The 56,580-nt window shown below is 54.8% G+C and carries 53 protein-coding genes and 2 pseudogenes; 22 read left to right on the top strand and 33 right to left on the bottom strand.

The genetic code is table 11. The features are described 5' to 3' along the window. Window positions 1–377: 377 nt before the first annotated feature. The 6 genes from ABLV12_RS09300 (at window position 378) to ABLV12_RS09325 (ending at window position 4,937) form a co-directional block, all read left to right on the top strand. Window positions 378–692 carry a BON domain-containing protein gene (locus ABLV12_RS09300; RefSeq protein WP_108704640.1) on the top strand — a complete coding sequence of 105 codons (315 nt, stop codon included), beginning with the start codon at window positions 378–380 and terminating at the stop codon, window positions 690–692. Window positions 693–819: 127 nt separating this feature from the next. Then, window positions 820–1,386 (top strand): fructose-1-phosphate/6-phosphogluconate phosphatase, encoded by a 567-nt coding sequence (yqaB, locus tag ABLV12_RS09305; protein WP_348867002.1) that lies wholly within the window; start codon window positions 820–822, stop codon window positions 1,384–1,386. Continuing rightward, complete coding sequence (locus tag ABLV12_RS09310) at window positions 1,383–1,811, top strand: YqaA family protein (RefSeq protein ID WP_064397948.1); 429 nt, start codon at window positions 1,383–1,385, stop codon at window positions 1,809–1,811. The genes yqaB and ABLV12_RS09310 overlap by 4 nt, the downstream gene beginning before the upstream one ends. A 66-nt stretch (window positions 1,812–1,877) precedes the next feature. Then, window positions 1,878–3,434: a glutamate--cysteine ligase gene (gene gshA / locus ABLV12_RS09315; RefSeq protein WP_348867004.1), complete on the top strand. Its 1,557-nt coding sequence runs from the start codon at window positions 1,878–1,880 to the stop codon at window positions 3,432–3,434. A gap of 165 nt (window positions 3,435–3,599) precedes the next feature. Continuing rightward, window positions 3,600–4,115 (top strand): S-ribosylhomocysteine lyase, encoded by a 516-nt coding sequence (gene luxS, locus ABLV12_RS09320; RefSeq protein ID WP_004104795.1) that lies wholly within the window; start codon window positions 3,600–3,602, stop codon window positions 4,113–4,115. A gap of 54 nt (window positions 4,116–4,169) precedes the next feature. After that, complete coding sequence (locus ABLV12_RS09325) at window positions 4,170–4,937, top strand: helix-turn-helix domain-containing protein (RefSeq protein WP_004104793.1); 768 nt, start codon at window positions 4,170–4,172, stop codon at window positions 4,935–4,937. Here ABLV12_RS09325 and leuA read toward each other — a convergent pair. The 14 genes from leuA to ABLV12_RS09395 form a co-directional block, all read right to left on the bottom strand. Beyond that, a complete protein-coding gene (leuA, locus tag ABLV12_RS09330; RefSeq protein WP_348867005.1) occupies window positions 4,916–6,592 on the bottom strand; it encodes a 2-isopropylmalate synthase in 1,677 nt (558 codons plus the stop codon). The genes ABLV12_RS09325 and leuA overlap by 22 nt on opposite strands. A gap of 144 nt (window positions 6,593–6,736) precedes the next feature. Continuing rightward, window positions 6,737–8,275, bottom strand: coding sequence for a multidrug efflux MFS transporter permease subunit EmrB (gene emrB / locus ABLV12_RS09335; protein ID WP_004104788.1), 1,539 nt, complete (start codon window positions 8,273–8,275; stop codon window positions 6,737–6,739). A gap of 15 nt (window positions 8,276–8,290) precedes the next feature. Then, window positions 8,291–9,463, bottom strand: a complete 1,173-nt coding sequence (gene emrA / locus ABLV12_RS09340) for a multidrug efflux MFS transporter periplasmic adaptor subunit EmrA (protein WP_004104787.1) — start codon at window positions 9,461–9,463, stop codon at window positions 8,291–8,293. 133 nt (window positions 9,464–9,596) lie between these two features. Next, complete coding sequence (gene mprA, locus ABLV12_RS09345) at window positions 9,597–10,127, bottom strand: transcriptional repressor MprA (protein ID WP_004104785.1); 531 nt, start codon at window positions 10,125–10,127, stop codon at window positions 9,597–9,599. Between the two features lie 91 nt (window positions 10,128–10,218). Further along, window positions 10,219–10,554, bottom strand: a complete 336-nt coding sequence (ygaH, locus tag ABLV12_RS09350; RefSeq protein WP_004114708.1) for an L-valine transporter subunit YgaH — start codon at window positions 10,552–10,554, stop codon at window positions 10,219–10,221. Then, entirely contained in the window at window positions 10,544–11,269 is a 726-nt protein-coding gene (locus tag ABLV12_RS09355) for an AzlC family ABC transporter permease (RefSeq protein ID WP_085955735.1), read from the bottom strand. The genes ygaH and ABLV12_RS09355 overlap by 11 nt, the downstream gene beginning before the upstream one ends. Before the next feature lie 299 nt (window positions 11,270–11,568). After that, window positions 11,569–12,564: a glycine betaine/L-proline ABC transporter substrate-binding protein ProX gene (gene proX / locus ABLV12_RS09360; RefSeq protein WP_004114704.1), complete on the bottom strand. Its 996-nt coding sequence runs from the start codon at window positions 12,562–12,564 to the stop codon at window positions 11,569–11,571. Window positions 12,565–12,623: 59 nt separating this feature from the next. Continuing rightward, window positions 12,624–13,688, bottom strand: a complete 1,065-nt coding sequence (gene proW / locus ABLV12_RS09365) for a glycine betaine/L-proline ABC transporter permease ProW (RefSeq protein WP_160886658.1) — start codon at window positions 13,686–13,688, stop codon at window positions 12,624–12,626. Further along, on the bottom strand, window positions 13,681–14,883 hold the full coding sequence (proV, locus tag ABLV12_RS09370) for a glycine betaine/L-proline ABC transporter ATP-binding protein ProV (protein ID WP_004104775.1): 1,203 nt from the start codon (window positions 14,881–14,883) through the stop codon (window positions 13,681–13,683). Before proV ends, proW begins: the two co-directional genes overlap by 8 nt. Window positions 14,884–15,228: 345 nt before the next feature. After that, window positions 15,229–16,191: a class 1b ribonucleoside-diphosphate reductase subunit beta gene (gene nrdF, locus ABLV12_RS09375; protein ID WP_004104773.1), complete on the bottom strand. Its 963-nt coding sequence runs from the start codon at window positions 16,189–16,191 to the stop codon at window positions 15,229–15,231. Window positions 16,192–16,201: 10 nt separating this feature from the next. Then, window positions 16,202–18,346, bottom strand: coding sequence for a class 1b ribonucleoside-diphosphate reductase subunit alpha (gene nrdE / locus ABLV12_RS09380; RefSeq protein ID WP_016810038.1), 2,145 nt, complete (start codon window positions 18,344–18,346; stop codon window positions 16,202–16,204). Further along, the gene (nrdI, locus tag ABLV12_RS09385) at window positions 18,319–18,729 is read right to left on the bottom strand and encodes a class Ib ribonucleoside-diphosphate reductase assembly flavoprotein NrdI (protein ID WP_016810039.1); all 411 of its coding nucleotides are present in this window, start codon (window positions 18,727–18,729) and stop codon (window positions 18,319–18,321) included. Before nrdI ends, nrdE begins: the two co-directional genes overlap by 28 nt. Further along, on the bottom strand, window positions 18,726–18,971 hold the full coding sequence (gene nrdH / locus ABLV12_RS09390) for a glutaredoxin-like protein NrdH (RefSeq protein WP_004104766.1): 246 nt from the start codon (window positions 18,969–18,971) through the stop codon (window positions 18,726–18,728). The genes nrdI and nrdH overlap by 4 nt, the downstream gene beginning before the upstream one ends. Before the next feature lie 183 nt (window positions 18,972–19,154). Then, window positions 19,155–19,586: a carboxymuconolactone decarboxylase family protein gene (locus tag ABLV12_RS09395; RefSeq protein ID WP_064343683.1), complete on the bottom strand. Its 432-nt coding sequence runs from the start codon at window positions 19,584–19,586 to the stop codon at window positions 19,155–19,157. A gap of 87 nt (window positions 19,587–19,673) precedes the next feature. Between ABLV12_RS09395 and ABLV12_RS09400 the strand changes: the two genes are divergently transcribed. Further along, entirely contained in the window at window positions 19,674–21,035 is a 1,362-nt protein-coding gene (locus ABLV12_RS09400) for a PLP-dependent aminotransferase family protein (protein ID WP_335269701.1), read from the top strand. Between the two features lie 69 nt (window positions 21,036–21,104). Here ABLV12_RS09400 and ABLV12_RS09405 read toward each other — a convergent pair whose 3' ends face one another. Then, a complete protein-coding gene (locus ABLV12_RS09405) occupies window positions 21,105–21,431 on the bottom strand; it encodes a DUF883 family protein (RefSeq protein ID WP_004104759.1) in 327 nt (108 codons plus the stop codon). Between the two features lie 149 nt (window positions 21,432–21,580). Between ABLV12_RS09405 and ABLV12_RS09410 the strand changes: the two genes are divergently transcribed. Beyond that, on the top strand, window positions 21,581–21,931 hold the full coding sequence (locus tag ABLV12_RS09410; RefSeq protein ID WP_004104757.1) for a DUF2002 family protein: 351 nt from the start codon (window positions 21,581–21,583) through the stop codon (window positions 21,929–21,931). A 41-nt stretch (window positions 21,932–21,972) separates the two neighbouring features. On the opposite strand, the gene alaE is transcribed toward ABLV12_RS09410, so the two are convergent. Next, complete coding sequence (gene alaE, locus ABLV12_RS09415) at window positions 21,973–22,422, bottom strand: L-alanine exporter AlaE (RefSeq protein ID WP_004104747.1); 450 nt, start codon at window positions 22,420–22,422, stop codon at window positions 21,973–21,975. Between the two features lie 704 nt (window positions 22,423–23,126). On the opposite strand from alaE, the gene stpA reads away from it, so the two are divergent. Further along, complete coding sequence (gene stpA / locus ABLV12_RS09420) at window positions 23,127–23,528, top strand: DNA-binding protein StpA (protein WP_004104745.1); 402 nt, start codon at window positions 23,127–23,129, stop codon at window positions 23,526–23,528. A 46-nt stretch (window positions 23,529–23,574) separates the two neighbouring features. On the opposite strand, the gene ABLV12_RS09425 is transcribed toward stpA, so the two are convergent. The 4 genes from ABLV12_RS09425 to ABLV12_RS09440 form a co-directional block, all read right to left on the bottom strand. After that, window positions 23,575–23,754 carry a hypothetical protein gene (locus ABLV12_RS09425; protein WP_004104744.1) on the bottom strand — a complete coding sequence of 60 codons (180 nt, stop codon included), beginning with the start codon at window positions 23,752–23,754 and terminating at the stop codon, window positions 23,575–23,577. 92 nt (window positions 23,755–23,846) lie between these two features. Continuing rightward, on the bottom strand, window positions 23,847–24,368 hold the full coding sequence (locus ABLV12_RS09430; RefSeq protein ID WP_004114690.1) for a rhodanese family protein: 522 nt from the start codon (window positions 24,366–24,368) through the stop codon (window positions 23,847–23,849). Between the two features lie 9 nt (window positions 24,369–24,377). Further along, on the bottom strand, window positions 24,378–24,677 hold the full coding sequence (locus tag ABLV12_RS09435; protein WP_004104742.1) for a metalloregulator ArsR/SmtB family transcription factor: 300 nt from the start codon (window positions 24,675–24,677) through the stop codon (window positions 24,378–24,380). Between the two features lie 251 nt (window positions 24,678–24,928). Further along, complete coding sequence (locus ABLV12_RS09440; RefSeq protein ID WP_004104735.1) at window positions 24,929–26,704, bottom strand: sigma-54-dependent Fis family transcriptional regulator; 1,776 nt, start codon at window positions 26,702–26,704, stop codon at window positions 24,929–24,931. A 251-nt stretch (window positions 26,705–26,955) separates the two neighbouring features. Here ABLV12_RS09440 and ABLV12_RS09445 point away from each other — a divergent pair, with 251 nt between their 5' ends. The 7 genes from ABLV12_RS09445 to ABLV12_RS09475 all read left to right on the top strand — a co-directional run bounded on the left by ABLV12_RS09445 (window position 26,956) and on the right by ABLV12_RS09475 (window position 35,997). Beyond that, window positions 26,956–28,476, top strand: a complete 1,521-nt coding sequence (locus tag ABLV12_RS09445; protein WP_348867006.1) for an aldehyde dehydrogenase family protein — start codon at window positions 26,956–26,958, stop codon at window positions 28,474–28,476. 663 nt (window positions 28,477–29,139) lie between these two features. Beyond that, a complete protein-coding gene (locus ABLV12_RS09450; protein ID WP_348867007.1) occupies window positions 29,140–29,736 on the top strand; it encodes a fimbrial protein in 597 nt (198 codons plus the stop codon). Between the two features lie 160 nt (window positions 29,737–29,896). After that, window positions 29,897–30,556, top strand: a complete 660-nt coding sequence (locus tag ABLV12_RS09455; protein WP_032692342.1) for a molecular chaperone — start codon at window positions 29,897–29,899, stop codon at window positions 30,554–30,556. Window positions 30,557–30,581: 25 nt separating this feature from the next. Beyond that, window positions 30,582–33,125 carry a fimbria/pilus outer membrane usher protein gene (locus tag ABLV12_RS09460; protein ID WP_348867008.1) on the top strand — a complete coding sequence of 848 codons (2,544 nt, stop codon included), beginning with the start codon at window positions 30,582–30,584 and terminating at the stop codon, window positions 33,123–33,125. A gap of 18 nt (window positions 33,126–33,143) precedes the next feature. Then, complete coding sequence (locus tag ABLV12_RS09465; protein WP_064397964.1) at window positions 33,144–34,238, top strand: fimbrial protein; 1,095 nt, start codon at window positions 33,144–33,146, stop codon at window positions 34,236–34,238. 154 nt (window positions 34,239–34,392) lie between these two features. Further along, the gene (locus tag ABLV12_RS09470) at window positions 34,393–35,187 is read left to right on the top strand and encodes a CatB-related O-acetyltransferase (protein WP_348867009.1); all 795 of its coding nucleotides are present in this window, start codon (window positions 34,393–34,395) and stop codon (window positions 35,185–35,187) included. Between the two features lie 36 nt (window positions 35,188–35,223). Further along, entirely contained in the window at window positions 35,224–35,997 is a 774-nt protein-coding gene (locus tag ABLV12_RS09475; RefSeq protein WP_348867010.1) for a transporter substrate-binding domain-containing protein, read from the top strand. A gap of 15 nt (window positions 35,998–36,012) precedes the next feature. On the opposite strand, the gene ABLV12_RS09480 is transcribed toward ABLV12_RS09475, so the two are convergent. Beyond that, on the bottom strand, window positions 36,013–36,957 hold the full coding sequence (locus tag ABLV12_RS09480) for a LysR substrate-binding domain-containing protein (RefSeq protein ID WP_335269692.1): 945 nt from the start codon (window positions 36,955–36,957) through the stop codon (window positions 36,013–36,015). A 145-nt stretch (window positions 36,958–37,102) separates the two neighbouring features. Between ABLV12_RS09480 and ABLV12_RS09485 the strand changes: the two genes are divergently transcribed. After that, the gene (locus ABLV12_RS09485) at window positions 37,103–37,879 is read left to right on the top strand and encodes an SDR family oxidoreductase (protein WP_064397967.1); all 777 of its coding nucleotides are present in this window, start codon (window positions 37,103–37,105) and stop codon (window positions 37,877–37,879) included. A 65-nt stretch (window positions 37,880–37,944) separates the two neighbouring features. After that, entirely contained in the window at window positions 37,945–39,138 is a 1,194-nt protein-coding gene (locus tag ABLV12_RS09490) for an MFS transporter (protein WP_154022869.1), read from the top strand. A gap of 56 nt (window positions 39,139–39,194) precedes the next feature. On the opposite strand, the gene ABLV12_RS09495 is transcribed toward ABLV12_RS09490, so the two are convergent. From ABLV12_RS09495 to speB, 8 genes are all read right to left on the bottom strand, one after another. Further along, the gene (locus tag ABLV12_RS09495; RefSeq protein WP_023321477.1) at window positions 39,195–39,989 is read right to left on the bottom strand and encodes an SDR family oxidoreductase; all 795 of its coding nucleotides are present in this window, start codon (window positions 39,987–39,989) and stop codon (window positions 39,195–39,197) included. A gap of 74 nt (window positions 39,990–40,063) precedes the next feature. Next, window positions 40,064–40,996, bottom strand: a complete 933-nt coding sequence (locus ABLV12_RS09500; protein ID WP_348867012.1) for a glyoxylate/hydroxypyruvate reductase A — start codon at window positions 40,994–40,996, stop codon at window positions 40,064–40,066. Window positions 40,997–41,001: 5 nt separating this feature from the next. Beyond that, a complete protein-coding gene (locus ABLV12_RS09505) occupies window positions 41,002–41,730 on the bottom strand; it encodes a class II aldolase/adducin family protein (protein ID WP_004104716.1) in 729 nt (242 codons plus the stop codon). 3 nt (window positions 41,731–41,733) lie between these two features. After that, window positions 41,734–43,251: an amino acid ABC transporter permease/ATP-binding protein gene (locus tag ABLV12_RS09510; protein ID WP_064397974.1), complete on the bottom strand. Its 1,518-nt coding sequence runs from the start codon at window positions 43,249–43,251 to the stop codon at window positions 41,734–41,736. A gap of 24 nt (window positions 43,252–43,275) precedes the next feature. Continuing rightward, window positions 43,276–44,079, bottom strand: a complete 804-nt coding sequence (locus ABLV12_RS09515; protein WP_335269693.1) for an ABC transporter substrate-binding protein — start codon at window positions 44,077–44,079, stop codon at window positions 43,276–43,278. A gap of 9 nt (window positions 44,080–44,088) precedes the next feature. Continuing rightward, window positions 44,089–45,165, bottom strand: a complete 1,077-nt coding sequence (locus tag ABLV12_RS09520; protein ID WP_348867013.1) for a 2-oxoglutarate and iron-dependent oxygenase domain-containing protein — start codon at window positions 45,163–45,165, stop codon at window positions 44,089–44,091. A 12-nt stretch (window positions 45,166–45,177) separates the two neighbouring features. Next, a complete protein-coding gene (locus tag ABLV12_RS09525) occupies window positions 45,178–46,026 on the bottom strand; it encodes a TIM barrel protein (protein WP_348867014.1) in 849 nt (282 codons plus the stop codon). A 10-nt stretch (window positions 46,027–46,036) separates the two neighbouring features. Then, window positions 46,037–46,987 carry an agmatinase gene (gene speB / locus ABLV12_RS09530; RefSeq protein ID WP_348867016.1) on the bottom strand — a complete coding sequence of 317 codons (951 nt, stop codon included), beginning with the start codon at window positions 46,985–46,987 and terminating at the stop codon, window positions 46,037–46,039. Window positions 46,988–47,102: 115 nt separating this feature from the next. On the opposite strand from speB, the gene ABLV12_RS09535 reads away from it, so the two are divergent. From ABLV12_RS09535 to ABLV12_RS09545, 3 genes are all read left to right on the top strand, one after another. Further along, on the top strand, window positions 47,103–48,014 hold the full coding sequence (locus ABLV12_RS09535; protein WP_020476661.1) for a LysR family transcriptional regulator: 912 nt from the start codon (window positions 47,103–47,105) through the stop codon (window positions 48,012–48,014). 296 nt (window positions 48,015–48,310) lie between these two features. Continuing rightward, window positions 48,311–48,715 carry a hypothetical protein gene (locus ABLV12_RS09540; protein ID WP_134883924.1) on the top strand — a complete coding sequence of 135 codons (405 nt, stop codon included), beginning with the start codon at window positions 48,311–48,313 and terminating at the stop codon, window positions 48,713–48,715. Between the two features lie 215 nt (window positions 48,716–48,930). Continuing rightward, window positions 48,931–50,478, top strand: coding sequence for an FKBP-type peptidyl-prolyl cis-trans isomerase N-terminal domain-containing protein (locus ABLV12_RS09545; RefSeq protein ID WP_335269695.1), 1,548 nt, complete (start codon window positions 48,931–48,933; stop codon window positions 50,476–50,478). Window positions 50,479–50,569: 91 nt separating this feature from the next. Here the strand turns inward: ABLV12_RS09545 and ABLV12_RS09550 are convergent. Together ABLV12_RS09550 and ABLV12_RS09555 are read right to left on the bottom strand one after the other, a co-directional pair. Further along, window positions 50,570–51,007, bottom strand: a pseudogene (locus ABLV12_RS09550) (PTS transporter subunit EIIC); the annotation flags it as partial. A 230-nt stretch (window positions 51,008–51,237) separates the two neighbouring features. After that, a complete protein-coding gene (locus tag ABLV12_RS09555) occupies window positions 51,238–51,714 on the bottom strand; it encodes a GNAT family N-acetyltransferase (RefSeq protein WP_029779368.1) in 477 nt (158 codons plus the stop codon). A gap of 1,096 nt (window positions 51,715–52,810) precedes the next feature. Between ABLV12_RS09555 and ABLV12_RS09560 the strand changes: the two are divergent. Next, window positions 52,811–53,020, top strand: a pseudogene (locus ABLV12_RS09560) (DUF1272 domain-containing protein); the annotation flags it as partial. Between the two features lie 160 nt (window positions 53,021–53,180). Here ABLV12_RS09560 and ABLV12_RS09565 read toward each other — a convergent pair. Together ABLV12_RS09565 and ABLV12_RS09570 are read right to left on the bottom strand one after the other, a co-directional pair. Then, window positions 53,181–54,728, bottom strand: coding sequence for a hypothetical protein (locus ABLV12_RS09565; RefSeq protein ID WP_064397982.1), 1,548 nt, complete (start codon window positions 54,726–54,728; stop codon window positions 53,181–53,183). Between the two features lie 227 nt (window positions 54,729–54,955). Next, window positions 54,956–55,831 carry an integrase domain-containing protein gene (locus ABLV12_RS09570; RefSeq protein WP_348867017.1) on the bottom strand — a complete coding sequence of 292 codons (876 nt, stop codon included), beginning with the start codon at window positions 55,829–55,831 and terminating at the stop codon, window positions 54,956–54,958. Window positions 55,832–56,580 lie beyond the last annotated feature (749 nt).

Consider the following 56,580-nt stretch of genomic DNA (forward strand, 5'->3'; position numbering starts at 1 on the left):
TACGAACCGAGCGGTCGGAGGTTCGAATCCTCCCGGATGCACCATATTCTCCATATCTTCAGCAACGAAGGTGTGGATGAGGTGGCGGTATTAGCCGCAAGCACCAGAGAGGATAACGTTGCTTTAGCAACGGCCCGAAGGGCGAACCGAGTGAGTCATCCTCCCGGATGCACCATATTCTCCTCGATAACAGCCGCGCTGCTGTTTCATAGTCTGCGAGATAATCGCCAGCCACTCTCCTTGCCTCAAAACCCCTTAAGCGCAATAATTCACCTTATTCTTCAGCACTTTTTCATTGGCAACTCCCTCTTTCCACTATAATTTATTCCTGTATATCGATCTGATTTTGGGTGAGATAAGTGCAAGGAGAGAAATCCATGAAATGGTTCAAAGCAATAACCGCGTTTTGCGCGACGCTGCTGGTGGCCTTATCGCTGGCGGGTTGTGCCGGTTCGTCCACAAAGGAGAGTACCGGTGGTTACATTGACGATACCGTCATTACGACTAAAGTAAAAACCGCGCTCTTCAATGACAAAGAGATAAAGTCTTCAGAAATTAGCGTCCAGACCTTTAAAGGTCGCGTACAGCTCAGCGGCTTTGTCTCATCCGCAGACAGCGCTAAACGTGCGGTCGAAGTCACGAGAAAAGTGCAGGGCGTTCGCGTGGTTGAGAACGATTTAAGAATCAAATAATCGCAGCAGACTGCACTGTTATTAGCAAGGGCGCCACAGAGCGCCCTTGTTGCATCTACCGCTGGCAGCGACAAACCTGACCTTTTGCGTTACAGTAACACCTCCTTAACCGGTTGGTGAGAAGACGATGTACGAACGTTATGCAGGACTGATTTTTGATATGGATGGCACGATCCTCGATACCGAGCCGACGCATCGTAAGGCATGGGACGAGGTTCTGGGACGTTACGGCATGCGTTTCGATATGCAGGCCATGGTCGCGCTTAACGGATCTCCAACCTGGCGGATTGCTCAGGCCATTATTGAATTAAATCAGGCTGATTTAGATCCTCATCTTCTGGCGCAGGAAAAAACTGCCGCTGTGAAAGCGATGCTGCTTGATAGCGTCCGTCCTTTACCGCTTATTGAGGTGGTCAAAGAGTGGCACGGTCGTCGTCCGATGTCAGTCGGTACCGGCAGCGAGAGCGCCGTTGCTGAAGCGCTGCTGGCTCATCTGGGTCTGCGTCACTACTTCTCGGCGGTAGTTGCCGCGGATCATGTCGCCAACCATAAACCCGCACCTGATACTTTCTTACTTTGCGCAGAGTGCATGGGCGTTGCGGCGGAGAAGTGCGTGGTCTTTGAAGATGCGGACTTCGGGCTGCAGGCGGCGAAGCGCGCCGGAATGGATGCCGTGGACGTGCGATTGCTGTGAGCGACTCGCTGTCGCTGATATCGCTGTTTGCCAGTAGCTTTCTAAGCGCAACGCTGCTTCCCGGCAACTCGGAAGTGGTGTTGATCGCCATGCTGCTGGCGGGGGTTAGCCAGCCGTGGTTACTGGTTTTAATAGCAATAATCGGTAATAGCCTTGGAGGGGTAACTAACGTTATTCTGGGGCGCCTGTTTCCGCTGCGCAAGACATCGCGCTGGCAGGAGAAGGCGAGCGGCTGGCTGAGGCGTTACGGCGCGGTCACGCTATTATTAAGCTGGGCGCCTGTTATAGGCGATTTGCTGTGTTTACTGGCGGGATGGATGCGCATTTCCTGGGGACCAGTGCTCTTTTTTTTATGCCTTGGCAAAGCATTACGCTATATCGTCGTTGCGGCGATAACGCTTCAGGGCATGACGTGGTGGCACTAATTGGACTGATTGTTCAACCATTACAATTATGCTAATTCAAACGATTTCGACAGGCGGGAGGTCAAATTGATCCCGGACGTATCACAGGCGCTGGCCTGGCTGGAAAAAAATCCGCAGGCGCTGCAGGGTATTCAACGCGGTCTAGAGCGCGAAACGCTGCGCGTCAACGCTGATGGCACGCTGGCCACTACCGGCCATCCGGAAGCACTGGGTTCAGCGCTGACTCATAAATGGATTACCACCGATTTTGCCGAAGCTTTGCTGGAGTTTATTACGCCGGTTGATGGCGATATTCAGCATATGCTCACCTTCATGCGCGATGTTCATCGCTATACCGCGCGCCATATTGGCGACGAGCGGATGTGGCCGCTGAGCATGCCGTGCTATATCGCGCCCGGCCAGGATATTGAGCTGGCGCAGTACGGCAGCTCAAATATCGGCCGTCTGAAAACGCTGTATCGCGAAGGATTGAAGAATCGCTACGGCGCGCTTATGCAAACGATCTCCGGCGTGCACTATAACTTCTCTCTGCCGATGGCTTTCTGGCAGGCCAGGTGCGGCGTCGAGGATGCTGAAAGCGGGAAAGAGGCCATTTCTGCCGGCTATTTCCGATCTATTCGCAACTACTATCGTTTTGGGTGGGTCATCCCGTACCTGTTCGGCGCTTCCCCGGCTATTTGTTCGTCGTTCCTGCAAGGGAAGCCGACCACGCTGCCGTTTGAGAAAGCCGGCAACGGCATGTACTACCTGCCTTATGCGACCTCATTGCGCCTGAGCGACCTCGGCTATACCAATAAGTCGCAAAGCAATCTCGGAATTACGTTTAACGATCTGCATGAGTATGTGGCAGGATTGAAGCGGGCGATTAAAACGCCATCCGAAGAGTATGAGAATATCGGGCTGGAGAAAGACGGCAAGCGTCTGCAAATTAACAGCAACGTGCTGCAGATCGAAAACGAGCTGTACGCGCCGATTCGGCCGAAACGCGTGACCCGCAGCGCTGAAACGCCTTCCGACGCGCTGCTGCGCGGCGGCATTGAATATATCGAAGTCCGCTCCCTGGATATCAACCCGTTCTCACCGATTGGCGTTGACGAACAGCAGGTACGTTTCCTCGATCTATTTATGGTCTGGTGCGTGCTGGCCGATGCGCCGGAAATGAGCAGCGACGAGCTGCTGTGCACGCGCACTAACTGGAATCGGGTGATTCTGGAAGGCCGCAAGCCGGGCCTGACGTTGGGTATTGGCTGCGAAACCGCCCAGTACCCGCTGGCTCAGGTCGGCAAAGATCTGTTCCGCGATTTACGCCGCGTGGCGCAAACGCTGGATAGCATCCACGGATGTCAGGCTTATCAGCAGGCCTGCGATGAGCTGGTCGCCTGCTTTGACAACCCGGAATTAACCTTCTCGGCGCGCGTTCTGCGTTCTATGCTTGAAGAGGGGATTGGCGGTACCGGCAGAGAGCTGGCCGATCGGTATCGGACGTTGCTGCGCGAAGAGCCGCTGGAAATTTTAAGCGAAGCGGATTTTGCTGCCGAACGCGAAGCGTCGGTACAGCGTCAGAAGAAGGTGGAAGCGGCGGACAGCGAGTCGTTTGAAGCGCTACTGGCGAGGCATGCGTAGTTTTACGAGCCGTAAAAAAGAAAACGGCCACATCACTGTGGCCAAACTTTCATCTCTGATTCAGGGATGATGATGATAATAAATGCGCGTCTTTCATATACTCAGACTCGCTGCCTCAAAAAGAGTTCATTTTATTTTTAAAAAAATCACTATCGGAGGTGAAGAATGCCGTTGTTAGATAGTTTCACAGTCGACCATACCCGAATGGAAGCGCCTGCGGTGCGCGTGGCGAAGAAAATGAACACGCCTCACGGCGATGAAATCACCGTTTTCGATCTGCGATTCTGCGTACCAAACCAGGAAGTGATGCCGGAAAGAGGTATTCACACCCTTGAGCACCTGTTTGCCGGCTTTATGCGCGATCACCTGAACGGCAATGGTGTGGAAATTATCGACATCTCTCCGATGGGCTGCCGTACCGGGTTCTATATGAGCCTGATCGGTACGCCGGACGAGCAGCGCGTCGCGGATGCCTGGAAAGCGGCGATGGCCGACGTGCTGAAGGTGAAAGATCAGAACCAGATCCCGGAGCTGAACGTTTACCAGTGCGGAACCTACACCATGCACTCGCTGGAAGAAGCCCAGGAAATCGCTCGCCATATCATTGAGCGTGATGTCCGCGTCAACAGCAACGACGAGCTGGCGCTGCCGAAAGAAAAACTGCAAGAACTGCACATCTAGTGCTTTCGCTACGGCCCGGCGAAGGCTGCCGGGCCGCAATTCATCAACGCCGCAATGTCGACAACTTTAACCCTCAACTTCCAGCATCGTTCACTGGTGCCCTTTGCCCATGATTATGCCCATGGCGATAGCGAACCCTGGCATCAGCACGATTGCGCTCAGCTGTTACATATCCTCAGCGGCGTAGTACGGGTGGAAACCGCGCAGGGTTATTGGGTTGTGCCGCCGGGGCGAGGCGTCTGGCTGCCCGCCGGTACGCCGCATACGCTACGGATTACCGGCGCGGCGGCTGCGCGAACCCTGTTTATCGATCCCCTTGCCCGCGCCGATCTCCCTTCAACCTGCCAGATAGTACAGATCACTCCGCTGCTGCGTGAACTGATTGTCGCGTCGCTGACGCTGGCGGAATCTTACGCGCCGGGCAGCCGCGATGAACGAATCTACGAACTGATCCTCGATGAGATTCGCGGTATGGCGGTGCTGCCGTTTGGCCTGCCGGAGCCGCAAAGCGAAGCGCTGCGCCGTTTATGCCAGAAGGTACGAGAAGCGCCAGGAGAGCCGTGGGGCAGCGCCGCGGCGGCGAAAGAGAGCAGCATGAGCGAGCGCACGCTGAATCGCCATTTTCAGCAGCAGACCACGCTCACCTGGAGCGAGTGGGTGCGCCGGGCGAAGCTGATGGAAGCGCTGGTTCGCCTGGCGCAGGGGCATTCGGTACTGCGGGTGGCGCTGGATCTCGGCTACGGCAGCCACAGCGCTTTTAGCGCCATGTTTCGCCGGGTGTTAGGCGTGACCCCCAGCGATTACTTCCGCTCGCCGGAGTGATGCTTTTCGCTCATCGCGTTGCACAGCGCCTGCAGCGAGGCGCGCGCCACGTCGTTATCAATTCCGACCCCCCAACGGCTCTCGCCATTCGGGAAGATGCAGCGAATATAGGCCACTGAACGGCTGTCGCTGCGTTCACCCAGGGTGTGCTCATGATAATCTTTAATCACGAAGTTTTGCCTTAACAGGACGCTCAGCCCGGCGGCGGCGGCGGACAGCAGGCCGTTGCCGCGGCTCTGCAGTCGTCGCGTTTCACCGGCGATGCGCAGGCTAGCCTGCAGAGAAAGCTGGCCGTCCTGCTGGCTATCGCTTTGGTAATCCAGCAGCGCAAGCGGCGGCTGGGGGAGCAGTCCGTAGCGCGCGCGAAACAGCTGCCATAGCGCATTCTGGGTCATCTCTTTCCCGTGAGCGTCGGTTTCGTGCTGGACGTGCAGGCTAAAATCCTGCTGCAGCGCACGCGGAAGCTTGAGGCCATGATTCTGTTCAATCAGCCATGCGCTCCCGCTTTTGCCGGACTGGCTGTTAACGCGGATCACCGCCTCGTAGCTGCAGCCGATATCCTGCGGATCGATAGGCAGGTAGGGCATTTCCCAGCGTTCGCCGGGCCGGCGGGCATCGAATCCCTTTTTAATGGCATCCTGATGCGAGCCGGAAAAGGCGGTGTAGGCCAGACTGCCCGCCCAGGGATGGCGCGGATGAACCGGGATCTGATTGCAGCTTTCGACGATTTCGACCACCCGCTTCATCCCGGAGAATTTGAGCCGGGGATCGACGCCCTGGCTGTAGAGATTCATCGCCAGCGTCACCAGGCAGACGTTACCGGTGCGCTCGCCGTTGCCGAACAGGCAGCCTTCGACGCGGTCGGCGCCTGCCATCACCGCCAGCTCCGCGCTGGCAACGCCGGTACCCCGATCGTTATGCGGATGGACGCTGATGCATACATCGGCGCGGCGCGAAAAGTGACGGCAAAAATGCTCAATTTGATCGGCATATACGTTGGGCGTGCTCACTTCTACCGTCGCGGGCAGATTGATAATCATCGGCCGTTCGGCGCAGGGCTGCCAGATTTCCGCCACCGCCTCGCAAATCTCCAGCGCGAATTCCGGCTCGGTGAAGCAAAAGGTTTCCGGAGAGTACTCGTATTGCCAGCGGGTCAGCGGATGCTGCTCGCACTGCTGACGGATAAGCCGGGTCGCGCGGGTCGCCAGGTCGATCACCTGCGCTTTGTCCATTCCAAAAACCAGCTCGCGAAACAGCGGCGCGGTGGCGTTATAGAGGTGTACGGTAGCGCAGTGGGCATCGCGCAGAGCGGCAAACGTACGCAGGATCAAATCTTCCCGCGCCTGGGTCAGCACCTGAATCGTCACATCCTGCGGAATGCGCCGTTCTTCAATCAGTTGACGTACAAAGTTGAAGTCGGTTTGTGAGGCGGAGGGAAAGGCGACCTCAATCTCTTTAAAACCACACTCCAGCAGTAAATCCCAGAACTGCAGCTTGCGCGCGCTATCCATCGGCTCGGCCAGCGCCTGGTTGCCGTCGCGCAGATCGGTAGAGAGCCAGCGAGGGGCGCGGGTTATTTGCTGCTCTGGCCAGCGGCGGTCAGGCAGGGCGATCGGCGGATAGGGGCGGTATTTTTCACTGGGTTGAGTCAGCATGATTTTCTCCTTCTTAGCGGATCTTCATCGTGCATGAGGTGGGCAAAAGCGATCTCCAGCAAACCGGACATCGACTAGCGCAAACTGGACAATCTGCGTTTTGGGCAATAAAAAAGGGATCCGCAGATCCCTTCAGGGTAAATCTTAATGCGCGCCGCCGCCGCCGCCCCCGGCGCTAAACGGCGGTCTGGCAAACCATACCAGCCCGAGCAGAAGGATAAACACCGCCGCCGAGAACCAGAAAATTTCGTTGGCGGAGATAATCAGCCCCTGGTTGGTAATCTGCTGCGCTATCCAGCCGGATGCCTGCTGTTGCGTCATTCCTAATCCCTGCAGCTGGTCGTACATCTGCTGGGCGTTGGGATTGTATGGCGTCACCGATTCGGTAAGCTGCGCATGGTGCAGCGCCTCGCGGTTTGTCCACATGGTGGTGGTAATCGAGGTGCCGATAGACCCCGCCAGCGTACGCGTGAAGTTCGACAGGCTCGACGCCGCCGCCAGCCTTTCCGGCGGCAGGCCGGACAGGGTGATGGTGGTCAACGGCATAAAGAAGCAGGCCACCGCGAAGCCCTGGATAAACTGCGGCCACGCCGAGGCGCCAAAGTCCATTCCCGGTTCGAAGGTCCATGCGCGCCAGTAGAAACAGACCGCGTACATGATAAAGCTAAAGGTGACCAGCCGACGCATATCCAGCTTATGCGCAAAGCGGCCGATAATCGGCGACAGGATAACCGGGATCACCCCGACCGGCGCCGAAGCCAGACCGGCCCAGGTAGCGGTATAGCCGTATACCTCCTGCAATAGCTGCGGCAACAGCACGATAGCGCCGAAGTAGAGCATATAGGCGAGGCTGATGCACAGGCAGCCGATGGTAAAGTTTCGCGATTTGAAGAGCGACAGATCGACGATGGGGTTGTCGTCGGTTAGCTCCCAGACGATCAGGAAACTTATCGCCACCACCGCGACAATCGTCAGGATGATGATCTCGTTGGAGGCGAACCAGTCCAGCTCTTTACCCCGGTCGAGCATTACCTGCAGGCTACCGATACCGATAATCAGCAGCGCCAGGCCCACGCCGTCAATCCGCCGCTGTTCGGTGCGGGTTTCCCGGTTGCGCAGCGTTTGCAGCGTCATCACCACCACGGCGATGCCAATCGGCACGTTGATGAAGAAGATCCAGCCCCAGTGGTAGTTGTCGCTGATATAGCCGCCGAGAATCGGGCCGCAAATCGGCGCGACGATCACCGTCATTGACCACAGCGCCAGCGCGATTGACCGCTTGGCGGGCGGGTAGTTGCTGAGCAGCAGACTTTGCGACAGCGGGATCAGCGGACCGGCGACGATCCCCTGTATCACGCGGAAGAAAATCAGCATCGTCAGGCTGTTGGAGACGCCGCAGGCCCAGGAGGCGATAGCGAACGCCACCGTCGACCAGAGGAATAGCTTCACTTCGCCAACGCGCTTTGCCAGCCAGCCGGTAATCGGAATGGAGATAGCGTTCGCCACCCCAAACGAGGTGATAACCCAGGTCCCCTGGCTCAACGATGAGCCAAGGTTACCGGCGATGGTGGGGATGGCCACGTTGGCGATGGTGGAGTCCAGCACCTGCATAAAGGTCGCGAGCGACAGCGCAATGGTCATAATGACCAGCTGCGCGCCTTCCAGCGGTTTTTGCTGTTGCATTACGCTCACCCCGAATTATCCGGCGTTGGCCTGGATGATGTCGTTTATCAGCTTATTGACCGGCTCAAGGCCGATTTCACGGGCATTGCTTTCGTAAACCGGAGCGCTACGTACCTGGCTTGCCAGCATCTCGCCGCCGCGGTCGGTGGTGTTCACTTCAACCAGCGTCGAAAGGCCGATGCGCAGCGGGTGCTCTGCCAGCTGTTTTTCATCCAGCTCGATACGTACCGGCAGGCGCTGAACCACTTTGATCCAGTTGCCGGTAGCGTTCTGCGCAGGCAGCAGCGAGAAGGCGCTCCCGGTCCCCATGTCGAGACCGACGACTTTACCGGTGTATTTCACATCATCACCATAAATGTCGCTGATCACGGTGGCAGGCTGACCAATACGCATGTGCGCCAGCTGCGTTTCTTTGAAGTTGGCGTCAATCCACAGGTTGGTCGCCGGAACGACGGCCATCAGCGGGGTAGTGGTGGTGATTTGCGCGCCGGGCTGAACGGAACGGCGAGAAACGTAGCCGCTAATTGGGCTGACGATCTTCGTCCGCTGCAGGGCCAGCCAGGCGTTACGCACTTCGGTGGCCGCTTGCAGGACCGCAGGCTGTTGTTCCAGCTTCGTGCCCAGAACGATCGCCTGGTTGGCGTTGTATTGCTGAATCGCCACGTCCAGTTCGGCCTGCGCGCTGGCAACCGTGTCGCGCGCATGCTGCAGCTCTTCGCGGCCAATCAGGTTGGCCGCGCCCAGCGGAATACGGCGGTTAAGGTCGGTTTGCGCCTGGGAAAGCGCGGTTTTTTTCACTTCGATGCTGGCCTGCAGCTGCTTGCTGTTGATCATCTGCTGGCGCGTTTGACGTACGCTGGCGGCCAGCTGGGTTTGCGCTTTTTCAAACGCCTGCTGGGCATCGGTCTGGTCGAGGGTGACCAGCGGATCGCCTTTTTGCACGTAGTCGGTGTTGTCGGCCCAGACTTTCGTCACGCTGCCGGACACCTGGGCCATAATCTGTACCTGATTCCCTGCCACGTACGCGTCGTCGGTCTCTTCGTAGTGACGCAGTACCAAAAACCAATAAATCCCGTATGCCACGGCAACAATAATAAAGAGCAAGGTCAGCAGCAGGAGGGCGCCTTTACGCTTCCCTTTTTTGCTGCCCGGTTGCTGCGGGGTTTGGCTCTCCGCATTTGCGCTCATGTTATTCTCCACGATCTTATTATTTCACATCGGCTGAGCCGACCTGTTTATCAGAAAGGCCAGCAGAAAGATCTGCTGGCCTGTCCGTTTTCCTTGTCAATCCAGAAAAATTGGTGAGCGGTTGGTTCCGCGCTTAGCGCAGAGACTCCGCAAGCACGCCATCCTCTTCCATTTGGTCAAGGCGACCAAGCAGCTTACGGGTGATGTGCTCAAGCTGATCCTTTTCGCTGGTGCTTAAAGAGGACCAGAGCTGATGCAGGCAGTTGTGCTGCGGCGGTAAGACTTCGCGCAGGAACTGATGCCCTTTTTCGGTAAGCTGTAGATGCAGGCAGCGACGATCGTTATCGCTTTCGCGGCGCTCGATCCAGCCGCGTTTTTCCAGCTCGTCGGCAATGCGCGTGGCGTTGGTTCGCGAAGAGCCCAGCGCGCAGCTCAGCTCGGAAGGCTGAATGCTGTGGTTTTCCTGAGACTCAAGCGTGATCAGCGCCATAAACAATGTCTCGTTAATCCCTTGCGCTTTCAGCATCTTGTTACGGTTTTCCAGCAGTTTTCCCTGCATATGCATGCAAAGACGAGTAAGCAGAATTTCCTGAAAAGGGAAGTCTTCGTGACGGCTGGCGCGGAACTTGAGCATTTGCTCAATGGGAGTAAACGAACTATCCATTTTGGTTATGACCTCATTAATTACAGCCGATATAATAACTATTGTGACAAATAAATCAAATCAATTATTGACAAAAACTTATACTTTAAGCTTATAGCCATACGCTGATTTTCCAGACAACACCGTAGGTTAGCGCGCTCAAAAGCGTAGGCGTAATTATGCTGCGTGTTTTCCAAAACGCCAGGCCCAACGCGGCGAAGCCTGCTAATGTGGGCAGCAGGCGGCGGGCGTCATGGAGGATTTCCGGCACGCTGGAGACAACCAGCAGCGCGCAAATGGAGGCGATGCCGATGGTATCGAGCAGGACGCTGACCGGGCCGCGGCGAGTCGGACGCGCGTTTCCGGCGCGCAGGCGCAGCGGCAGATAGCGAAAGAGATAGTTCACGCAGCCGACCACGACGCCGAGAATGAAGACATCACTGTTCATCGGGCATCCCCTGAATGCTGGCCTGCACCAGAGCGGTCAGGCAGCCGCAGACAATCCCGGCAAGGATCGCCGCGGGTATGGAAAACAGAATCATGCCAGCCAGCGCGCCTGCCAGCGCGGCGGTAACGCTCAGCGACTGCTTGCGCTGGAATGAGGCGAGTAAAAAGCTCATAAACAGCGCCGGCAGCATAAAGCCCAGCGCCGCTTCCACTGCCGGAAAGTTAGTCAGCAGGCCGCTGCCCGAATAAGCGCCGATCAGCGTGCCGAAGACCCATGACGCCCAGGACATAAAAGCGATGCCGATCATCCAGTTATCGCTCCAGCGTCGATTGTCGCGGACCAGCTTAGCGGTGGCAGCGGCAAATACTTCATCGGTCAGGCCGAATGCCCAGAGCGCGGTTTTTTTCTTGCTCATCGCGCGCTGAATGCGGCTGCGCAGGGACGGGCCGTACAGCACATGGCGAACGTCCATCGCCATGACGGTGAGCGCGGCGACCCATAGCGAGCTTCCTGCGGCCAGCATGGCGGTGATCACGAACTGGCTGGCGCCGGCGTAAATAATGCAGGAGAAGAACAGGCTTTCCAGCGGAGTAAAGCCAAGCTTAGTGGCGTTCAGGCCGAAGGCGAAGGCGACGGGAATATAGCTGATGACGATCGGCAGGCTGTCCTTAATGCCTTCAGCCAGCGTCGCCTCGTCAGCGGGGGGAGTGTGCATCAATGCGTCAGGGTTTTCCATAGGAGTTGCTTATTAATAACTCACGTGAAAATCACATGATTAATCAGGTGGATTTACCTTAGCAGAGAGCGGCGCGGCTTAACAGTAACGAAAACGTTGATGGCTAAAGTTATGCAGTTTATTTGCATATCAATCCATCATTTAGAACAGGAGATGTCGTGTTGTGCAGGAGGCCGTCTTCCCCGGGGGCGACGCAAAGCGCCTTGCCCGGGCTACGGGTTTTGTAGCCCGGGCAGATGCGTAGTATCGCCTCCGGGAATTGGCTATAAATTGGGAGACTATTTCTGCGCGGCCAGCGCTTCTTCCACCCAGCCGTCAAACTGCTGCTGGTGGGCTTTGATCCAGCCATCGACGTGGCCCTGGATATCTGCCTCAGAACCATGTCCCGCGTGCATCATGGCATTTTCGGCGTTGATATCGGCAATCGGCAGCTTCATGATGCTGAACAGTTTCGCCGCCGCCGGGTTTTTCTCGGCCCAGGCTTTGTTGGCGACAATATGCATTGTGTTCACCGGGAAGCCATAGTTCATGCCGTTTGGCAGTTTGGTATCAATATCTTTCTGTTCGCCCGGCAGGGAAGAGAACGGCACCTGCAGCCAGACGACATCTTTACCCGGCTTCAGCACGTCGCTGACCCAGTAAGGCGTCCAGGTGTAGTAGATCACCGGTTTGCCCTCCTTATAGCGGGCGATGGTATCGGCCATCATCGCCGCATAGTTGCCTTGATTGTGCACTACCGTATTGCTCAGGCCGTAGGCATCAAGCTGATGGTTGATGACCGCTTCACAGCCCCAGCCTGGCGTACAGCCGGTCAGATCGGCTTTGCCGTCGCCGTTGGTGTCAAAAAGTTTGGCGATTTTCGGATCTTTTAGCTGGTCGATAGATTTGATGTGGTACTGCTCGGCCGTTTTCTTATCAATCAGGTAGCCCTGCGCCGCCCCATTCACAAACACGCCTTCGCGGTAGAATTTTTTATCACCGCCGGCGGCTGCGTACATATCGTCATGCAGCGGCTGCCAGTTGGTGGCGATGTAGGTGGTATCACCTGCGGCGATCGAGGTGTAGGCGACGTTATAGTCAACTTCGCTCGGCTTATCGACGGTATAGCCGAGCTTTTCCAGCGCGCGGCTGACCAGCAGGGTCTGGAAGGTCTCTTCCGAAATTGTGCTCTGTGCTGGTTTTACGGTAATGCCTTTACCAGGCAGATCCGCCGCGAAGGCGGTGGTCGAAATGAGGGCGGTAAACGCTGTGGCAAGGATCGCTGTATGTCGCATCGTTGTTCCTTTATTTGTCAGAAGGGAAGTCCATCCCCCCGGCAGGGGGGGATGTGCTCTTATTTACAGAAAGGGCGAGTAATCAGCCCCAGAGGGCCGGTTGCGTACCAGCGGCGGTTGCCGCGGCTGCGCGAGTCCCGTCCTACGGCCTGAGTCAGACGGTCAAGAATAATGGCGAGGATAACAATCCCGACGCCGCCAACGGTGGCCAGACCCATATCAAGGCGACCGATGCCGCGTAGTACCATCTGGCCAAGACCGCCAACGGCAATCATTGAGGCAATCACCACCATCGACAGGGCCAGCATTAGCGTCTGGTTAACCCCGGCCATAATGGTCGGCATGGCCAGCGGCAGCTGAACCTTAAACAGCATCTGACGCGGGCTGGCGCCGAAGGAGCGCGAAGCTTCAATCAGATCCGCCGGCACCTGGTTAATCCCCAGAATAGTCAGACGAACAATCGGCGGTAGGGCGAAGATAATGGTCACTACCACGCCCGGAACGTTACCGATACCGAACAGCATGACGATGGGCACGAGATAAACGAACGCCGGGGTGGTTTGCATCGCATCCAACAGCGGACGGATAATCTTCGCCGCCCGCGGACTCCGCGCCAGCCATATCCCAAGCGGCAGGCCGATCAGCATACAAAACAGCAGCGCGGTCAGCACCAGCGCCAGGGTTACCATCGCCTGCGACCAGGCGCCGATAGCGCCGATGGCGATCAGCGAAATCAGCGTCGCCGCGCCCATGCCGATGCTGGAAATCTGCCAGGCAATCAGCGAGAAAATAATAATCGCCACCGGCGCCGGCATGCCCAGCAGCAGCTGCTGGAAGGCACTCAGGATGTAATCCACCGGTACGCGGATCCCCTGGAAAATCGGACGGAAATGCATCACTACCCAGTCGATGCCGTGCGTGACCCAGCTATCGAGCGGAATCAGCGTTTTATGGAACGGATCCATTATATTGAAGTGTTCCGGCTGCGGCGCAGGCGCGCTGCTTAGCCAGTCGGCACCGCCGCCATCGGCCGGTGCTGGCGTAGAAGTGCCCCACGCATCGGCGGATTGCGTGGCGCTATCCGCCGCCGGTGCGGTGTCCCACGGGTTAGATTGATCAGCCATTGTTTGCCCCCTCGCGATCTAAAGCCTGCAGCAGCATGCGTTTTGAAATGATGCCGATGTACTGGTGCCCTTCATCGACAACCGGCACCGCGCACGGTGCATGGCCGACGTGAGAGAGCAGCTCGCTGAGCGGCGTTTGCGCATCCACCGCCTGTGGGGAGTCGATTAACGCCGCATCAATTCCCTGACCCTCGCTCAGCGCGGCTTTCAGGGAATCGATGGAAACAATGCCAACAAACTTATTCCCGCGTTCAATGACGTAGCCATATTCGCGGTCTTCATCCTGCAGTAATTTCAGCGCGGAACGCGGGCCGAAACCTGGCGTTTTACGAATCAGGCCAACCGGACTACGGCGGGCAATATCTTTGGCGCTGAATACCTGGCTAATATCGACGCCGCGGAAGAAGGTTCGAACATAATCATTGGCCGGATTATTGAGTATTTCATCCGGCGTACCGACCTGAACCACTTCACCATTTTGCATAATGGCAATGCGATCGCCAATTCGCATGGCTTCATCAAGGTCGTGGGAAATAAATACCACGGTGCGCTGATGTCTGGCCTGTAATTTAGTTAGCTCATCCTGCATTTCCGTACGAATTAAGGGATCGAGCGCCGAGAAGGCTTCATCCATTAACAGAATATCGGGGTTGATCGCCAGCGCGCGGGCGAGACCAACGCGCTGACGCATGCCGCCGGAGAGCTCGTCCGGCCAGGCGTGAGCGTAGTTTTCCAGACCTACCTGACGCAGCGCCTCCAGCGCTTTCTCCTGGCGTTCCTGAGTCGGCACGCCGGCCAGCTCCATGCCGAAAGCGGCATTATCCAGTACGGTCATGTGCGGCATAAGGGCAAATGATTGAAAAACCATTGCAATCTTTTTCCTGCGCACTTCGCGAAGCTCGGCCTCAGAGATTTTAGCGATATCGACACCGTCGATCAGAACCTGGCCGCGGGTGGGTTCAATCAGGCGATTGAGAAGGCGAACCATGGTCGATTTCCCCGATCCGGAGAGCCCCATGATGACGAATATCTCGCCTTCTTCAATGGTCAGACTGGCATTCTTTACGCCAAGCGACAACCCCGTCTTTTCCAGTATTTGTTCTTTCGAGAGTCCTTTTTCGATATATTTGAAAGCCCGCTGCGGGTGCTCGCCAAATATCTTATAGAGATTCTTGATTTCTAATTTAATTGCCATGCAATAGAGCGTTTCCTGTTATTTATTAATATCGATATGGTACCCGGTGGTGATAATTGCTTTTTTACACCCTAACATACTGAGAATCTGTGACAACCCTTTATGGCGAATTACTGCGGGAATGCACGAGGGACAATTCCGGTACATCCCCCGTGATATAAGGGCTGAGCGGGAATTGCTCATGGTTGATATTTTTTAGTTATGTTAGCTTAATTCGGGCGGAAACCGATGGCATTCTGTTGAATATGACGCAGTGATGACCGAAAGATATTGAGTGGGATGAAAATGAATAATGTGAAATAAATCACCAGGAAATATGCAGATATATTCCTGGTGAAAGTAAGGCTAAAAGTCCCAATCGCTATCGACGGTTTCTTCCGCTTTTCCCATGACATACGACGAACCCGAGCCGGAGAAGAAGTCGTGGTTTTCGTCGGCATTCGGCGAAAGCGCAGCGAGGATCGCTGGGTTGACGGCAGCCATTTCCGCCGGGAACAGCGCCTCGTAGCCGAGATTCATCAGCGCCTTGTTGGCGTTATAGCACAGGAAGGCGTTAACCTCTTCAACCCAGCCGCTATCGCCATACAGCTCGCGGGTATAGGCCAGCTCGTTGTCATACAGATCCATCAGCAGATCGAGGGCGAAGTTTTTCATCTCTTCTCGCTTCTCGGCGCTGACTATTTCCAGCCCTTTCTGGAATTTGTAGCCAATGTAATAACCGTGTACCGCTTCATCGCGGATGATCAGGCGAATCAGATCGGCGGTGTTGGTCATCTTCCCCCGGCTGGAGAAGTACATCGGCAGCCAGAAGCCGGAATAGAAAAGGAATGATTCGAGAAAAACGCTGGCGATTTTTTTCTTCAGCGGTTCATCAGCCTGGTAGTACTCCAGCATCAGCTGCGCTTTACGCTGCAGCGGCGCGTTTTGTTCGCTCCAGGCGTAAGCGGCATCGACGTCTTTAGTCTGGCAGAGAGTAGAGAAAATGGAGCTGTAGGAGCGAGCGTGTACCGCCTCCATAAAGCTGACGTTCGACAGTACCGCCTCCTCGTGCGGGGTGAGGGCGTCGGCCATCAGCGCCGGGGCGCCAACGGTATTCTGGATGGTATCAAGCAGCGTCAGGCCGGTGAAGACACGGATTGTCAGCTGCTGCTCCGCCGGGGAAAGCGTTTGCCAGGCGGGGATATCGTTAGACAGCGGCACCTTCTCCGGTAGCCAGAAGTTGCTGGTCAGCCGATTCCAGACCTCCAGATCCTTATCGTCTTCAATTTTGTTCCAGTTGATGGCGCTGACGCGCGATAAATGGGTCATCCTGTTCTCCTTACAGCGCGCAGGACACGCAGCCTTCGATTTCGGTACCTTCCAGCGCCAGCTGGCGCAGACGGATGTAATAGAGCGTTTTGATGCCTTTCTTCCACGCGTAAATTTGCGCTTTATTGATATCGCGCGTGGTCGCGGTATCGGGGAAGAACAGAGTCAGCGACAGCCCCTGATCGACATGACGCGTCGCCTCGGCGTAGGTGTCGATGATCTTCTGCGGGCCGATTTCGTAAGCATCCTGATACAGCGCCAGGTTGTCGTTGGTCATAAACGGCGCCGGATAATAGACGCGTCCGGTTTTCCCCTCCTTGCGGATCTCTATCTTCGACACGATCGGATGGATGCTGGAGGTCGCGTGGTTGATGTACGAAATAGACCCGGTGGGCGGCACCGCCTGTAGGTTGCGGTTATAGATGCCGTAGCGCATCACGTCATCGCGCAGCTGCCGCCACATATCGCGGTCGGGCAGGGTAATCGCGGAGCGGGCAAACAGCGCGCGGACTTTTGCCGTTTTCGGCTGCCAGTCGCCTTCCAGGTAGGGCCGGAAATAGTCGCCGCTGGCGTACCGCGACTGCTCGAATCCGGCAAAACGGGTCCCTCTTTCACGTGCTATCAGCATTGAAGTGCGCAGCGCGTGCCAGGTAATGGTATAGAAATAGAAATTGGTGAAATCCAGCCCTTCCTCGCTACCGTAGGCGATGCCCTCGCGCGCCAGATAGCCGTGCAGATTCATCTGTCCGAGGCCGATGGCGTGTGAAGCGGCATTGCCCGCCGCGACCGACGGCACCGAACGGATATCGCTCATATCGGACACCGCCGTCAGACCGCGCACGGCAACTTCGACCGTGCGGGCAAAGTCGGGAGAGTCCATGGTGTGGGCGATATTCAGCGAGCCGAGATTGCAGGAGATATCCTGGCCGATGCTGGCGTAATCCAGGTTTTCATCAAAGGTGGAAGGCGCATTGACCTGCAGAATCTCCGAACACAGGTTGCTCATATTGATGCGCCCGGCAATCGGGTTCGCGCGGTTAACCGTGTCTTCAAACATGATGTACGGGTAGCCGGATTCAAATTGAATTTCCGCCAGCCGCTGGAACAGATCGCGGGCGCGGATCCAGCGCTTGCATACCCGCTCGTCGGCCACCAGTTGCGCATACATTTCGCTTACCGCGATATCGCCGAACGGTTTACCGTACAGACGTTCGACGTCGTAGGGCGAGAACAGCGCCATCTGCGCGTCTTCCTTCGCTAGCTGAAAGGTAATATCCGGAATGACGACCCCGAGCGAGAGCGTTTTTATGCGGATTTTTTCATCGGCATTCTCGCGTTTGGTATCGAGGAAACGCAGGATATCGGGATGATGGGCATGCAGATAGACCGCGCCGGCCCCCTGACGCGCGCCGAGCTGGTTGGCGTAGGAGAAGGCATCTTCGAGCATTTTCATCACCGGTACGACGCCGGAGGACTGATTTTCGATACGCTTGATCGGCGCCCCGGCTTCGCGAAGATTAGAGAGCAGAAACGCCACGCCGCCGCCGCGTTTCGATAGCTGTAGCGCCGAATTCACCGCCCGGCCAATCGATTCCATATTATCTTCGATACGCAGCAGGAAACAGGAGACCAGTTCGCCGCGCTGCTGTTTACCGGCGTTGAGGAACGTCGGCGTAGCGGGCTGGAAACGCCCGGAGAGGATCTCATCGGTTAGCTGGTGGGCCAGCGCCTCGTTACCCTGCGCCAGGCTCAGGGCCACCATACAGGTGCGGTCGGCAAAGCCTTCAAGGTAGCGCTTACCATCAAAGGTTTTCAGCGCGTAGCTGGTATAAAACTTCCATGCGCCGAGAAAGGTCTGGAAGTGAAAACCGCCGTTTTGCGCATAGGTAAACAGCTCAAGAATAAACTGGCGATCGTAGCGCGCCAGAACCCTGGCATCGTAATAGCCTTCGGCGACCAGCCACGTCAGCTTGTCGTCCAGACTGGCGAAGGGCACGGTATTCGGCTCAACGTGGTTGGCCATAAACGCCGCCACCGCCTGGCGATCTTTGTCAAACGGGATGCGACCATTGCTGTCGTAGAGATTCAGCATCGCGTTGAGGGCATGGAAATCCGGCGCCTCGGTGGTTATACGTTCTGCGGTTGTCGTTGCCAAAATTCGCTTACTCCTTTACGCACGTTGTCGACATCTTGCGGGGTGCCCATCAGCTCAAAGCGATAGAGGTACGGTACGCCGCATTTCTGCTTGATGACGTCACCCGCCCGACCGTAGGCCTCGCCGAAATTGCGGTTGCCCGCAGCGATGACGCCGCGAATGCGCTGGCGGTTATGCGGATCGTTGAGAAAACGGATCGCCTGGCGGGGGACTGCGCCCGCCGTGCCGCCGCCGCCATAGCTGGGGACGATAAGAATGTAGGGTTCGTCTACCTGAATGCGCTCGCGTTCGTTAAGCGGTATACGCACGGCGGGCAGCCCCAGACGCTGGACGAACCGATGCGTGTTTTCGGAACTGCTGGAGAAGTAGACGATCAGGCTCATAGGCTGGCCGCTGAGGCTGTTGGACGCAGGCGGTTAATCATATCGGGACGGAAGCCGGACCAGCGGGTCTCTCCGGCAATCACCACCGGTAGCTGGCGGAAGCCTTGCTCGCGCAGCATATCGACGGCTTCGGGATGATGGTCAATATTGACCATGTCGAACTCAAACCCGCGGGTTTCCATGGCCCGTTTCGTGGCATGGCATTGCACGCAGTCATTTTTAGTGTAAATAGTAATGCGCATGATTCGTATTTCCATTTAAGATAACAGCACGACGCAAAAACTGGCGTCGCGTGCTATGGGTTATCGTTGAAGGAAATACTAGATGTAGTTATTTAAAAGTTCAACAACTCAATATATATGGTTTTTGTAAAGACTGGCCCCCGAGGAAAGATCCGCCGGGGGACGGGATTTCTTACCGAAAAATTACAGACGCATGCTTACCGCCAGGCGGTTAAAGGCGTTCATCAGGCTGATGGCGAAAGTCAGATCGCTAATCTGCCGGGCGTTAAAATGAGCGAGGAGCGGTAGATAAACAGCGTCTTCCGCATGGCTTTCGGCGATATGGGTGACCGATTCAGCCCACGCCAGCGCCGCGCGTTCCGCATCGCTGAAATGGGCGCTCACCCGCCAGCCTGCCAGGGCGTCCAGTTTGTTTTGCGCCACGCCGGATTGACGCAGGGCTTTGCTGTGCATCTCCAGGCAGAAGGCGCAGCCGTTGATTTGCGATACCCGCAAATACACCAGTTCTATCAGCGCGCCGTCCAGCTCGCTTTTTTCCAGCGTAATCTTGGCCTTAACCAGAGCGTTATAGACTTCCGGGCTCAGTTCATTGTACGGCTGACGTAGTGTGTTCATTTTACTCTCCTCATTAAGACGCGAGGAAAATAGCACTATAATGGACTGCATAAGATAGCCATATTGTGATGAAAAAAGCAGACCATGATGGATGCCAAAAAAATCCCGCATTACCAGCGTATCGCCCGACAGCTCAAGCAGGCAATTGAGCGTGGCGAGCTGGCGCCGGGCAGCAGGCTGCCGGCGAGTCGGGTCTATGCTCAGGAGCTTGGCGTATCGCGAGCTACGATTGAAAACGCCTGGGGAGAGCTGGTAGCGCAGGGCTGGCTGGAGCGGCGCGGGCAGGCGGGAACCTTTGTCAGCGATCGCCTCAGCCCACAGCAAAGCGTGCCTGAACGTTCTGTTGCCGCCGATGAACCGACAGCGCCGCTGCCGCTTCAGCTTGGGCTGCCCGCGCTGGATCTGTTTCCACGCGGTCTGTGGACGCGGATTATGGGGCGCCGGCTGCGTACGCAAACGCGTTTCGATCTCGCGCCCGGCGATCCCTGCGGGGACCCGACGCTTCGGCAGGCGATCGTCGATTATTTGCGCCTGTCGCGCAGTATAGAGTGTCGTCCTGAGCAGGTGCTGGTGACGGGTAGCTACGCGGCGTCGATGAGCCTCATTCTGCGAACGCTGTCCCGGCCGGGCCAGCAAATGTGGATGGAGGATCCGGGATTTCCGCTTATCCGGCCGATCGTGAGCGGCGAAGGGGTGGCGATCTGCCCGGTTCCGGTTGACGAAGACGGAATGGATATTGGCTGGGCGCAGCGGTATTACCCAAACGCGAATTTTGCGCTGTTGACGCCGGCTCATCAAAGCCCGCTCGGCGTTGCGCTCTCATTGACCCGGCGCAGACAGCTCCTGCTATGGGCGGCGCAGAATAACGCGTGGATTATCGAAGATGATTACGATAGCGAATTCCGCTATCGCGGCAAGCCGCTGCCGCCGCTAAAAAGCCTCGACGCCCCGCAGCGCGTCATCTACGCCGGTGCGTTCAGTAAAACGTTTTTCCCGGCATTACGCGCAGCGTGGCTGGTGGTGCCGGAACCGCTGGTGGCGCAGTTTCGCCAACAGGCGGCGCTGATGAGCTGTAGCGTGCCGACGTTGTGGCAGCAGACGCTGGCTGATTTTATCCGCGAAGGCCATTTCTGGCGCCATCTGAAGAAAATGCGCGCCAGCTATGCTCAGCGTCGTCAGTGGCTTGAATCGGCGCTGCGGGAGCACGGTATCGCGGTGGTTCCGCAAGCGGGCGGCATTCAGATGGTCGTCAGGGTAAGCGGCGACGATCGTCAACTGGCCCTGCGCGGCAGACAGGCCGGTCTGGCCATCCAGGCGTTAAGCGACTGGCGAATGGATAGCCGGGGAGAAGGGGCGCTGCTGATGAGCTTCACCAATTTAACCTCAGCGGAGATGGCGGGCGAGGTGGTACGAAAGCTGACTCGGGCTCTTGCTTCTCAGGACAAATAAAAACCCCTGCATACCGGAGTAGGCAGGGGTGGACGCGTATTTGTTATCTTCATTGGTCTGGCAGTTTTATTATCGACGTAAATTCAGCAATACGCCAATAAATACCCCAACGGCTGCTGCAGCGCCAACGCTTTGCCACGGTTTGTCGCGCACGTAGCTGTCAGCGCAGCCCATGGCGTCGCATGCCGCCTGCTGAACGCGGTTGTTGCCGTTAAGGCGCGCGCGGGTCTCTTTCAGCAGCGCCTGCGCTTTTTTACGCGCGGCATCCGCTTCGTCTTTGGCGTCGCTGCCCCATGATTTCAGCACCTCTTCCAGCGTATCCGCTAATTGGCTGACATCGTTATGGATATCTTCAGCGCTCTCTTCTACGTTGTTGCGGTTTGCTCGGTTGGCCATTGGTTTCTCCCTTTATTCCATTGAGTCTATAAGTGTAGGACAAGATTTTGCTTTATGCTGTAAATCGCCCTTTATGGAATATTCCGAAAGCGTTGGCTTTAATGAATAAGGTAAGGTTAACGTGCGGTAAAAGATAATGAGGAATTAGTATGTATTTAAGACCCGATGAGGTGGCGCGAGTTCTTGAAAAAGCCGGCTTCACCATGGATGTTGTGACGCAAAAAGCCTATGGCTATCGCCGTGGCGATAATTATGTTTACGTGAACCGTGAAGCTCGTATGGGGCGTACCGCGTTAATTATTCATCCGGCTTTAAAAGAACGCAGCACTACGCTTGCGGAGCCCGCGTCGGATATCAAAACCTGCGATCATTACGAGCAGTTTCCGCTGTATTTAGCGGGAGACGCTCAGCAGCATTATGGTATTCCACACGGGTTCAGTTCGCGCATGGCGCTTGAGCGTTTTCTGAGTGGCCTGTTTGGCGAAGCGCAATACAGCTGACAAAAAGCGGCTGGCGGAACCAGTCGCTTTTTCGCATTAACTCAGGCTTTGGCCTGCTGGTAGGGACTGACGCGGAAAAGGCGTCGGCAGTAGTCGAGGAAGTAGCCGTACGCTGCGCCCATCATCATCGACACCACGATATTTGAACTTACCGCCGCGGCAATCTGATGCCAGTCAGCGCCGACAACCAGCAAAATCGCTACGTAGACCGGCGACTGGAAAGTCACATAGGCCACCACATCCGCAATGTTCTTCATCCAGCCTGATGTGCTGACGCGGCGCGCCTGGCGCATCGCAAAATCGCGATAAAAACCGTAGGGGACGGCAATAATAATGTTCACCGGAATCGCCACCAGTCTTGAAGATAACGACTGCTCGAAGCTCATTCCGGAGAGAAAGATTTCGATCATCATGTTCACAACGGTGCAGTAAACCACCATCGCAAAGGTGTCTGCTACCGCATGACGCAAGCGGGACTGCGCAGAGAACATCGGTGTGCTCCTCGAAAATGAAGTCGATAATGCCAAAAGATTCGCTTTTGTTTAGCGTTTTGGGTTGCCTGTTTTGATGTGCGTAGAGTATATCTCTGCATTAAAAGTGGCAACTAGCTATAAATTTTTATTTAAAGGCTTTTTGTCGATAAAATACTCTGCAACTGTCTGTTTTTTGTTCATTACGCTACTTTTGTTGTCATTGCTTCATTTTTTATTATTTATCAATGATTTGATTTTATTACGCGCAGAATGGACGATACCTCTGGCAATGGGTAACAGCGTCGTTTCGTGACAGAATCGGGTTCTGATGTGAACGGGGTCACTTTTGGAGTTTTTTACGTATCAAAGAGCATAAAACCAGCATGATATGCTGTATAACTCTCTGGGTGGCTATTCATAACTCATGCATGAATATTCCGTACAGACGCCTGCCGCATTTTGCCTGGCTAAGCGGAATATTCTGATAACTCGCTGAGCCTACAGGTATTACATCAAAGAATGGCCGCTATTCATATTGAGCTATCTTTCAGCGCTTATTCATTGCTAATAATTACCCTGTTATCGGTTTGTTTATCATATTTGTTGTCGCTAAGTGAGGATGGATATACAGAATTATCCAGGGCTGGAAATAAATAATCGAATCAATTAAACTATTGCCGTCACTTTTGTTTTATTTGCTATTTGGGAATTTTTTGAAATATATGTCATTACTATTAGAGAAACTGAATAATATTCGTTCACTCCGCGCCATGTCTCGTGAATTCTCCATTGACGTGCTTGAAGATATGCTGGCAAAGCTAAGGACCGTCACTGAAGAAAAACGCGCTGAAGAGCAGGCTGCTCAGGCACAGCAGGCGGAATATCAGGAAAAAATAAACACCTGGCTGGAATTAATGACCGCTGACGGTATCACCCCGGAGGAATTAGTGGGCCACGCGACCGCGACTTCAAAAGGCGGCAAAAAGCGCCAGCCGCGTCCGGCTAAATATCGTTTTACCGATCATACCGGCGCCGAGAAAACCTGGACCGGGCAGGGACGTATGCCGAAGCCGCTCGCTAAAGCCGTCGCTGAGGGTAAATCCCTTGAGAGCTTCCTGATCTAATATTCAGAACGGTGGGGAAACCCACCGTTATTTTTACCCGGCTTAATCAGCACACGCCAAAATCGCCGTCTTCTTTATAAGCCGTTACCTCGGTTGCTTTCAGCGTATATTTCTCCCCCTGCTCGTTACCGGCCTGAACGGCAATAATGCTGTCGCCCTGGACTTCAACGACTTTGAGTTTTGGTCCGCCTGCGCGCGGCTGTACCAGGTCACCGACTGTAAACATACTTCTTCTCCTGTGTGCTGATAAAAATTATCGCTGACAATAACCATAGCTCAGCAAAAGCGTTATCAACAGCTGACCGAAAGAGGTAGAGGTCAACGACGATTCCAGGGCATCAGCGCCAAAAGCCGCGCCATGCCGCAAAAGCCGGTGATACCGGCGAAGGCGAGTCCGGCGCCGACGAATGCGCTAAGCAAAAAAAAGCCGCTGTTAACCGTATAACCTAAAGCGACGCCAAGCAAAATCAGGACGCCTGCGGCGATTTGAACCTGACGCATCAGCGGTAGCGGCTGTGATTTATCCTCTTCCACCGGCAGACCTGCCGCTTTCCAGGCCTGTATTCCACCAGCCAGCAGCCTGGCCTGCGCCGGCGCGGCGGAGGCGGCCAGACGGGCGGCGTTATTCTGAGTGCGCGAACCTGCCTGACAGTGAAAAACAATCGTCTCCTCGGGGCTGGCGTGCAGCGCTGCGCCTTTGTTCAAGGTTTCCAGTGGGACGAGCTGTGCGCCGGGAATATGCTCACGGGCGTATTCATCGGCATCGCGGATATCGACCAGCCGGGCGCCTCTGTCGATGAGCGCCCGGGCTTCGGCGGGAGAAAGTGTAGCGATAGTCATAGACGCTCCTTAAGGACAGTAAATTGACTTTAGCGCGGTGACGATTTGCTGCACCGCTGGCCGGGTAATGAAGTAGTGGATCCGCTGCGCCTGACGCTCGCAGCCGATCAGCCCTTCATCGCGCATTCGCGCCAGATGTTGAGATGTGGCGGAGGGGCTTAATCCGGTGATCCGCGCCAGCTCGCCGGCGCTGGTGCCCGGCGAATCGCACAGCATGCACAGAATCAAAAGCCTGCTGGGATGGCTCATGGCTTTCAGCAGCGCGGCGGCTTCGCCCGCGCTGGCCTGTAGCTGTTCTGGTGTATTCATTTATTTTAGTCTTTTCTAAATTTAGTAAATACTAAAATAAAAAAGCGCATTACGCCAGTCATGAATATTGTGAGGCTAAATAGCCTGGCTGAATCCACGACGATTTATTTCAGCCTGTGGCGTCGGTAGCGCGCAGCTTGTCTGGCAGGGCGTCGGGCGACGATTAACCTCCCTGTGCGAAACGATAAGTAAACGCCTGTTCGCCTGGCTACCGCCGCGCTTCATGCCCTGACGTCATCTCCATGGCTGGCTCACTGGCCTCCGCGGCGGGCGGCGCGGCGATAGAGCGTACTGCGTGCGACGCCTAAAGCCTGCGCGGCCTTACTGATATTGCCGTTATAGCTTGCCAGGGTGTCGGCAATCAGCTGCGCATCGTGCTGCTGTAGCCCACCCGGCGCGGCGGTCGGGGTTCGGTACTCATGAGGCAAATCATCGACCCCCAGCGTTTCGCCATCTTCGGCAAGCGCCAGCAATACTCTCATCAGGCTTTGCAGCTGGCGCACATTGCCTGGCCAGGGCTGAGCCGCCAGCCGTTGTATAACCTCCGGGGCCAGCGTGATGCGACGTTTCTCTCCGCCCTGCTCGCGCCACAGCCGCTGAATAAACGCAGGCAGTTCAGGCCACTTGCGCAGCGGCGGCAGCGTCAGGGCAAACTCACGCAGGCGGTAGAGCAGGTCTTCGCGGAAGACGCCTTCGGCCACCCGCTGCGCCAGGTTGCGATGGGTCGCGCAAATGACCGCGAAGTTCACCGGCGAGCTCCGGCTGGCGCCTAGCGGCGTGACCTCTTTCTCCTGCAAGACCCGCAGCAGCCGGGTCTGTAGCGCTAACGGCATATCGCCAATTTCATCAAGAAAAAGAATGCCGCCATCGGCCTCGCGGATTTTGCCGATATAGCCGTTTTTGTTTGCCCCGGTAAACGCGCCGGGCTGGTAGCCAAACAGTTCTGATTCAATTAGCGATTCCGGAATAGCGGCGCAGTTGATGGCGACGAATTTGCCGCTGCTCCAGCGGCTGTGCCGGTGCAGCGTGCGGCTGACGTACTCTTTGCCGCAGCCGGTCTCTCCTTCGATACATAAGCCAATCCCGGCATTAAGCAGACGCAGCAGCTTTTCTGATTCATGCGGGCTGGAGAACGGCAGATCGAGTGCCGGGCGCGCGGTCGTCGCCACGCTGGCGGTCGCGGGAGCACGCAGACGGTAATAGTAGTTGTGCCCTCCGACGGCGACCGGCAGCGGGATACTAACGGCGGTTTGCCGCAGCTGCGAAAAAAGCTGCTGGAAAGTGAGATGACCAAACCGGGCGGCGTCGAGGTCGAATTCGCGCATCGCCAGCCGGTTAGCCGCCGTCAGCACGTTATCGGTAAAGACCAGCAGCCGTTCGTCTACGCTGTCGAGTTTTTCCGCCCGGGGATGCAGGCTCATCAGCCACTGCTGCGGGTGCAGACTCTGTTTCACCCATAGATATTCTATTTGCTTCGCGGCGCCTTTTACCCACGCCAGCGTCCGGGCGTGCGGATAGTGGGCCGGGCCGGAGATATCCAGCACCCCGGCTATTTTCCCCTCGGGATTTTGCAGCGGTACGGCGGCGCAATACAGGCCCTGGTTGCTGGTGAGGAAATGCTGACGGCCATCAATTTCGCAGCTGTCGTCTATCGCCAGCGCGGTGCCGATGGCGTTGGTTCCGCGTCCGCTTTCGCTCCACAGGTTGCCCGGGGCTAAAGCGAAGCGCTGCGCTTTCTGCATGGCCTGCGTCTCACCAAAGGTTTGCAAAACCAGTCCGCTGGCGTCAGAGAGGATCACCACCGATTGCAGATCGTTGACCTTGCTGGACAAGGCATTAACCACCGGCTGGGCCAGCTTTTGCAGACGACTATGGCTGGCGAGCCTGTCGGCCAGCTCGCTGGCGTGCAGGCGAGGGAAGTCGTCAGTAGCGGGGTCGATGCCATAGCGCTGGCTGCGGCACCAGGAGTCGCTCAGCAGCGGGCTCGCTTTGATCTCTGGCGTCAGGGCAAATGGATTTCCTGGCACGGGACACCTCGTCATCTCACTAGTGTTGCAATATTGTAGCTACAAGGTTTTGTTAGTGTTGCGATTTGCAACACATAAGGAACATTCAGTGCAACAGAAAGCGAGATTTATAGGCTATCAATATGAAAAATAGAAATATTTTTGGTGGCGAAAAAGGTGGCACGCCCCCTGCAATGGTCTGAAGACGCAGCGAGCCGCCGGACAAAACTAATACGCCGCTGCGCTTCAACCCTACATGAAGGAGATTCGCGATGCGTTATGCACATCCTGGCACGCCGGGCGCTTTGGTTTCACTGAAGTCTGCTTACGGTAACTTTATTGATGGTAAATTTGTCGAGCCGATTGGCGGCGAATTCTTTATGAACACCTCCCCGGTCGACGGTAGCAACATTGGTCAGTTTCCACGATCGGATGCCAAAGATATCGACTTCGCCCTGGATGCGGCGCATCGGGCCGCCGACGCCTGGGGCAAAACGTCGGCTCAGCAGCGCGCCAATCTGCTGCTGCAGGTTGCCGACCGTATTGAGGCCAACCTCGAGTATCTGGCGGTGGCGGAGAGCTGGGATAACGGCAAACCGATCCGCGAAACGCTCAACGCCGACCTGCCGCTGGCGGTCGATCACTTCCGCTACTTCGCCGGCTGCCTGCGCGCGCAGGAAGGGAGCACGGCGGAGATTGATGAAACGACGGTGGCTTACCATTTCCATGAGCCTCTTGGCGTGGTCGGACAAATTATCCCGTGGAACTTTCCGCTGTTAATGGCCGCCTGGAAACTGGCGCCGGCGCTGGCGGCAGGTAACTGCGTGGTACTAAAACCGGCGGAGCAGACGCCGCTCAGCATCACGCTGCTGCTGGAGATTATTGGCGATCTGTTCCCGGCGGGCGTCCTTAACGTGGTTCAGGGTTTTGGCAAAGAGGCGGGCGAAGCGCTGGCCACCAGTAAACGCATTGCCAAAATCGCCTTTACCGGCTCGACGCCGGTTGGCCGCCATATTATGGCCTGCGCGGCGGAAAACATTATCCCTTGCACCGTTGAGCTGGGCGGTAAATCGCCGAACATCTACTTTGCCGACGTGATGGAGGGGGAAGATGAGTATATCGAGAAGGCGGTGGAAGGCCTGGTGCTGGGCTTCTTTAACCAAGGGGAGGTTTGTACCTGCCCGTCCCGCGCGCTGATTCAGGAGTCTATTTACGAACCCTTTATGGCGCGGGTCATGGACAAAGTGGCGCAAATTCGCCGCGGCGACCCCTTTGACACCGGTACGATGATCGGCGCGCAGGCGTCACGTCAGCAGTTCGATAAAATACTCTCGTATATCAAGATCGCTCGCGATGAAGGCGGTACCATCCTGACCGGCGGCGAACGCGCCAGCATCTCTGCCGAACTGGATAACGGCTACTATATTCAGCCGACGCTGATTCAGGGACGCAACGATATGCGCAGCTTCCAGGAAGAGATTTTCGGCCCGGTGATTGGCGTGACCACCTTTAAGGATGAAGCTGAGGCGCTGTCTATCGCTAATCAGACCCAGTTCGGCCTTGGGGCTGGGGTGTGGACGAGGGATACCAATCTTGCCTATCGCATGGGGCGCGGCATAAAAGCCGGCCGGGTGTGGACCAACTGTTATCACATCTATCCTGCGCACGCCGCATTCGGCGGTTACAAACAGTCCGGCGTAGGGCGTGAAACGCATAAAATGGCCCTCAACGCCTACCAGCAGACGAAAAACCTGCTGGTCAGCTACGGTACCGCGCCGCTGGGCCTGTTCTGATCGAAGCCTGCTATTTATTCATTTTTCAATACCGCCCGCAATCTTGTTTGATTGCGGGTTTTTATTCCATAAAAAAAGTACTGTTATTGCTTTTGCGTCCAGCCGCTTGCCGCTTAAAAAAGCTTCTTCCATATTGATTATTAATAATTACTCACGTGATTATTGATTATTCGTTTACGAAAATAAGATTGAACGCAACCTAAGATTAATCCTAATATTTAATAAATGCCGCGCGTGCTCACGGATTTATTGCCGCAAAATAGCGGCTAAATTCGTTGTTTTTGTTAAATTGTGCAATCCAATGTTGCGATTTGATGTTGTTGTATCGTGATTTTTGGTTGCGTTAATTAACAAAAAGCGCAATGTCTTTAATATTATTTTTATATGTGAAATAAAACAGCATTTCATTAACATAACAAAATATTGCGATTTGTAATGGGTAGGGATAGTATTTATTTGTTCCCTGAATAAATGGTTAGTCAATTTCGCTAAAAGCACTTTTTATTTTATTACGCATGATCAATTGAGCGGCACGGGTTTTTTCCTGATGGCCAGCGGACGGAACGCCAATACTATTAACATGGAGGATCTGTATGCAGATTTGCGCGGCCTTAAGCCTTAGCGCGGAATCTGTAAAAATATAAGTTAGAGATGAGATAAATAATGAAAACGCAATTTCGTATTATGGCAATGTTTGTCGGTGCTCTGGTGTCTGGCAGCGCATTATCCACGCCTTCACAGCCGGCCAGTTCGGTAATGACCGTGAATCCCGGCTCGAATGCGGGCACGCAAGGAACGGGCGGTCAGGTGGAATTTACCGGCTCCATTACCGACTCCTCCTGTAATGTTGATAGCACCAGCGCGAATCAAAGCGTCGATCTGGGAAAATGGGCGAGCAGCTATTTTACCGGCACGGGTTCAGAAACTACCAAAACCTCCTTTCATATCAAAGTCAAAGATTGTCCTTCCACCGTCACCACCGTCTCGGTGCTGTTTGACGGTACCCGCGATAGCAACAATAGCGATCTACTGGCGATTAACGGTACCGCAAAAGGGGTAGCGATTAAGCTGTATGAAGATGACAAATCGACGCCGGTTGAGCTTGGCGACGTTTCTCGCGGCCATAGCGTTACCGCCGGTGCCAGCGGCACCACTACCGGAACCGCCGATCTCGAATTCTTTGCTGACTATGTCTCGACCAGTGCGGTTACCGCGGGTTCTGCCAACGGTACAGCTAACTTCAATATGGTTTACAACTAATAAAATAAAAGCGGGTAACGCTACTTTTATTAAAGCTTGCCCGGGCCGGGCAAGGCGTTAGCTTCTGCCTGGCTGAAAGACGGGCGCCCTGGTTTATCCATATTTATTATCAGGCCTTGTTACTGATACCCGCTTTTATTATTCCCGGACGGTAATGATTATGAAACGAACGATCGCCGCGCTAGCCTTGTTAATATTATCCACTGCGGCCCACGCCGGTATTGTCATGGGAGGAACCCGGGTAATCTATCAGGAAGGGAAGCGAGAGGCCGCAATATCAGTTACTAATGCAGATAGCCATTCGCCTTATCTGGTGCAATCGTGGGTGGAAAATTATGCGGAGAATAATAAGAGCCGGGTGCCGTTTATCGTTACGCCGCCGTTATTCCGGCTCGATCCAGAACAGCAGAACGTGTTGCGTATTAATTTCATTGGCGCAACGCTGCCCGCGGATCGGGAATCGGTATTTTGGCTCAATGTAAAAAGTATTGCGCCAACGAAAAAAGATGAAGTGAATAAGCTACAGGTCAATATTAAATCAAAATTTAAGATCTTCTATCGCCCGAATGGCCTGACGGGTGACCCAGCCGATGCATGGCGCAAGCTGACGTTTAAAATTGACGGCTCACGGTTGGTAGCGCAAAACCCGACGCCCTATTTTGTTTCATTTTTTACCCTTTCGGTAGGCGGCAAGGAGATTACTGAACCCGGCATGATTGGACCCTTTAGCCAGCAAGAGTGGCCGATTCATCGCACCGGCATTATTAAGTGGCGCGCCATTAATGATTTCGGCGGGATGACGGATTTCGCGCAACAGTAATTTTGCTTCGTCTGGTCAGGATATTGTGAAAAATAACCCCTCTGGTATGACTTCCGGTTATACGGCGATCGCTGCGCCAACCGGCGGGATTTCATTATTAGCGACGGTGCCGACGGCGCTTTTCCTGCTTTGTCAAAGCGGCATCGCGCGGGCGGATGAGTACTTCGATCCGGCGGCCTTAGAATTTGCCAATCCGCAGCAAAAGACCGCTGACTTACGCTATTTTGCAAAATCAGGCGGCCAGCAGCCGGGGACTTATTCAGTCAGCATTTGGGTGAATAATCAGGAAATAACCCGGGGCGAGGTGACGTTTATCGACAGCAACGGCGCGCTGCAGCCGCAGTTAACCCCGGCGCAGCTGGCGGAATATGGCGTGAACGTCAGCGCTTTTTCTGCCTTTCAATCGCTGCATGAGGGGCAAGCGTTCACCCACATCGAGCGCTACATTCCTGATGCCAGTAGCCGTTTCGATTTTGCCGATCAGCGCCTGATCTTAAGCATTCCCCAGGCGGCCATGAACGTCCAGAGCCGCGGATACGTGGATCCAGCGCGCTGGGACGACGGTATCCCGGCGGCGTTTGTTAACTACAACCTGACCGGGTCGCAAATCCGGCAGTCGGATGACAATAGCCAATCCAGCTATCTGAACCTACGCAGCGGGGTTAACCTTGGGGCCTGGCGCCTGCGCAACGTATCGTCGATGGAGTACGATCGCACCCGGCGCTGGAATTCGCAGAGCACCTGGCTACAGCGCGATGTGAAATCCCTCAAAAGCCTGCTGCGAATGGGCGATACCTTTACGACCGGCGACGTTTTTGACAGCGTGCAGTTTCGCGGTATTCAGCTAATGTCCGATGATGAAATGCTGCCGGACAGCCAGCGCGGCTTCGCTCCAACGATCCGCGGGATGGCGCATAGTAATGCGAAGGTGACGATATCCCAGCATGGCTACGTGATCTATGAAACGTTCGTCTCGCCGGGGGCGTTTGCAATAAACGATCTCTATCCGACGGCGCAAAGCGGCGACCTCGAAGTCCAGGTGAAAGAGAGCGACGGTTCGGTGCGAACCTTTACGCAACCTTTTTCAGCCGTACCCTTTATGCTGCGCGAAGGGCGGGTTAAATACAACCTGAGCGCCGGGCGCTTCCGTTCAGCGCAGCGCCAGGGGCAGTCGCCGACGTTTTTACAGGGCACGCTGTTTTATGGGCTACCGGCTGAATTCACGCTCTACGGCGGTAGCCAGCTGGCGCAGGATTACCAGTCGTGGGCGCTTGGCATCGGGCGCGGTTTGGGCGAACTGGGGTCGATCGGAGGCGATGCGACGTGGGCAAACACCACAGCGCCGTCGGGAAAGCGCTCGGCAGGTCATTCGGTGCGCGTGCAGTATCAGAAGGATTTTGCCGGCACGGGGACTTCATTCAGTCTCGCCAGCTATCGCTACTCCTCCAGTGGCTACTATGACTTCAGCGAAGCGAATGCGCTTGAAAGCCGCAACGGGCTGCTCGACAACAAGCGCAGCCGCGAAGAAATATCGCTTTCTCAGGCCTTTGGCGGTATCAGCAGCCTGGCGATATCCGCCTGGTCGCAGGAGTACTGGCACAGTCATAGCCGCGATGAAACGCTGCATCTCGGATTTTACAGCGCCTGGCGAGGCGTGACGTGGGGCGTGGGTTATTACTACACCCATTCATCCGATCGACAAAAAGCCGATCGTTCGTGGTCTTTTAATCTGAGCGTTCCGCTTTTCGGCCCGCTATCCGAGAGCGCGATCAGCTACAGCATGACCTCCGACAATAGCGGACGTACTTCGCAGCAGGCGTCGCTGTTCGGTTCGCTTCCGCATCATCCCAATCTCTACTACTCCCTCCAGCAGGGCTACGTTAACGGCGGTCAGGGCAGTAACAGCAGCGCCGCGCTGGATTACCACGGCGGCTACGGAACCGCGCAGCTCGGCTATCGCCACGATAGCGCCAGTCAGCAGCTTACCTGGGGCGCATCGGGCTCCGTTGTCGCCCATCCTCATGGCGTGACGCTCGGGCAGACCGTCGGCGAAAGCTTTGCCATCGTGCGTGCGCCGGGCGCTGCTGAGGTGGCGATTCAGAACGGCAGCAATGTGCATACCGACTGGCGAGGCTATGCGGTGGTGCCTTCGCTGACGGCCTATCGCAAAAACACCATTACGCTTGATACCGAATCGCTGGCCGACGATGCCGATGTCGAACTTGAAGGACAGACGGTGATCCCCGGCGGCGGGGCGGTGGTGCAGGCGAACTACCAGACCCATATCGGCAGCCGCGTGCTGTTTACCCTCAGCGATAGTCACGGGCTGCTGCCGTTCGGCGCCAGCGTTCGCTTGCGGAAAGCTGAAGACGATCCTGGCGGGGCCCCGGGCGGCATGGTGGCCGACGGCGGGCAGGTCTATCTGAGCGGCATTCCGCAGGAAGGGACGCTGGATGTCGCCTGGAATGCCGACAACATCTCACGGAGATGCGCGCTGCATTTCCATCTTACCGATACCGTACAGCAGAGGCAGAGTCCGGTTAAAACCGTCTCTGGCTTCTGCCAGTAGGTCTGCACAGAGGTGATTTTGCGCATAGTATCGTTTTTATTCCTGCTGATAGCGGGCATCTATAGCCACAGCGGCTGGGCGGAAACCTGCAAAGGGGATATCGGCCAGATGACCGTGAACGTCCAGAATATCAAGTACCTGCCCACGCTGCCGCTGAATACGCAGATGACCGGCGTGATGGCGGATAACGGCAGCGGGATTCATTTCTCCTGCGATCTTCAGGTGCCGAAAGCGGCGGCAAAGCGTCTGGTTTATCGGCAGCTAAAAACGGCCTCATCGCCGCTTTCCATCGGCGGTCAGCACGTGTTCCCCTCGGCGCTGGAGGGTATCGGATACTCACTGGGCTTCCAGTGCAGCGGCGGCGCGGTTCGCTTTATTGATGGCAGCCACGCGGCCGATAGTGCGGAATCCGTGACGGTGTGTGACAGCCAGGAGATGGCTAACCTGCTGAACCAGCAGCAGATTGTGGTGAAAGTCTTTGTGACGTTTTATAAGACCGGGGACGTCGCCCTGGTCAGCGGTAACCACGCTAACGTTCCGGCGCAGCCGCAGATTGGCGAACTGACGATCCAGCAGCAGGCCGACAGCCGCGCCGGTTTTGTCGCCAGCTCGCCGGTCACGCTCGATATGGCGGCGCTGAACGTCGATATCGGCAGCAGCGGCAGTTGTCAGGTTTCAACCACGAATATTCACGTTAGCCTGGGGACGGTGAATAAAGCGGAGTTCAAGGGCAAAAGCACCACCGGCGGCAGCGCGAAAAGCTTCTCCATACCGGTCTTTTGCTCCACGCCAACCGATATCCGCATCGGCTTTTTTGGCGTCACCTCACCAGGCGGCGGTACGGATACCCTCGCGTTAAGCAAAGCCAACGCCTCTGCGAGCGGGGTGGGCGTCAGGCTCACGTACGGCAATAACAGCGCCCCGGCGCCTGCGGCAGGGACCAGCGTCAAAATCAACGAGGCCAGCAATCTCCCGGTGCTAAAGCGGGTTAACGCCAGCAGCGCCGGCAGCGCGGAGAATATCAACTTCAACGCCCAGTACGTTCAGACCGATGATGCGGTGACCGCCGGCACCGCCAATAGCATGGTGACCTTTGCGCTGGAGTATAACTGACGATCGCAGGCGATTACGGCCCAACGCTTTCGCGTTGTAGCTCACAAAAAAGAGATGTCATAGTGATTTTTCGCGCGGCGAGCGGATCGGTACGCTATCAATGATCGAGAGATGAAGCGGCTGACCGGGAATACTTTGGTGCGGGAAATCGATCATGAAAATCACCTTTGGGGAGCTTAAACCCCTGTTGCAGGCGCAGCGAATTTTTGTCGGCGGGCAGAAGCTGGTCTGCGCCCACGCCTTTTACCGTGACGATCTGCCGATCGAGATACCGGAAAATTTAACCACCGAGGCGTATACCACCTACTGGGGGCGCTGCGGCGAACGGCTGGCCTCATTGGGCTCTTTTAGCTATACGCGAACCCTGCTGCCGGCGCTGATTAAAGTGGGGCGCTACACATCGATTGCCGACCGGTTACAGGTACTTGGCGATCGGCATCCCCTGGAGTGGGCCAGCGCCAGCCCGGTTTTTTATGCCCATCACTCCGGCGTGATGGCGACGCTGGCTGCCGATAGCGGCAGGCCCAACCAGTTTTACCCTTTTGAAAAAACTCCCCGACCGATAACCATCGGCAACGATGTCTGGATTGGCCAGAACGTCACTCTGGCGCAGGGCATTACTATTGGCGATGGCGCAGTTGTCGCCGCCAACGCGCTGGTGGTCAAAGATGTCGCGCCTTACGCCATTGTCGGCGGTAACCCGGCGAAAGTTATCCGCATGCGCTTTAGCGAGGCGATTATCGAGCAGCTGCTGGCGCTACGGTGGTGGCGTTTTTCCGCCCAGGATATTGCCGGCTGTCCGGTTAATCAGGTTGAGCGCTTTTGCGAGCAGCTCGCCGGGCAAGCGGCCGACGGAACGATCTCGCGTTTTTCGCCGCCGGTATTGACGGCATCCATGATTAAAGATTTTATGAACGATAAACAGAATCCGCTGCGCAGCGCAGGATAATCATAAAACGGTTCACATTTGAACAAGGATATAAAGATGAAGTTGAAGTCAGGTATTGCTTTCGTCATCGCTGGTGTCGCCTTCGGCGCCCAGGCGCGCGACATGAACAGCATTCAACAAAGCGGCGAACTTAAAGTCGGCGTACCGGGAGATTACGCGCCGCTGGCGTTTCATAATAAAGCCGGAGAATTGCTGGGATACGATGTCGATATGGCGAAGGATCTCGGCAAGCGGCTTGGGCTAAAGGTAAGCTTTGTGCCGACCAGCTGGCCAACGCTCTCTGCGGACCTGAAAGCGGATAAGTTTGATATTGCTATGGGCGGGGTGACGGAAACTGCGGCCCGGGCGAAGGAATTCGCCTTAAGCCAGCCGGTCGTGCCGAACGGCAAAATTGCGCTGGCTAACTGCGCGGCGGCGCCCGCTCTCGGCAGCCTGGAAAAAATCGACCAGCCAAACGTGAAGGTGGTAGTGAACCCGGGCGGCACCAATCAAAGCTTTGTGGATGAACATCTCAAGCAGGCGCAGATTATTCGGGTGAAAAATAACGTGGATAACCTTGAAGCGCTGCGGCAGAAAACGGCGGATATGATGGTAACCGACCTGATCGAAGGCGTGTATTACCAAAGCAATGAACCGGGCGTGTTTTGCGTGGCCAATGAGCAACCCTTCCCGGGCACCGCCAGCTTCAAAGTCTATATGATGAATAAAGATAACCCGCAGCTGCTGGAAAAGGTAAATCAGTGGCTGGATAGCCAGGACAAAAATGTGCTCAAACAGAAGTGGCGCATCCATGACCAGGTCAACCCATAAAACAACAAAGGTTTTCTATGGCGGGGTCAGCGGCAGAAAATCAGCGTTCCCGCTCTCCGCCAGTACATCGTGAAGCAGCCAGTCATGAAATACCTTCACTTCCGGGCGCATGGCCGCATGCCGGGGCGTCACGATATAGTAGGACCAGCTGAGCGGCCAGCGGTAGGCCGGATGTAGCTGAACGAGCTGACCGGTGGCGAGAAGCTGTTTTACCAGCGCCCGGCGGACAATGGCGGCGCCGCGCCCGCTGAGCGCGGCCAGAATGACCGCCGACGTTGAGTTGATATGCAGCCCGCTATCGCGCGCCGCTGGGGCCTGAGCGGCCTGCAGAACCTCCTCCCAGGAAGGAAAACGGGCTCCCGGGTGCGGCGTATCATCGTAGATCAGCTTTTGCTGTGCCAGCCAGTCGCCGCAGGCGGATTTGCCCGCTGGAACGATCAGCGGGCTGCACACCAGCACCGCTTCTTCATCCATCAGCCAGGTTTTATCCACACCGGGCCAGTCGCCGCGACCGCAGCGGATGCCTAAATCCGCTTCGCCGTGGGCAACATCCATCAGCTTTTCCGTAACGTTGAGGCGCAGGTCGATGTTTTCATAGGCTTCGGAAAAGCGGTTTAACCGCTCCATCAGCCAGTTCATCATCAGCACCTGTGAGGCGGTGATCACTACCACGGAACGCGCCCGGCGACCGCGAAGTTTATTCAGCCCGCTTTCCAGCTTATCCAGCCCCTGAGTAATATCCTGCAGCGCCTCCTGCGCCTCGTTCACCAGAGTGAGACGCTCTTTACCGCTGCGGGTGCGGTGCAGCAGCGGATGGCCAACCCAATCCTCCAGCGCCCTGACCAGTTGCCCGACGGCGGCAGGCGTCACGCCCAGCTCTCGGGCCGCGCCGGTAAAGCTGCCGTGGCGGGCGGCGGCTTCAAAAGCGTGAAGCCATTTCAGTCGGTTAAGCGAGCGCATGCTGAATATCCATCAATGAATTTTGGCATGAGTATAATCCATCAAGATAGATTTTCTTTATTGTGACGCGATTTCTTCTCATTCGTCAGCGCGGCTCTGCAAAGGCATGCTTAGGCCATCCAAATCAAGCATAAAGAGGTTAATGATGAACACAGCGTTTGCCGGTAAAAAATTGTTAGTGGTTGGCGGAACCAGCGGTATGGGGCTGGCAACGGCCAGACGGGTTGTTGAACAGGGCGGTCAGGTCGTGCTGGTGGGCAATCGCCAGCAGAGGGCTGAGCAGGCCCGTCAGGCGCTGGCGGCTGAGGGTAACGTGGAGATCATCGTCGCTGACCTGATGAGCGAAGCGGGTATGGCGCGGGTTATGGAGAGCATCAACGCGAAACATCAGGATATCAGCCTGCTGGTTAACGCCGCTGGCGTCTTCTTCCCGAAGCCGTTCATCGAACATGAAATGGCCGATTACGATCGGTATATGAATCTCAACCGCGCGACCTTTTTTATCACCCGCGACGTGGTGCGCAATATGCTGGCCAATAATATCAAAGGCTCAATTGTGAATATTGGATCGATGTGGGCGCAGCAGGCGATTGGCGCAACGCCGTCGTCAGCCTACTCAATGGCAAAAGCAGGTCTGCATGCGTTGACCAAAAATCTGGCAATTGAGCTGGGCAGCAGCGGGATTCGCGTCAATGCGATATCTCCGGCGGTAGTGCATACACCGATATATGAAGCCTTTCTACCTGAAGATGCTGTGAAGGATGTGATGAATAGCTTCGACGGCTTCCATCCTATTGGCCGCGTCGGTACGCCTGACGATATCGCGCAAACCGTAGCGTTTCTGCTTAGCGATAGCACCCGCTGGGTGACCGGCGCGGTATGGGATATTGATGGCGGCGTGATGGCTGGTCGAAATGCCTGATTACGTTCATTATGTCATCCGGGGCGTTGGCATAACGAAAAATGAATTCAGGATAATGAGAATCTATGAGCGCTGAAATGACGTTGCCCGTCAGGCAGCAAAACCAGAATATTGTTCGCCTGGCGACGGCGCAGGCGCTGGCAGGGGCAAACTCGGTGGTGTTCTACGCTACCGGGGCGATTGTTGGCAACGCCATCGCGCCCTCTCCAACCCTGGCCACGCTGCCGATTACCATTTTTGTGCTGGGCATGGCGGCCTGTATTTTGCCGTTTGGCGCGCTGGCCAGAAGGCGCGGACGCAAAACGGTGTTTATGGTCGGGACCGGCGCCGGTATGTTGACGGGACTGCTGGCGGCGACGGCGGTGGTCATGAGTTCGTTCTGGCTATTCTGCATCGCGGCCTTTTTCGGCGGCGCCTATGCGGCGGTGGCGGTTTCCTTTCGCTTTGCCGCTACTGACGGCGTCAGCGGCGAACGGCGAGCGCGTGCGCTCTCCCTGGTGATGGGGGGCGGAGTGGCGGCAGGGGTCATCGGTCCGATGCTGGTGACCGGCACCATGAATCTTTGGCCGCCGCACACCTTTGCTATGACCTTTATTGCTCAGGGGCTGGTGGCAGCGGTATCGGCGTGGGTATTACTGGGAGTAAAAACCGCCGAACCGGCGGCGCAGGCGAAGTCCGGCGGGCGTCCGCTGGGCGAAATTGTGCGCCAGCCCGGGTTTTCCCGAACGGTATTTAGCGGCGCAATCGCCTACATGGTAATGAACTTCCTGATGACCGCCGCACCGCTTTCCATGCATATGCACGGCCTGTCGCAGCAGGCGTCGAATCTGGGTATCCAGTGGCACGTAATCGCCATGTACGGTCCCGGATTTTTCACCGGCAAATTGATCGCTCGTTTCGGCGCCCGGCGTATTAACGCTGCCGGGTTGATTCTGCTGGCGCTCTCGGTGATGGTTGGCCTGGCCGGTATTGATGTTATGCACTACTGGCTGTTGCTGATCCTGCTGGGCATCGGCTGGAATTTTGGTTTTACCGGCGCGTCGACGCAGATTATGGATTTCCACCGACCGGAAGAGAAAAACCAGGTGCAATCGCTGAACGATTTTATCGTTTTCGGCGTCATGATGATTGGCTCATTTTCCTCGGGCGCGTTGATGAACCTCTTCGGCTGGAACGCCGTATTGTGGGGATCGCTGGTCCCGGTTGTGGTTGCGCTGGCGCTGCTGCTGGTCGGCGAAAGGGCAGCGCGCAGGCGCTAACTTTGCTCAATATAAACGCCTGCGCGCTGAACGTTTTGTTATCCGCGCGCAGCGCGTCAGACGATATCATCCACTACGCCGCCATCCACGCGCAGCGCCGCGCCTGACGTCGCCGAAGCCTGAGTCGAACAGACGTAAACCACCATACTGGCGACCTCTTCTACCGTGGCCGCGCGCTGAATCACCGAACTGGGGCGGTTTGCCATCACAAACTCTTTGGCCAACTGCTCCAGTGATTTACCGGTTTTAGCGACTTCATCTTTCATCATCTCGGCAAAGCCATCCGAGAGGGTCGGTCCCGGCAGGACGCTGTTCACGGTGACGCCGCTGCCGGCAACATATTTCGCCAGCCCGCGGGCCAGCGATAGCTGAGCGGTTTTAGTGACCCCGTAGTGAATCATATCCGCCGGGATGTTGCGTGCCGATTCCGAAGCGATAAAAACCACCCGACCCCAGCCTTTCTGTACCATGGCCGGTAGCAGCGCGCGGGAAAGACGAACCCCGGACATCACGTTGGTTTGCCAGTATCTTTCCCAGGTTGCATCGTCGGTGGCATAGAAATCCTGCGGGCCGTAAATACCCGCATTATTCACCAGTATGTCGATGCCGTTTACCGCTTGTATCAGCTGATTCACGCCTTCTGCGTCGCTCAGATCGGCTATCGCCGGTCGGGTCTTCGCGCCGGGAACCTCGCTCTGCAGGCGGGCAATGGCCGCATTCACGCTACGCTCGCTGCGGCCATTCACGATCGCTTCCGCGCCGCTTGCCGCCAGACCTTTGGCGATGGCGAAACCAATGCCGCCGGTGGAGGCGGTAACCAGTGCAACTTTCCCCGATAGATCAATATTCATGCTGCCAGCCTTATTTTTTATTGGACAGACCATTAAGCGTAGCAGCGGATATTATGCTTTTGACGTTTTCGGGCTTAATAACCACTCTGTTTGTTCACCCGGTTTTTCAGCGGCAGCGCCCGATGTAGCCGCTGGATGTTGTCCAGCAGCTGGCGGGCGATCGCCTCCGTCTGGGCGATGGAGGCCATATGCGGCGTAATTGCTACCTGCGGGTGTTGCCACAGCGGGTCTTCCTGGGGAAGAGGCTCGACGGGGAAGACGTCGAGCACCGCGCCGGATAACTTGCCGCTATCCAGCGCCCGGATCACGTCCTGGTTCACCATATGCTCGCCGCGGCCGCAGTTTATCAACGCCGCGCCGTTGGGGAGACGATCCAGTAAAGGGTGGGCGAGGATACCTCGCGTCTGCTCGGTTAACGGCAGGACGTTGATAAGCACATCCAGCTGACCAAGAAATTCACCGGCCTGCGCGTCGCGGTGAAAGCAGCGCACGCCGGCAAAGGATTTCTCGCTACGCGCCCAGCCGGAAACCCGATACCCCATCCCGGCGAGCTGCGAGGCGATATAGCCGCCAATTTCACCGAGGCCCATGACGCCAACGTGATAATCGGCCGCCGCGCGCTGCGGATACATCTTCCAGATGCGCTTGCGCTGGTGAGCCAGCGCCCGGTCAAAGCGGCGCTGAAACCACAGCACGCCCCACAGCGCGTATTCAAACATGCCGTGGCGAAAATCATCGTCAACCACCCGGCAGAGCGGAACATCGCTGGCGAAAATGCTGGCCGGGAGATGATCGACGCCGGCGGACGCTGCCTGGATCAGCTTTAGCTGCGGCGATCGCGCCAGGATCTGCGGATCGGGAAACCAGCAGCAGGCGTATTGCGCCTCGCGAGCGGCGGGGTGGTCAGGCAGGACCGCTTTTGCCTGCCGAAATGGCGCGAAAGCGGCGCAAATCTCCTGGGCATATTGAGGATCGTTACAATCCACGACGATAGTGAACGGAGTCATAGGTGTTAACTCTTATAAGAAGTATCAAGACGGTCGAGGCGACGCAGCCACGCCTGCCACACCAGCTGGCGTTCATGTTCGACTCCCTTCAGCTGCTCGCAGGCGTGCTGGCTCAGGCGATCGGGGATCGTATGAATGGAGCCGAGCGAAGCCAGCTGCGCGGCGGCCATCTGGATTTCACAGGCGCGGTTCAGGTAATACATGATGTAAAACGCGTCGGCGACGGTGCGGCCGACCGACAGCAGGCCGTGGCTTTGCAGGATCAGGGCGATATTCTCGCCGAGCGAGCGCTGGATCCTCACGCGTTCATCGAGATCGAAGGCCACGCCTTCATAAGGATGATAACCGACGCGTTGATAAAACTCGGTGCTGATCTGGTTGAGCTGCAGCAGCCCTTCCGCACAGGCGGCGACTGCCATCCCCGGCAGCGTGTGGGTGTGGATCACGCAGTGGGCGTCTTCGCGAGCCATATGGACCGCGCTGTGGATTGTAAAGCCCGCCGAGTTTGCCGGCGCGCTGCCTTCGACGACCTTGCCCTGCATGTCGACCACGATTAAGTTGCTGGCCGTCACTTCATCAAACATCATGCCGAAGGGGTTAATCAAAAATCGCGGCTCGCCGTCGCCGGGCAGGCGAACGGAGAAGTGGGTATAGAGCGTGTCTTCCCAGCCGAACAGCGCCGCCAGACGATAGGCGCCCGCCAGCTGCTGGCGTAATTCCAGTTCAGTTGTCATTTATTACACTCCCATAAATTCACGAATGCGGGCCAGGGACGGTTCGGCGGCATCGCTGCGAATACGCTGCGGCGGCACATCGCTCTGCACGACGCCGTTTTCCATCATCACCACCCGATCAGAAATCGATAAGGCGAAGTCCATCTCGTGGGTCACGATCAGCATCGTCATGCCTTCACGGGCGAGGGACTGAATGACCTTGAGTACTTCGCCAACCAGCTCCGGGTCCAGCGCCGAGGTGGGTTCATCAAACAGCATGATGTCCGGTTTCAGCGCCAGGGCGCGGGCGATGGCCACGCGCTGCTGCTGACCGCCGGAGAGCTGGTACGGGTATTTTTCGGCGTGCGCCAGCAGACCGACGCGATCCAGCAGCCAGAGCGCCTGCTCTCTGGCAGCGGGGCGGTCAAGGAGCTTGTGATAGAGCGGGGCGAGCATCACGTTATCCAGCACCGTACGATGAGGAAAGAGGTTGAAGCCCTGAAAGACCATGCCGATGCGGCGCACGCCCGCGCGCATTTGCTGTTTATCGATAATGGAGGCGCCCTTCAGATAATCCTCGCCGTAAAGAATGATCTCGCCGCCGTCAATGCTTTCCAGAGCGTTGATGGTACGGATCAGGGTGGTTTTGCCGGAGCCGGACGGGCCGATGATGCTGATCACCTCGCCGTTTTCTACTTTCAGGTCAATCCCCTTCAGGACGTGGTGCTGGCCCCAGGATTTTTCGATGCCCTGCAAATCGAGCGCCGGCGGGTTGCCGCGGGCGGACTGCGCTTTTGTTGTCTGCACCGGCGGCTTCAGGTTTTGACGCAGGGTTTCGCATTCCGTTTCATTGAGCGTTTGCGGACGTTTGCGCTGAATATCCAGCAGGTTTTCCAGCGCCCGGAAGAGCCAGGTAAAGGCCGTGACCACCATGACGTAATAGACCGCGACCGCCAGCAGCGTCTCCATTACGAGAAAATTCTGCGCGTACAGGCGCTGGCCGGTCAGCAGCAGTTCCGGCAGCGAAATAACCGACAGAATCGAGCTGAGCTTAATGATAGTGATATATTCGTTGATCAGCGTGGGCAGGGAGATACGAAACGCCTGCGGAATAATAATTAAGCGCTGAATTCCGATAAAGCTAAAGCTTAAGGCATGCCCAGCTTCGCTTTGCCCTTTGGCGACCGAAAGCAGGCCGCCGCGATGGATTTCCGCCATATAAGCCGCTTCGGTCACCGTCATCGATACCAGCCCGGCGATAAACGGAATGCCGAGCAGCGGCTGGGTGGCCGGAAACAGCTGCGGCAGGTTATAGACAAAGACCAGCAGCACCATCAGCGGTACGCTGCGAAAAAACCAAATATAGAGTTCGACGGGAACCTTCAGCCAGCGCGGGCCGGAGAGCTTAGCGCAGGCTAAAAGAAAACCTAATATCAGGCCAGTAAACCAGGACAATGAACTGACGACAATGACGGTAATGCACGCCTGCCAGAATGCCCCAACGCTAAATAATGAGAAAAAATATCCCCAATCGAACTCCATAGCGACTCCCGTTTAATTATTGTATTAATTGATGCTTTCTAAGCTGTATTTCTTGATGATGGCGTCATATTTGCCGTTGGCTTTAAGGGTGGCTAACGTTGATTTAATGGCCTCGGCCAGCTCGGTATTGCCTTTGGCGACGTAGATCCCCAGCGGCAACGGATAGACCAGACGATTTGAGCTAATGGACAGGCGGCCGCGGCTTTTCTCGACGATAATTTGCGCCGCCGGGGCGATTTCTAACTGGGCGTTGATATTTTTCGACAGCAGGGCCTGGGAGGCTTCCGGCGCGGTGGGGAACTCCTGAACGCTAATCGCCGGTTTACCCTTTTTCAGGCAGTACTCGTCGGAGTGTTTTTTGAGACTGGAAACCCAGGCGGTCCCCGCCTGCAGACCGACCTTCACGCCGCACAGCTCATCTTCGGTTTTGGGCTGTATGGTGCTGTTTTTCAGGGCAATAATGGATGCGCCGGACAGGGCGTAAGGAATCGCATCCGCCTGCTTCTGACGCTCGGGAGTCACGTACATTCCGGAAATCACCGCATCGTATTTTTTACCGATACCTAAAATCAGGCTGGTGAATTTCGTGTCGATAAGCTGCGGTTTGGCTTTCAGCTGTTCGGCGATCAGCGCTGCAAATTCCGGGTCGATGCCGACGATATTATTATTGCTGTCGTAGGACTCAAACGGCGGATAGGTCACCTCCATCCCGACCTTAAATACGCCCTCGGTCAGCAGCTCTGCGGCCTGAGTCAGCGGTGAAAAACAAGCGGTGACGGCGATGGTCAAAGCCACACGGCGCGAGAGTTTTTTTAGCGTTCTTTTCATCATTTATCCTCACGGGTTATTAACGGTTTTTTGCTGGGCTTGTTTTTTCAGATGGCCAAAGGTGTTGGTGCCGCGGGCGCGTTCGGGGAGCTGGAGCTCGCCGCGGGTGACTTTCTCGCGCAGGTAGCGATAGGTCTGTAACGCCTGGCTCCACATATGTTCACCAATGCTCAGTTCTTGATACTCGCTGGCTTCGCCCGCCTTAAGGAAGCCCGGCAGCGGGCGGATCAGCGTGTGGTAGTCGCAGGCGAAAAACAGCGGGAAGGAGTAACGTTCCTGCGGCACTTTACGTACGCGGTGTGCTGTTGCAACAAATGTGCCAGCGCTCAGCACTTCCAGCATGTCGCCGATATTAATCACGAAAGCCTCTTCTCCGGTCGCGTTCTTCAGCGGTGGGGCGTCGATCCAGGCGCTATCTTCGTTCAACACTTCAAGGCCCGGCTGGTCGGCGAGCAGCAGAGTGAAGCACTCATAGTCGGTATGTGCACCAATACCGGGAACATCTTCGGCGCTGGCGTCAAAGGGGTAGTGGATCAGGCGCAGCTTTGACGGTGGGCAGGTGACCATCGACCTGAAATAACCTTCCGGCAGGCCAAGCGTCAGAGCGAAGGCGTCAAACAGGCGATGTCCAAGGGAGAAGACCGCGTCATACCAGGCCAGTACCCGGGATTGAAATTCGGGTATATCCGGCCATTCGTTGGCGCCAATCAGCGGCGTGTTAGCCACGACCAACGGGTGGTCGTCGGCGGCCTGGAAGCCGATATCAAACGCCTCTTTGCGATCCGGCTTGCCGGAGCCGTAAATCTCTTCGCCTTCGGGAACGTAGCCCTTATGGCTTTTCGACTGTCCGATGTAGTACGCCATCTTGCGCTCCATCGGCAGGGCAAAAATCTCTTTCGCCGCCGCGCGGATGCCGGCAATCAGCTCGGGCGCAATGCCGTGTCCGGTGATATAGAAAAAGCCGACCTCGCGGGCCGCCTGACCGATGGCATCGGCCACTGCCTGTCGTCGGGTGAGATCGGCGCAGGTCAGGTCGCTGATGTCGATGGTCGGTAATTCAGTAAAAGAACTTTTTGCAGCGGTCATCTCTTCCGTTCCTTATGCAGTTAGCGAGGTGAATTCGACAAAATGTTGCTGTTCACGCCGGGCCATCCAGGCGTTCAGCGACCAGAGATCGGCGACCGGAACGTTGGTAAACGGCAGGTGATGCAGATAGCCATCGGGGCCAAACTCCGGGGTCAGCGTGGTGTGCTGGTAGCCGCGCCGGCGCTGCGATTGCCAGATTTGCTCCCAGAAGCGCTGTTGAAACCGCAGGGCCGCCTGATATTCCGGCGCGGCCGGGTGTGGCACCTGCGGCCCCTGGTCGTATCCGGCGCGGGCCTGAATATGGTGGACCCGTTCGATAAAGGCGCTGAGGTCATCGTAAGGGTCATCCAGCAGGCGTTCGCTGACCACGATCCAGTGGCTGATATCGGCGGTAAAGCGCAGCTGCGGCAGCTGTTGAATAATCTCCAGCGTCAGCCACGGGCTATACAGCGAGGTGGCGCGATGGGTTTCAAAGCTACAGAGCAGCTCATACTCGGCGGCCAGTTCATGCGCTCTGCCGAGAAAATCCACCTGCTGCGCCAGCGGCCAGCGGTCGTTACCGGCCAGTAGATTGACGAAGCGCGGATTAAGCGCTTTTGCCGCCGCAAAACGTTCTTTTAAGCGCTCCAGATGCTGCGCGGGCGTCTCGGCCTGGGCCGGAATGACGCCGCCGCCGCTGAAGACAATGGCGATATACTGAAGCGCGGACGCTTCGAGGCGCCGGGCCAGCGTTCGCTGCTCTTCTGTCGTCAGCGGCACTCGCGCTTCGATGCCGCAGCAGCCGACGCTCTGGAGTTCGCTAACCGTTTGCTGCCACGGGGTGGTGACGCCCCACAGCGTGCGAAAGACGTTAAGCTGCATGGTTTTTCCTCTATGGATATTTCACGCCCGGGAGAACGCAGAGCATTTCATACAGCAGGTTGGCGGCCAGCTGGGACGTGTTGCCGCTGACGTCATAGGGGGGCGAGACCTCGACCAGGTCGCAGCCAATCAGGTTCAGACCGCGGCAGCCGCGCACAATTTCCAGCGCCTGAATTGACGTCAGGCCGCCTACTTCCGGGGTTCCGGTGCCGGGGGCCCAGATCGGATCGAGGCTATCGATATCAAAACTGAGATAAACCGGGCCATCTCCCATTTGTTGACGCACTTCGGCCATCAGCGGTGCCAGGGATTTGTGCCAGCACTGCTCCGCCTGAAGCAGACGAAAGCCCCGATCGACGCCCCACTGGAAGTCGCCGGCGGCGTAGCCCTGCGCGCGCTGGCCTATCTGAACGACGCGTTTAAGATCCAGCAGCCCCTCTTCGACGGCGCGGCGGAAGGTGGTGCCGTGGGCGATCTTTTCGCCGAACATTTCATCGTTGGTATCGGTGTGGGCGTCGACGTGAATCAGACCTACCGGACCGTGCTTTTTGGTCAACGCGCGCAGAATCGGCAGGGTAATGGTGTGATCGCCTCCGAGCGTCAGGGGGATGAGCGAAAAACTATTCAAACCGGTGTAGTAATCCTCGATAATCTGCACCGATTTGAGCAGGCTATAGGTGTTAATCGGTACGTCGCCGATATCCGCCACCGACAGTGAATCAAAAGGCGCGGCGCCGGTAGCCATGTTGTACGGGCGAATCATCACCGATTCGGTACGAATATAGCGCGGTCCGTAGCGCGTTCCGGAACGCTGCGAGGTCCCGATATCCAGAGGGATGCCGACAAATGCGGCATCAAGCCCCTGTAAATCCTCAATAAATGGCAGGCGCATCATCGTGGCGCGGCCGCCAAAACGCGGCATCTCATTGCCACCCTGCGGTTGATGAAAGACGTTATCCATTTCTGCTCCTGAATCTGATATTCAAAACTCAACAGCAGGGATAGTGCGCAAGATGTGCTGGACTTTAAATCGTCCGCCGCAAATACTTAGTTCATTTATCAGTGAACTAAACGCCATGCTTAACGACGCGACGCTAAACATTCGACAGCTCCAGGTTTTTGAGGCGGTGGCCCGCCTTGAGAGCTATGGCCGGGCCCAGCAGGAGCTGGGGATTTCCGTTTCCGCGATCAGCAACGCGATGTCGCAGCTGGAGGGCCAGCTGGGCTTTAGCCTGTGCCAGCGCGGACGCGGCGGCTTTGCGTTAACGGAGAAAGGGCAGCATTTTTTACAGCAGGCGATCCGCGTGCTGAGCGAACTGAACGAGCTGGAGCGCCAGTCGGCGCTGCTGAAAGGCGAGCATAGCGGCACGATTTGCATCTCAACGCTTGACTCCATCGAAACGGAAACCGCGCTGTCGCTGCCGGTGGTGCTGCGCAGCTTTAGCGATAAGTTTCCTAACGTACACATCAAGCTGATTATTCGCACCCCGGCGGAACAGCTGAACGGCGTACTGAATAACCATATCGATCTCGCCATCGGTAGCTACAATTCGCGGGTGCATAACATCATCAGCGAACCGCTCTACCGCGAGCAGCACTGGCTCTACTGCAGCGACCTGCATCCGATGTTCTTTAGTCGCCAGCTCGATAAAGATCTCATCAGCCAGTGTCCACTGGTGACGCGCAGCTACTGGAATACCAGCGATCTGCGGCGGCGCGGGTTCAGCAAGGGCAGCGCCACGGTTGAAACCGTCGATGCGCAGCTGCTGTTGATCCTGTCCGGGAAATACATCGGCTATCTTCCTGAGCACTACGCCTGGCCGTGGATTAAAGAGAATCGCCTGCGCGTGCTGCTACCCAATGAGTTTGGCTTTCAATCTCCCTTCTCGGCGATCTGCAAGCGCGGGCGCAGCAATGAACCTTATCTCAAGGAGTTTCGCAATCTTCTGAAGAAGAATACCGTAGCCAGGCCGAAGTGGAGTGCATGAGTTTAGTAATGAATGAAAAACAGCTTATGCCTGATTTTATTGGGAAGTAGACCGCTTAATATCAGGCATATAGCAGGCGGCACATCATTAACTATATGTTATTTAGAAAAAACTCAGATAAAAATATCGCCTGGTTCCAGGATAATTCCCACTCTGTAATTGGTTAAAAAATAACCTTTTTATGTGTTTTTTCTGAATTACGAGTAATTCCAACCTGTAACGTTGTTTGTTAATTTTTTTTCTGCTGGAATCGAGAAATATATTTTTTGTGCACTATTTTTCTAATGGATGGGAAAATGATAAGAAATAGCTTATTGGTATTGGTGTGTATTTCTGTGGGTGTATTGCAGGGGTGTACTAATATTAAAAAAACAGATAGCGCACTAATAAAGAAAGATGTGAGTCAAACCGAACAGCCTGCACAAGTTCCTGCTTTACAGCAGTGTATCCAGGATGCGGATGCTTTAGTTAAGCTGGATAACAAGTTCCAGAAAGATTCAAGTGAACTCTATGGATTAATTAACGACGCTAAGTTTTATGCCTCTGTTTCGGGGCAAACCTCAGCCAGCGTAAAATCAACCATTACCCCGCTTTTTGAATATAAGATAAATGATAAGTGTAATAGTATTTCTCAGAAATTAATCAAAGAGTTCGAAACCCGCGCCCGGAAAGCCGATCTTAAAGATGGGCTGACCAGATGAGGAGCCTTAAGGGGAAACTGAAATTATACGATCTCAGAGGTCTTGCGATTGTATTTGCTCTCTCTACCCTTTTTGTCATGCTCCCTGCTCGTTCCGAGGGGGGAGACTTCCTTGATAATATCAAGAAACTTGAAATTAAGGATCCGCCGGCCTCAGGCGCCGCTAGCGCGGAGTCGGCCTCGTCTAATCTGAATAACGAGAGCCGTGATAAAAAAATGCCGCCGAAGCAGGATGGCGTCAGCAAAAGAATAAATCAGAGCAATCAAACGCAAAGTACGATTAACGCTCTGCGCAAACAGAATGCGGAGCTGAGCGCGGCAGCCAAAGCGGCGGAGAAAAAACTCGCTGAAACAACGCGCGAACTGTCGGCGCAGATCGCCGCGCTGAAGGCACAGAGTAGCCAGGGTGTACAGAAAGAGAGTGGCGATCCTGCCGCGGTGAGCGCGCTGACTAAAAAGAACGTCGAACTGGCCGCCACTGCCGAAGCGGTGCAGCAAAAGCTGGATGAAACCACTCGCACGCTGTCGGCGCAGATTGCGGCGTTAAAGGCGCAGCGTGCACAGGACGAAAACGGGCATAAGAGTGCTCTTGAAGCACTGCGCAAAAAGAACGCTGAACTGAACTCCGCTGCCGAAGCGGCGCAGAAAAAGCTGGATGATACGACCCGCACGCTGTCGGTGCAGATCGCCGCGTTGAAAACTCAGAAAGGGCAGAGTGACAACGCTCAGAAATCAACGATAGACACGCTGATGGGCAAGAACCTTGAACTGAGCGCTGCCGCCGCAATGGCGCAGAAAACGCTGGATGAGACCACCCGCACGCTGTCGGCGCAGATTGCCGCGCTGCAAAAGCAGAACGCCCAGGATAAAAGCCAGCAGAAATCCGCGCTCGACGCGCTGAACAAAAAGAATGGCGAACTGACCGCCGCTGCCGAAGCGGCGCAGAAAAAGCTGGATGAGACCACCCGCACGCTGTCGGCGCAGATCGCCGCGCTGCAAAAGCAGAACGCCCAGGGCGAAAGTCAGCACAAATCCGCGCTCGACGCGCTGAACAAAAAGAATGGCGAGCTGACCGCCGCAGCCGAAGCGGCGCAGAAAAAATATGCTGAGTCAGTTGCTGCTTTGAACAATCAAAATCAGAAATTACAGTCTGCCCTTGATAGCCAGGCCATAAAGGAAAGTGAGTTAAAGCTTACTGATAAAAGCATCAAAAATGCCTACGCACTCGGCGTTTTCTATCTGACTCAGGCGCTATCGGATGTGAATAAAATGGCTGACAATGATGTGAAGCTGTCGCCTTCGGCGCTGGTTTCAGGCTTTAACGATGCTTACCATAAAAAGCTGAAAATCAAAGAAGGTGAAATAGAAACCATCGTTAACACCCTTAATGAACAAATGTCATCTAAGTACGTTGATATTGAAAAAAGAATCATGACCAAAATTAAAAATAAAAAATATGAGGTTTTGCCTAATGGTGTCTATTTCGTGATTGATAAACAAGGGAAGCAACCTTACAAGCAGAATGAGTCCTTATCCCTGAATATACTGGAGAAAAAGCTTGATGGTACCCCGATACTCAATACGATGAATTCCAGGATGGTATACGACAAACAAATCGATCCCCTGATGGCCAAAGTTTTATCAGCGGGCTTAAAAGGCGGCGCGGTCACGCTATATGGTCAGGCTGGTTCGCTGTACAGCACGACGCCCGCTGACATAAATCCTGATACGTTAATCTCAATTACCTTTGAACTCATTCCCTGATCGTCGATAGCGGGCACCGGCAGATTGGCGCATTCGCAGGGTGGCAGGCCGAATACGTAAGATTCATACCCGTAACCGATATAAGACTGTAGCCCGAAAGCGCGCCGGTGAGGATCCCGGCGAAGACCCCCATCTTAAGCACCTGGCCGCCCAGCACCATGCTCTGGCCGGCTGCTTTCATCTGTTCCGGCGCCGCGAGCTGGCCCTGCAGCTGCAGTGTGATATTCATGGCGTTGATAAAGACGATAAACGTCACCAGGCCAATGAGCGCCGCGTAGCCTTTATCGCGAGCGGCCAGGCCTACGGGGATCCCAATGGCGAAGATCAGCGCCAGGTTCACCAGTACCGATACCGCTGATTTAGCAATGAGCTGGCCGATATTCTGAATTAAAGGATGGCCGAGCAAGGGCAGATATTCCGCAAGGTTGCCGTTGCCCAACACGTTGCCAAAAGCGATAAACAGACCCACTATCGGCAAGATAAGTACCGGCCCATAGAGGGATTTTCCAAAGTTTTGTAGGGCGTTCACAGCTTATTTCATGGTTATCTCTCTTATAGAACTGCGCACAGGGTGCGTCACAGGCATAAAACTAGCGGGATGAAGGGGCGGTAAGCTATTTATCTTATTGTTTTAAAAACAAATGACGCGGAAAGTAACATGTGACCTTCCGCGGTGTGAACGAGGTAACAGCAGATTAATCAGAGAAATTTTTGTCGGGATAGAGGTATGTGAGTATGACAAGCTGAAAGTAGGGGGAATTAATGAGCAGATTGTATGTTTAAAACAAAAATCTGCTCATCATCCTCCGTGCAGGAACAGGAAAATCCGAGTTTGTTCAGTAAATTTATTGAGGGAAGATTATCTGCCACAACGCCGGCTTTTACGGCTAAAAAACCTTGCTGCTTACACCAGTCAATGACCGCCATCGCAGTTTCAAGGGCGTAACCCTGACCTGCATACCGTGGGCTAACGGTGTAGCCAAGCCAGATGGTCTCGTTTTCTTGTTTTAAGTAGAGATCGCCAATTAAAGTCCCGGTCGCGGTATCGATCGCCGCGAGCTGCATGCCCTGCGTAAGAGAAGCGTTTCCCAGCAACGCCTCGGCATAAGCTTCCTTTGTCAGGCCCTTAAACCCCTGGTACTGCATCCATTCGGCATCGTTGCGATATGCCATAAAAGGCTCGATATCATCGGCGTTAAACGGTCGTATCACGCAGCGTTTTGAGTAAATATTCAAAATTGATCCTGTGAAAATGGGGCGTGTAACGTCTTTTTCGCCATCCTGCGACGTAAAGCCCGTGCAATGCCGATGAGTGCCAGAGAGCATAATCGAATCTCAACTCATGATTGTCTTTTATTTGCGTCAATAAATGCAATGTGAAGCCGTCCCTTTTCATCTGGAAACGGAAGGTAGACGAATACAGGATTAAGAAGCAGGCCGCCACCAGGCTACTCATCAGGGGCGGATCAATGTGGTCTCCGGTTCCGGAGCATGCTGAACCGCTGCAGTAACGAGTGTCGCGGCCACTTGTGGTGCGGAAACAGGCAGGATGAACAGCGGGGAAGTATGCAACCAGCGTTACTGGTAAGGATTTCGAAATAAAAGAGCGAATGTGGCGAACGGGCAGAGCGTAAACCCGCTGGATTTGATGATTAGCTCAAGGCCATCCCCATCAGGAAAACATAGTGCATTTTAATGAGATTAGCTGATTCGATCACCTTAAAAGGAAAAGGGGTTTTACTGCTGCCGTACAGGCTTAGTTTTAGGTTCCACAAAAACACTAAAGCTTTATGAGGTGCCTGACAAGGTGCCTAAAAGGTTCGGATTTAATTAGTTGGCATCTGACTTCGCGGGACAAATTGCAGACACAAAAAAGCCCGCAGGGCTTGCGCCGTGCGGGCTCTTAGGACTTCATCGGATGACTCTGGTAATCACCGATGGAGAATTTTTGCTGGCGTCCCTGTAATTGGTGGGGGAGGTGGTTGATTTTGTTGGGGATTTTGATTTTTTGTGGGGAGGGGAAGGCGCAAAAAGAGTGGTGATGATGTTGATATGGAAGGGGTTTTTGTATCTATTTGATTTTTAAGTTGATTGTTGGGAACGGGATTTTCCGTGCTAGTTTAGGCTCTGGTGGACGCTATAGGCTTGTCGTTCGTTTCCGGAAGTGAGCGTTTCTGTCGGATAATTCACTCTCTTGAATTTTCCAGACTGTAGACCATGCTCATCTAATACACGTGAAAAACAATAGCGTCATCTATCGCATAAGGAGATACGGGTAGATGGCCTTTGGTATAGCCAATGATGTCCCTTTAACAATAAGAGAGCACCATGTAATTGCGAATGCTGTGATAAAGATCTGCCACCTGAATCAAAAGAGGCATACATCTGTTCATTCGAATGCACATTTTGCGTCGATTGCGTGACCCAACGGCTTAACGGCCAGTGTCCGAACTGCGGAGGGGAGCTGGTGCGACGTCCAATACGCCCGGAAGCATCCCTCCTGCGACACCCTGCATCCAGTCAGCGTCACTATAAACAGTAGAGATGAAAACTATGTTCGCTTCTTGCTTATAACGGCCTTGGTGATCCTCCTGGCCGTCCGCTTAGAGCCAATAGCAGACGCCTAGTTGATGAAAGATTTTATGATATATATTATTTGGTTAATATAATCCATTTACTACTAGCATATTAACAAACTCAGGTTACTTTCTCCGGAAGTAATTGGGATCCCCTTTAAGCCAGCGTTTGTCAACAATATTACCACTAATTTTTTCTATATAATCGCATTCAAATGCCGTTAGATTTTTTGAAAAATTTTTACTTACAATGCCATCAATAATTATAATGTGACAATTTTCATATAAATAGTCACATCCATATTTACATACAGGCATTACAATATAAGGATCCACTCGCTCATTAAAAGAACAAATTGACCTTGGCTTTTTGTGTGCAGCGACCAAAGAATTAACTGAAAGTACATTAGAGCAAATAGCACAAGTTTCACTCTCTTTATTGTCAAAAAGCCAACTCCTCAATAACCGCTGCTCTTTCCGACATACACTCATGCTATCGATATCAGTTCCTTCGGCACAAGCTGTTAATAGTTTGTATTTAAATTCCTCATATCTATCAAGAACAATGCCACTTGTAAAAGATTCACTTTTCAACAAGGTATATGTATAACTTCTCCGAATAGTTTTATCAGCAAAGATTAGTGTTGAATTTAATATGGCTTTATTTATATTCGGTTTGCTATATCCCCTCTGTTCCAGAAAACACTTAACATCTACGAAACTAATGGATTCTTTATTTTTCATGTAATTAATGATATCTAATTCTATATCTCTTAAGTTAGTAGCATCTAATGTTAACTTTGCAGCACAACCATCAAACTCAGTAAACCGAGAGGATTCAAGATATTTTTTTAAAACATTTATGGGGGGATATATTGCGCCTTTAGGTGGAGTTCTTTGCTTAAAAGCATTCAATAGCACAATAGAAAGCGTATCAATATTGACTACCTCAGCAATGTTTTTAATTTTCCCTAAGTTGTTAATTAGGGTATTCTCTCTTTCTTCTACGATATACCAATAGTCGTCATTTATATTCGATAACCAAATATCATCCCGAGAACGAATTATATTCAATAGCAATTCTTTGTAAGTTGCATATTCTTCACTGTTCTTAAAAAAAGTTGAGAAGTTTGATATGCCAACCAACCCTGGATAAGTTCTAATTTTTCGTATGGCTTTTTTTATCTCAGGAAGTTCTGAAGATTTTAATAAATAAAGGTTTGTTTCAGATTCAATTGATTGCCGGCTTGCAGTGGAAAGTCTGTTAGTGTATATATTATATTCTTCACAAACGTTCAAATGATGCAATAAATTCAGTATGCCTTTTATACTAAATGAATTCGGGACTAAATTTTTCTCTTTTAATTTTATGGTAATATCTTCAATAGTAGCGCATCTGCTTGATTCGATAATTATAAAAACCTCTTGCGTTATAGGTAGATCAGACAGAGTCACCTTACTTGTAAATTTGTTTTTGATTATTTGTCTTGGTCTCTCTGAACGACGTTTATCTGAATCACCAACGTTAAATCTTATTGCTGCATCATCTAATGTTGGCCATATTTCCTCTCGAAAACCAAAATAAAATAAAATTAACTCAATATCTCTATATTTAGTATCATTATCACGCATCGTCCTGTGTAAAAAGTTAACCAATTCTTCTTCAATGTTCATAGTTTATCATTACAGTGTATTAAAAATTTAAATCTATCAAAAATCTAGCCCATGTCAACTCTATTGCTATTGCACTGTAATATTATCGGCATAGTCAAAAAATAATTAGCTATATATAATTGCTTTAAATTTTTCTTTGCAGTCTGTTCTTCGCTCTTAAAGGACGTTCCTGTTCTGTGATAGCAATTCGAGCCAGAGTTGGCTAAAATCCGGTCATCCCAGAGTATTTATTTACCATGCCTGTAAACCTGCTCAATATACCTCCCGCGACCATCCCCATGCCCCAGATCCGTGGATGTTACTGCCAGCGCCTCTTTGTTACTCAGGCCTTGCTCCTCGTAATAGCGGATTGCGTCCTGCGCCCAGGCATAGCGCAGGGAATGAGGGGAGTATTCGCCCGTCAGCCCGGCATCGCGGAGATGGTTGTGCCAGTAATCCATTGCAGATTTCAGATCTGGTTTGTCAATGAGATGCCCGTTACGCTCCCCGGCAATCCCAAGCGCCTCTTTCACCACCTGGCGAACCACTTCCCGGTCCGTCACCCGCGTCATGCGCGGTCGTCCGCCTTTGGTGCCGAAGATCACCGGCAGACGTTCAGCCCCTTTTTCCAGCTGTTTGTCCCAGGTTTTCAGCGACTGGCAGCACTGTACCGCTTCCTGTCCACGCAGGCCCATCACCCGCGCCAGTTGCAGGCTGGCCGCGAGACCTGCGTCGGTTTGCCGGACCCGATCCAGTATCTGATGGTAAAGTGCATCCGGAATGGCCCGGTGCGTCCCGTCACGGCTGGCACCACTGATGCCGAGTGATTGATTGCTGATTAATTCGGACTGACTAAGCTGCATGCGCCCGGCTTCAGCCAGAATGGAACGCACCATCGCCATTTCGTTCTGTAGCGTTCGCTGAGAAATACCCTGCGCCAGCCGTTCATGAATATATCCTGCAATGTGTCTGGCTTTGAGCTGGCTGGTGCTGGTGACCTGAATATTCTGCGCCAGCAAATGACGGGCAAAACGCTGCGCCATCTGTTCGCGGTCGTGGACGGTTTTGTGGCTGCCACCTGCGCGGTGCGCCAGTTTTTTCATATTCTGTGCCAGTCGCGACATGCAGACTCCTCCGCCTGATGCGGTAGCAATATTTTCCGGCGCGTGGGGAATGCACGGCACTGAACATTGCGCCATGCTGAACAATACCGGTGCGCCGGAAGGCGAGAGTTGAGGTATGGTGGGGTACGGTACTGCACGGTGTGCAGGCCGCCTGCCTCAGCAGGGATGCCCCCGGATCGTCGTGATCCGCCTCCGGTACTGTTCATTCCTCCTTGTTATCTTTTTGACGCAGAAATGATGGCGTCAGAGGGTAAATACAACGATAAGCCTGATAAGACGGCGGCTGGCGCAGCGGTGTGCGTCGGCGTCACTTTGTTTTGCTTCGCCTCCAAAGTGACGCGCCGCCGTTTCAGGTAACCTGTTTACTGGCGCAGAGATACGCTCCGTCTGAAGACGCGGTACCAACCTGCCTCGTGCTGGCACAGGTTATAGCAGCTACAACGACCGGACTGCGTCAGAGACGCCCCCGCCGTATTGTCCGGCTTGCGGGGTTAAGGGCTTGACCAACCTGACATAGCAGCCAGGCACAGTCCTCTAAGGTCATGGCTGTCTCGGGTACAGTCCCAGGACTGCGGCAGTTACCGTAAAAATAGCACTGTGGATACGATGGTCAAGCTGATTTATTTCCATAATACACTGATAATAAATAACTTTATCATCATGATGCAGTATGAGGTTTTATGAGCATCAGAAGATTAGGAAAATATTGTCCAGAGAATGCCATGGCAGGAAGGATTCTGTGCGAGTTG

It is taken from the genome of Klebsiella sp. CN_Kp100 (assembly GCF_040065315.1).
GTDB classification, from domain to species: domain Bacteria; phylum Pseudomonadota; class Gammaproteobacteria; order Enterobacterales; family Enterobacteriaceae; genus Klebsiella; species Klebsiella oxytoca.

What these genes read in the sequence shown, in the direction of transcription:
- ABLV12_RS09300 (WP_108704640.1), top strand. Translation starts at nt 378, where the DNA reads ATGAAATGGTTCAAAGCAATAACCGCGTTTTGCGCGACGCTGCTGGTG.
- yqaB (WP_348867002.1), top strand. Translation starts at nt 820, where the DNA reads ATGTACGAACGTTATGCAGGACTGATTTTTGATATGGATGGCACGATC.
- luxS (WP_004104795.1), top strand. Translation starts at nt 3,600, where the DNA reads ATGCCGTTGTTAGATAGTTTCACAGTCGACCATACCCGAATGGAAGCG.
- ABLV12_RS09325 (WP_004104793.1), top strand. Translation starts at nt 4,170, where the DNA reads ATGTCGACAACTTTAACCCTCAACTTCCAGCATCGTTCACTGGTGCCC.
- leuA (WP_348867005.1), bottom strand. Translation starts at nt 6,592, where the DNA reads ATGCTGACTCAACCCAGTGAAAAATACCGCCCCTATCCGCCGATCGCC.
- emrB (WP_004104788.1), bottom strand. Translation starts at nt 8,275, where the DNA reads ATGCAACAGCAAAAACCGCTGGAAGGCGCGCAGCTGGTCATTATGACC.
- emrA (WP_004104787.1), bottom strand. Translation starts at nt 9,463, where the DNA reads ATGAGCGCAAATGCGGAGAGCCAAACCCCGCAGCAACCGGGCAGCAAA.
- mprA (WP_004104785.1), bottom strand. Translation starts at nt 10,127, where the DNA reads ATGGATAGTTCGTTTACTCCCATTGAGCAAATGCTCAAGTTCCGCGCC.
- ygaH (WP_004114708.1), bottom strand. Translation starts at nt 10,554, where the DNA reads ATGAACAGTGATGTCTTCATTCTCGGCGTCGTGGTCGGCTGCGTGAAC.
- ABLV12_RS09355 (WP_085955735.1), bottom strand. Translation starts at nt 11,269, where the DNA reads ATGCACACTCCCCCCGCTGACGAGGCGACGCTGGCTGAAGGCATTAAG.
- proX (WP_004114704.1), bottom strand. Translation starts at nt 12,564, where the DNA reads ATGCGACATACAGCGATCCTTGCCACAGCGTTTACCGCCCTCATTTCG.
- proW (WP_160886658.1), bottom strand. Translation starts at nt 13,688, where the DNA reads ATGGCTGATCAATCTAACCCGTGGGACACCGCACCGGCGGCGGATAGC.
- proV (WP_004104775.1), bottom strand. Translation starts at nt 14,883, where the DNA reads ATGGCAATTAAATTAGAAATCAAGAATCTCTATAAGATATTTGGCGAG.
- nrdF (WP_004104773.1), bottom strand. Translation starts at nt 16,191, where the DNA reads ATGACCCATTTATCGCGCGTCAGCGCCATCAACTGGAACAAAATTGAA.
- nrdI (WP_016810039.1), bottom strand. Translation starts at nt 18,729, where the DNA reads ATGAGCCTGATCGTCTACTTCTCCAGCAGTTCCGAAAACACGCATCGG.
- nrdH (WP_004104766.1), bottom strand. Translation starts at nt 18,971, where the DNA reads ATGCGCATTACTATTTACACTAAAAATGACTGCGTGCAATGCCATGCC.
- ABLV12_RS09395 (WP_064343683.1), bottom strand. Translation starts at nt 19,586, where the DNA reads ATGAACACACTACGTCAGCCGTACAATGAACTGAGCCCGGAAGTCTAT.
- ABLV12_RS09400 (WP_335269701.1), top strand. Translation starts at nt 19,674, where the DNA reads ATGGATGCCAAAAAAATCCCGCATTACCAGCGTATCGCCCGACAGCTC.
- ABLV12_RS09405 (WP_004104759.1), bottom strand. Translation starts at nt 21,431, where the DNA reads ATGGCCAACCGAGCAAACCGCAACAACGTAGAAGAGAGCGCTGAAGAT.
- ABLV12_RS09410 (WP_004104757.1), top strand. Translation starts at nt 21,581, where the DNA reads ATGTATTTAAGACCCGATGAGGTGGCGCGAGTTCTTGAAAAAGCCGGC.
- alaE (WP_004104747.1), bottom strand. Translation starts at nt 22,422, where the DNA reads ATGTTCTCTGCGCAGTCCCGCTTGCGTCATGCGGTAGCAGACACCTTT.
- stpA (WP_004104745.1), top strand. Translation starts at nt 23,127, where the DNA reads ATGTCATTACTATTAGAGAAACTGAATAATATTCGTTCACTCCGCGCC.
- ABLV12_RS09425 (WP_004104744.1), bottom strand. Translation starts at nt 23,754, where the DNA reads ATGTTTACAGTCGGTGACCTGGTACAGCCGCGCGCAGGCGGACCAAAA.
- ABLV12_RS09430 (WP_004114690.1), bottom strand. Translation starts at nt 24,368, where the DNA reads ATGACTATCGCTACACTTTCTCCCGCCGAAGCCCGGGCGCTCATCGAC.
- ABLV12_RS09435 (WP_004104742.1), bottom strand. Translation starts at nt 24,677, where the DNA reads ATGAATACACCAGAACAGCTACAGGCCAGCGCGGGCGAAGCCGCCGCG.
- ABLV12_RS09445 (WP_348867006.1), top strand. Translation starts at nt 26,956, where the DNA reads ATGCGTTATGCACATCCTGGCACGCCGGGCGCTTTGGTTTCACTGAAG.
- ABLV12_RS09450 (WP_348867007.1), top strand. Translation starts at nt 29,140, where the DNA reads ATGAAAACGCAATTTCGTATTATGGCAATGTTTGTCGGTGCTCTGGTG.
- ABLV12_RS09455 (WP_032692342.1), top strand. Translation starts at nt 29,897, where the DNA reads ATGAAACGAACGATCGCCGCGCTAGCCTTGTTAATATTATCCACTGCG.
- ABLV12_RS09470 (WP_348867009.1), top strand. Translation starts at nt 34,393, where the DNA reads ATGAAAATCACCTTTGGGGAGCTTAAACCCCTGTTGCAGGCGCAGCGA.
- ABLV12_RS09475 (WP_348867010.1), top strand. Translation starts at nt 35,224, where the DNA reads ATGAAGTTGAAGTCAGGTATTGCTTTCGTCATCGCTGGTGTCGCCTTC.
- ABLV12_RS09480 (WP_335269692.1), bottom strand. Translation starts at nt 36,957, where the DNA reads ATGCGCTCGCTTAACCGACTGAAATGGCTTCACGCTTTTGAAGCCGCC.
- ABLV12_RS09485 (WP_064397967.1), top strand. Translation starts at nt 37,103, where the DNA reads ATGAACACAGCGTTTGCCGGTAAAAAATTGTTAGTGGTTGGCGGAACC.
- ABLV12_RS09490 (WP_154022869.1), top strand. Translation starts at nt 37,945, where the DNA reads ATGAGCGCTGAAATGACGTTGCCCGTCAGGCAGCAAAACCAGAATATT.
- ABLV12_RS09495 (WP_023321477.1), bottom strand. Translation starts at nt 39,989, where the DNA reads ATGAATATTGATCTATCGGGGAAAGTTGCACTGGTTACCGCCTCCACC.
- ABLV12_RS09500 (WP_348867012.1), bottom strand. Translation starts at nt 40,996, where the DNA reads ATGACTCCGTTCACTATCGTCGTGGATTGTAACGATCCTCAATATGCC.
- ABLV12_RS09505 (WP_004104716.1), bottom strand. Translation starts at nt 41,730, where the DNA reads ATGACAACTGAACTGGAATTACGCCAGCAGCTGGCGGGCGCCTATCGT.
- ABLV12_RS09510 (WP_064397974.1), bottom strand. Translation starts at nt 43,251, where the DNA reads ATGGAGTTCGATTGGGGATATTTTTTCTCATTATTTAGCGTTGGGGCA.
- ABLV12_RS09515 (WP_335269693.1), bottom strand. Translation starts at nt 44,079, where the DNA reads ATGAAAAGAACGCTAAAAAAACTCTCGCGCCGTGTGGCTTTGACCATC.
- ABLV12_RS09520 (WP_348867013.1), bottom strand. Translation starts at nt 45,165, where the DNA reads ATGACCGCTGCAAAAAGTTCTTTTACTGAATTACCGACCATCGACATC.
- ABLV12_RS09525 (WP_348867014.1), bottom strand. Translation starts at nt 46,026, where the DNA reads ATGCAGCTTAACGTCTTTCGCACGCTGTGGGGCGTCACCACCCCGTGG.
- speB (WP_348867016.1), bottom strand. Translation starts at nt 46,987, where the DNA reads ATGGATAACGTCTTTCATCAACCGCAGGGTGGCAATGAGATGCCGCGT.
- ABLV12_RS09535 (WP_020476661.1), top strand. Translation starts at nt 47,103, where the DNA reads ATGCTTAACGACGCGACGCTAAACATTCGACAGCTCCAGGTTTTTGAG.
- ABLV12_RS09540 (WP_134883924.1), top strand. Translation starts at nt 48,311, where the DNA reads ATGATAAGAAATAGCTTATTGGTATTGGTGTGTATTTCTGTGGGTGTA.
- ABLV12_RS09545 (WP_335269695.1), top strand. Translation starts at nt 48,931, where the DNA reads ATGCCGCCGAAGCAGGATGGCGTCAGCAAAAGAATAAATCAGAGCAAT.
- ABLV12_RS09565 (WP_064397982.1), bottom strand. Translation starts at nt 54,728, where the DNA reads ATGAACATTGAAGAAGAATTGGTTAACTTTTTACACAGGACGATGCGT.
- ABLV12_RS09570 (WP_348867017.1), bottom strand. Translation starts at nt 55,831, where the DNA reads ATGTCGCGACTGGCACAGAATATGAAAAAACTGGCGCACCGCGCAGGT.